Below are 57,671 nucleotides of genomic sequence, written 5' to 3' on the forward strand. Positions count from 1 at the left end.
ATCCTCTTCAACCCCAACACCATCAACCCCGCCCCCCCCCCCATCGCCAGCAAAAACAACGGATACGACACCCACCAAGGCGTCCCCGCCGTCATCATGCTGAACTCCGACATCCCGCCCACACTGGCAATCAGGTTAAGCGGCAAAAACACCACGTTGATCAACGTCAACTTGCGCAACAGATTATTCATACTGTTGTTCATCAAATTCCCACGCGCATCAATCAACCCGGAGAACACATTCGAGTAGATCTCCGCCTGCTTGTAGCACTGATGATTCTCAATGATCAGATCATCAATCAGCCCCAGAATCTCAGGACTGAAATGCTCCTTCTCGCCATGATTACGCAACCGCGACAACACCGCGCCATTGCTGTGCAGCGCATTGATGTAATAGATCAAACTCTCACTGAGGCTGAACATCTGCATCAAGTGATGATTACTCATTGAAGCGTTGAACTGCTGCTGCAACTCCCGCGCAACCAGCTTGATCACCTTCAAATGGCCCAGATAGTGGTGGATGTTGTTGAGCAACAGGTCGAGCAACACATCCAGCGGCGTATGCAGTGGCCGGCGTGCGCCGAGCCCCGACAGCGGGGTTTCATCCGTGGCAATTACCAGCAAACGGCCCGGCGAAAACAACAGGCCGCAGGACGACACCTCAAACACCAGGTTGCCACCGCCGGAATAATTCTCCGGGCGCTTCCAGATCAGGAACAAGTAGTCGGGGTGAAACTCGATCCGTGAGACTTCATCCGGGTCGAGCGCCGAGGCCAAGGCGTGTTCGTCGAGTTTATGGTGCTCATGCAGCCACGCGCGTTCAGGCAAGTCCGGGTTGTTGAACAACATGACTGGCGCATCGTCACGCTCCCCACGGCACAGCTTTCCATCGGCCAATTCAAAACGCTGGATCATCGCGCGTCACCACACCTGACCTTGGCGCTTCAACTCCAGGCGCCTCACGAACTCCTCCAGTACCAGGGCATACAAGTCATCCTGCAAATAGGCGTCTTCAATGCCGGCGTCCATGTTCGGGTTGTCGTTGACTTCAATCACCACCACCTTGTCGCCGGATTGCTTGAGGTCCACGCCGTAGAGGCCGTCGCCGATCAGGTTGGCGGTCTTCACGGCGAGTTCCACCACGGCCTTGGGCGCTTCGTGGACCGCCAGGGTGCGGCACTCGCCGTTGATGTCCTGGCCGATGGCCTTGTGGTTATAGATCTGCCAATGGCCTTTGGACATGAAGTACTGGCAGGCAAAGATCGGCTTGCGGTTGAGTACGCCAATGCGCCAGTCGTACTCGGTGTAGAAAAATTCCTGGGCCAACAACAGCACCGAATGCTCGAACAGCTCGGCGGTGGCCTTGAGCAGCGCTTCCTGGCTTTCAACCTTGATCACGCCCCGGGAGAAACAGCCGTCGGGGATCTTCAGTACCAGCGGGAAGCCCAGCCGCTCGCCAACCCGTTCGAAATCTTCCGGTCGCTCCTTGTAGAGAATTTCGGTGGCGGGCATGCCCAGTTGATGGCTGTTGAGCAGGTCGGTGAGGTAGACCTTATTGGTGCAGCGCAGGATCGACGCCGGGTCGTCCATCACCACCAGGCCTTCGCTTTCGGCTTTCTTGGCAAACCGGTAGGTGTGGTTGTCGACGCTGGTGGTCTCGCGGATCAGCAAGGCGTCGTACTCGGCGAGGCGTGAGTAATCCTTGCGTTCGATCAGCTCCACATCGATGCCCAAGCCCTTGCCGACCCGTACAAAATTTTCCAGGGCCTTGGCATTGGAGGGCGGCAATTGTTCCTGCGGGTCGTGAAGAATCGCCAGGTCATAGCGGGCCAACCGGCGTGAGCGTGGCTGGCGCCAGATCTTGCGGCTGAAGTTGTCGAGGGCGTGGGCGAACTGGTCTTCCTGGTCGTCGCGCAACTTGTGCAACACGCCGGACTTGACCCCTTCGATGTGCCAACCGTTATTCTTGCGAAACTCAACTAACAATATCGGGCACGGAAAGGTTTCAAACAACTGACGGGCCAACTCCTGCAACGGCTCTATATTCGTCCGACCAAAATAAAGTGTCAGGGTAAAACTTTCGGTATTGCTGTAAAGATGATGACTCAAGGCTTTATCGAGGGTTTTATCCAGATCATCAAGGGACAGACCGTACAGCGATTTTTTCGTCAGTTCGCTGATGGTGCGCACCGACGGAATCACCTTGTGCCCCCGCGCCTCCGCCAACAGCGAGCAGTAATAACCGTGCCCCAGGTACTTGTAGCTGCGGCACAGGTTGATCACCTGCACGCGCTTGCCCGTCTCGCTTTCGCGTGTTTGCTCGAGGTATTCCTGGGCGGTGACAATGTCTTCGCTGGGAAAGTAGGAGGCCCAATCTTCCTTGCGTTCGACAATAATCACGACTTGACTTGAACCTCTGGGAAGCGCAGAAAAATAACCGCTGGAAGTTATTGTCGCCGCGACTGTTTGCTCGGATACTTCACGCCAATGACCTTGTACCGCCGACATAATATTTGATCCGCTTTAGAGAACTCGACCTTTTCTATTAAGCACGATCTTTTAGAGAAGTCCCGTTTCGTTACGCAACTTTTACGGCGGTCATATGGCTCTTTCCTTTCGCGTTGCAACCCCCACGGATGTGCCCGAACTGGTGGCACTGGAACAGCACTGTTTCACCACCGACCGGCTCTCGCCGCGCAGCTTTCAATGGATGGTCAGCCGCGCCCACGGCCAGTTGCTGGTGGCGGAAAAACACGGGCAATTGCTCGGTTACGCCTTGGTGCTGTTTCATCGCGGCACCTCGCTGGCGCGCCTGTACTCCATCGCCATCGCCGAACAGGCGCGCGGCCTGGGCTTGGGCAAGCAATTGCTGGCACACACCGAGGCCTGCGCCGTCGAGCACGATTGCGCCTACCTGCGCCTGGAGGTGCGCACCGACAACCCCGGCGCCCTCGCCCTGTATGAACGCAATGGCTACCGGCGCTTTGCGCTGATCAACGACTACTACGAAGACCACACCGCCGCCCTGCGCCTGGAAAAACGCATCGTCCAGCATCAGGACGCGCGCCCGCAAAGCGTGCCCTATTACCAGCAGACCACCGACTTCACCTGCGGCGCGGCCTGCCTGCTGATGGCCATGGGCGCGCTGGTGCCCGACCGCGTGGCGCAACGACGCGAAGAACTGCAGATCTGGCGCGAAGCGACCACCGTGTTCATGACCGCAGGCCATGGCGGTTGCAGCCCGCAAGGCCTGGCATTGGCGGCCTGGCGCCGGGGCTTTCGCGTGCTCATGCAGGTGAATGTGCGCGGGCCGTTGTTTCTGGATGGCGTGCGCGATGCACATAAAAAAGAGGTGATGCGCGTGGTGCACGAGGCGTTCGAGGAGGACCTGGCCACCAGCGACGTCGAGCAGGCCCTTGGCGGCGCACTGGACTTACCCCAGGTGCTGCGTGACGGCGGGCAGCCACTGGTGTTGATCAGCAGCTACCGCCTGACCCGCTCCAAATCGCCGCACTGGGTGATGGTCACCGATTGCGACGACGACTTCGTCTACCTGCACGACCCGGACGTGGACCACAGCCAGCACCGTCAGCCCCTGGACTGCCAGCACCTGCCGGTCAGCCACGGGGAGTTCGAACGAATGTGCCGGTTTGGCAACAACAAACTGCGGGCGGCAGTCGTCGTCTTCACCCGGTAAAGGCTCAGGCGACTTGCTTGATCCCGGCCTTGGCCTCCAGCTCGCGCACCAGCGGCAGCACGCGCTGGCCGAAGTACTCGACTTCTTCCTGAAAGTGCAGGAAGCCGGCCAGTATCAGGTCCACGCCCACCGCCTTGAGCGCGACGATGCGCTCGGCAATCTGTTGCGGGGTGCCGATCAGGTTTGTCTTGAAGCCATCGTTGTATTGCACCAGGTCCTCAAAGCTGGACTTGGCCCAGTTGCCCTCGCCTTCCGGTGACGACTTGCCCGCCTGTTTGGCCGCGTCGCCAAATGCGTTTACGGCCTGCGGGTCGGCCTTGTCGATGATTTCTGCGAGTACGGCACGCGCTTCTTCCTCGGTGTCGCGGGCGATCACAAAGGCGTTCACGCCGACTTTGACCGAATGGTTATTCGCGGCGGCCTTGGCGCGAATGTCATCGACCTGGGCCTTGATGCCTTCCGGGGTGTTGCCGTTGGTGAAGTACCAGTCCGACACGCGTGCGGCCATGTCCCGCGCCGCCCTTGAGCTGCCACCCTGGAACACTTCCGGCTGCCCCAGCGGCTTGGGCTTGAGGGTGTAGTTGTTGAAGCGATAGAAATCGCCCTTGAAGGTGAAGTCGTCCTGGGTCCAGATGCCTTTCAGCGCGCGGATGAACTCTTCGGAGCGGCGATAGCGCTCATCGTGTTCCAGCCAGTGTTCGCCAATCGCCTGGAATTCGCCCTTGAACCAGCCACTGACGATGTTCACCGCGATACGCCCATTGGTCAGCTGATCGATAGTCGCCAGTTGCTTGGCCGCCAGTGCCGGTTGCCAGGGGCCGGGCAGGATCGCCGCGATCACTTTGAGCGTGGTGGTGGCTGCGAGCAGCGCATGGCTGAACGCCACGGATTCGTGCTGGTTTTCCGCACCGTAACCGGCGGTGAAGCGAATTTGCGTAAGGCCGTATTCAAAGCCGGCGGCTTCGGCCAATTGCGCCAGTTTGCGGTTGTAGTCGATCCCCCAGTCGGTGCGCTGTTCGATCTTGCTGACCACCAGCCCACCGCTGACGTTGGGCACCCAATAGGCAAATTTCACGGCTTGCTGACTCATCTGGCAGTACCTCGCACAAAGGGATGTGCAAGGGCATGGAGCAGCAAGCGTGCCAGCCACGGGCAAAGGCCCGAGGCGCAAGCGCTGCGGCTTAAAATCAGGCCGTGCAGCACTTGCCTGTGAATGTCGTGGATCGCGCCGGTTTGTCGATCCACTGTTGCTGGAGCAACAGCAAACCACGGCGCTGCAACGCAAATACAGGCCGCAAGGCCCGGCACGGACTGTGCAATAACTCGAGGACTTGAACACTGCCAAGGAGCCGTTCCCCATGACCGAGCAACACGTGATCAACCCGCTGTCCACCGGCGTCGATTACCCCACCCTGGCCGCGCGTTTCCGGCCGATCTTCCAGCGCATCGCCGAGGGTGCCGTGGAACGCGAACACACCCGCGCCCTGCCCTATGAGCCCATTCAATGGCTCAAACAAGCCGGTTTTGGCGCGGTACGCGTGCCGGTGGAATACGGCGGTGGCGGCGCTTCATTGCCGCAGCTGTTTGAACTGCTGATCGAACTGGCGGCTGCCGACTCCAATGTGCCCCAGGCCCTGCGCGGTCACTTTGCCTTTGCCGAGGATCGTCTGAACGCCGCGCCAGGTGCCGGGCGCGACCTGTGGTTCAAGCGCTTCGTGGACGGCGATATCGTCGGTTGCGCCTGGACTGAAATCGGCAATGTGGCGATTGGCGACGTGGTCACACAGGTCAGCCCTGACGGCGACAACTGGAAACTCAACGGCGAAAAGTTCTACAGCACCGGCAGCCTGTTCTCGGACTGGATCGACGTGTACGCCCAACGCAGCGACACCGGCGGCGACGTGATCGCCGCCACCCGCACGCGCCAGGCTGGCGTGGTGCAAAGCGATGACTGGGACGGTTTTGGCCAGCGCACCACGGGCAGCGGGACCACACGGTTTACGGATGCGGTGGTCGAAGCGCAAAACCTGATCGATTTTGCCACCCGCTTCAAATACCAGACGGCGTTCTACCAGTTGGTGTTGCTGGCGAGCCTGGCCGGGATAGGCCGCGCCGCGCTGAACGACGTGGCGCATCAAGTGCGCAGCCGCAAGCGCATCTACAGCCATGGCAATGCGGCACATGTCAGCCAGGACTCACAGATTCAGCAGGTGGTCGGTGAAGTCGCCGCCCTGGTGTACGCCGCCGAGGCCAGTGCGTTGAAAGCCGCAGTGCCTGCGCAACGGGCGTATCTGGCGCGGTTTGGCGGGGACGAGGCGCTGGAGCGTGAGGCCAATGTGGCCGCCGAGATTGAGTCGGCAACGGCGCAGGTGGTGGTCTCGGAGTTGATTCAACGCGCAACCACGCAGTTGTTTAACGCGCTGGGCGCGTCCGATGTGCGCCAGGGCAAGGCCCTCGACCGGCATTGGCGCAATGCGCGGACGGTGTCGTCGCACAACCCGGTGATCTACAAGGCGCGGATTGTGGGGGATTGGGTGGTCAACGGGACCGAGCCGCCGTTTGTGTGGCAGATCGGGAATGGCCCGGCCAGGACCTGAGGTCAACACAGTCAACTTGTGGGAGCTGGCTTGCCAGCTCCCACATTTGGACCGCGTGTACTTTAGAACGCGAGCTTGTAACCAATAGTCATCAACATGATCGCCAGGCACGGGCGCAACACAGCGTCCGGTACCTTGCCGGTCATGTGGCTGCCGAGGTAAATCCCCGGCAACGACCCCATCAGCAAGAAGCCAAGCAAGTGCCAGTCCATATTGCCCATGCTCGCATGGCCCAGGCCCGCCACCAGCGTCAGCGGCACGGCATGCGCAATCTCGGTGCCGACCAGGCGCCGCGTGGCCAGGAATGGATAGAGGATAAACAACGCCACAGTGCCCAATGCCCCCGCACCGATTGACGTCAACGCGACCATGGTGCCGAGAATGGCACCCGTCACCACCGTCAGTGCATTCAGGTTGCGCGGGCTCATGTGGTAGTCATCGCCCGCATGGCGCTGGGCGAAGGCCAACAGGCTTTTCTTGAACAGGATGGCCAGGGCGGTCAGCAGCAACACCACGCCGAGGGCCTGTTTGATCACCGCGTTCATTGCCGTGGGGTCGGTGTGCAGGCTCGCGAGGAACCACAGGGTTAGCAACACCGCGGGCACGCTGCCCAGGGTCAGCCAGCCGGTGATGGTCCAGTCGATGTTCTTGTTTTTGCTGTGTACCAGCACGCCACCGGACTTGGTGATGGCCGCGTACAACAGGTCGGTGCCCACGGCGGTCGCCGGGTTGATGCCAAACCAGAGCAGGATCGGTGTCATCAACGACCCGCCGCCTACCCCGGTCATGCCCACGATAAAACCAACGATCAGGCCGGCAACCACGAAACCAAAATTACCCACATCCATTACAGCTACCTGCGGCCATATAAATTTCTGGCCGCAGGATAGCGATTTTTCTTATAACGACTTATATCAATATGATCTGACTTTATGCCTTTTAGCTCAATCGCTGACAGACATAGGCCTGGGTCTGATACGGGAACGCAACGGTGTCACGCCCCTTCAAGTCGGGATGGGTATCGATCAATGCCTGTAACTGCGCCGTGACCGTGGCTTTTTCATCGGCGGGCAGCGCTGCAATAAAGCTGACCGAGAGAAAGCGATCCATGATCACTTCCTGAGGACTGCCCACATGCTGATAGGGAAAACAGGTCATTTCAGGTGGGGAAAACAGCTCGCCCGTGAAGGCGTCGCGCCAACGGCCTGTATGAAAACGCGGCGTGTCGCCCTCATACGGCGTGATGATTTCAGTAATCGCCGCGACCCAATCCACCGACTCGTCACGCACATTCCACACCAGCCCCAAACGGCCATCAGACTTGAGTACACGGTGAATTTCCGCCAAGGCAGCCTCGGTGGAAAACCAGTGGAACGCTTGCGCGCAAACCAGCGCATCGGCGCTGGCGGCCTCCAGCGGGATGGATTCGGCGGTGCCGTTCAGCAGGCGCACATCCGGCAGCAGTTTTCTCAACTGCGCGCCCATCGCCGCCACCGGCTCGACGGCAATCAGTGTCGGTGCCAGGGTGCTGAGCATGCGGGTGAATTTGCCGGTGCCGGCGCCGAGGTCAATCACGGTGGAGTGCGCATCGATGTGCAGCGTTTCGGCGAGCCAGCCGGTCAGTTGTCGCGGGTAGTCAGGCCGGCCCTGGGCGTAGGTGACAGCCTGGGTAGAGAAACCTTGTTGAGCAGACGTGTGGACACCAGTCATTGCCAATCGCTCCTCGGGTAGTGCGGGGCGCACAGTGTGCGCCCTCTTGAGTTTATTTTCTAACCCGTGCATCCAATCGTGCGCGTGGTGGGTAGTCCTTTCAGTCACCCCGCTGTTTTACTGAAATGGAGAAACACCCATGAACGCTAAAGCACTGCTCTGCCTGACCGCGCTGTTGGCCACCCCCGCCGTTTTCGCCCAGACCGGCTTGCCCGACAACATCAAGGTGCCGGACGGCCACAAGGTGGCGCTGGAGACCACCGGTGTCGGCGAAATCACCTACGAGTGCAAGGACAAAGCCAACGCCGCAGGCCAGACCGAATGGACCTTCGTCGGCCCCAAGGCAGTGTTGAATGACCGCAGCGGCAAACAGGTTGGCACCTACTTCGGCCCGCCGGCCACCTGGCAAGCAGAGGATGGTTCGAAAATCACCGGCACCCAACTGGCTGTAGCGCCGTCGAGTGCGGGCAACCTGCCCTATCAACTGGTCAAAGCCAACCCGGCTGAAGGCAAAGGCGCCATGAGTGGCGTGAGTTACATTCAGCGCGTCGCGCTCAAAGGCGGCGTGGCGCCAAGCAGCGCATGCACCGCGGCCAACAAAGGCGCGCAGGAAGTGGTGAAGTACCAGGCGGACTACATCTTCTGGGCGGCCAACTGAGTAAAGTCGGCTACGCTGCCTGTGGCGAGCGCGCTCGCCACAGGGTTCAGCCACCAAGGGATGCCGTGTTTGTTTGATTATGAAGCTTGTCTCTCGGCCTGCGCCCGTGGCGATAGCCGCGCCCTGCGCCAACTGTACACACAGGACAGCAGCCATTTGCTCGGCGTGGCGCTGCGCATCGTCCGCGACAAAGCGCTGGCCGAAGATGTGGTGCATGACGCGTTCATCAAAATCTGGCGCGGCGCCGGCAGTTTCGACCCCGAGCGTGGTTCGGCGCGTGGCTGGGTGTTCAGCATCACCCGGCACCTGGCGCTGAACGCCGTGCGCAATCAGTACCGCGAGGTGGCGCTGGGGGATGAACACGAACAGGTCGCCGCACCGGGCGTCACCTTTGAATTCAGCGCACGTGAAGGCCGGATTTATCACTGCCTGGAACAGCTCGACCCCACCCGTCGCACGTGCATTCTTCACGCCTATGTCGACGGCTATTCCCACAGCGAAATCGCACAGAAACTGGACACGCCCCTGGGGACCGTCAAAGCCTGGATCAAACGCAGCCTCGCCGCGCTGCGGGAGTGCATGGCATGAACAGCCCACTGGATGAACTCGCCAGCGAATACGTGCTCGGCACCCTGCCCGTTGATCAACGCGCCGACGTGGAACACCGCCTGAAACACGACCCCGAATTGCGCGCGGCCGTGGACGCCTGGGAACAGCGTCTGTTGCCATTGACCGCACTCGCCGAGCCGGTGCCACCGTCTGCGCTGCTCTGGCGGCGCATCGAGCGCAGTGTGGCGAGCCCCGACAGCGGCGTGGCGTGGTGGAACCTGCTGGCGCTGTGGCGTGGGTTGGCCGGCGCAGGGCTGGTGACCACCCTGGTGCTGGCGGCGTTGCTGCTGACCCGCCCACCCGTTGCTGAGCCAAGCTTTGTGGTGGTGTTGGTGGCGCCACAGAGCCAGGCCCCCGGCTGGGTCATCCAGGCCAGCAATGATCAGCAGATCCAGCTGATTCCCTTGGGCGTGATGGAGGTACCCAGCGACAAGGCCCTGCAGTTCTGGACCAAGGGCGATGGCTGGCAAGGCCCGGTATCACTGGGGTTGGTCAAGCCGGGGCAAACGCTGTCGGTGCCGCTGGACGCGCTGCCGCCGCTCACGCAAAACCAACTGTTCGAACTGACCCTGGAAGACCCGCGCGGCTCGCCGACCGGCAAGCCTACCGGGCCGATCCAGGCCATCGGCCGTGCGGTGAAGGTGCTCTGATCAATCGACGCTGGGCAGCCACAGGCGAAACCGTGCGCCGCCCAGCGGTGAGGCAAGCGCGATCAAACTGCCGCCCTGGGCCTCCATCGCGCGTCGGCTGATCGCCAGCCCAAGACCAAAACCACCGGTGGCACGGTCGCGGCTGCGGTCCAGGCGGTAGAACGGCTCGAAAATGCGCTCACGCTGGTCCACCGGAATGCCGATACCGTCATCGTCCACCCAGATCTGACAGCCCTTGGCGCAGACTTCAACCCCCACTTGAATGCGTTTGTCGCAGTAACGCGTGGCATTGCGCAGCAGGTTCTGCAAGGCGCGGGCGGTCAGGCGCGGGTCGAGGCTGAAGCGTTCGACGCTGCAGTCGAGTGCCACGTCGATAACGATTTCCGGGTTTTCCAACTCGTCATCGACGCTGCCCAGCACGCTGTCGATAAATTCGTCGAGCACCACCTCGACCCGCTCCGGCAATTGCGCCGGGTTTTGCAGGCGGCTGTAGGACAGCAGTTCCAGCACCAATTCATCCAGCTCGCGAATGTGCGCCACCAGGCTTTGCAGACGCTCGCGACTGGCTGGCGGCAAATCTTCGGAAAGCGCCAGCGCCAGGCCGAAATCCAGACGGGTCAGCGGCGTGCGCAGTTCGTGGGACACCGCATTGAGCAAATCGCGCTGCTGATTGAGCAGCTGTTCGACGTCATCGGCCATGGTATCGAACACCGACGCCAGGCTGCCGATGTTGGAGCTGGCAGGAATCTGCGTGCGCTCGCTCAAGTTGCCCCGGCCCAACTGCGCGGCGGTGCTTTTCAGGCGTTCCAGGTCACGCCAGTGCGGGCGCAGCCAGATCAGCAGGCAGGCGAGCAGCGCGGCGACGATCAGTACGTTGATCGCCCAATACAGCACGTTCATGTCCATGGGGTCGGGCGGCAGCGTCAGCTTGACCACAAACTGCTCGTTGATCGGCGAGCTGATTTCTTCCATCCAGCCCCATTCGCCGAGGCGCACCACCGACTTGCCCTGCTCCAGCAGCTTTTCTTCGGCGGGCGTGTAGCTGGCGTCCTGGCGCAACAGCAATTGCACCTTCAAGGGTGCAAAGTCACGCCCCAATTGCTGGGTAACCTGCGACCAGTGCTCCACCGGCGCGCGCAGGTATTGCGTGACGATCAGCTTTTGCTGGCCGCGCGTCTGCTCGATGTTGTAGTCCATGTAACGGTGTTCGAACACCAGGATCACCAGCTTGGGAATCAGGTAGATCGCCGCGCTGTAGGTGACGATGGTGATCAGATAAAGGCGTAGCAGCACACGAAACATGGTTCAGCATTCCCACTCGGAACGGCTGAACAGGTAGCCCTTGCCCCACACCGTCTTGATCTTGCGCGCCTCCCCAGCGTGGTCGTCGAACTTGCGGCGCAATTTGGAGATGGCCACGTCCACCGAGCGGTCGGTGCCGTTGAACTCGATGCCGCGCAGGCGTTGCAGGATCTGGTCGCGGCTGAGCACTTCACCGGCATGCCGGGCCAATACCACCAGCAGGTTGTACTCACCGCTGGACAACTCCACCGCCTGCTCGCGCCAGGTCACGGTGCGTTCCGACAGGTCGATGCACAGGTTGCCCATGATGATCTGGTCATTCGCCACCTGAGGTTCGGACAGGCTGCTGCGGCGCAACAAGGTGCGTACGCGAGCCAGCAACACGCGCGGCTCGCAAGGCTTGGTCACATAATCGTCGGCGCCCATTTCCAGGCCGAGCACCTGATCGTGGCTGTCGTCGCGGGCGGTGAGCATCAGAATCGGCAGGCCCGCCGAGTCGGCGCGCAACAGGCGGCACACTTGCAGGCCGTCGAGGCCGGGCAGCATCAGGTCGAGGATCACCAGGTCCGGCGGGTTGAGGCGCGCACGTTCGCGCACATGGTCGCCACGGCTGAGCACGCTGACGTGGTAGCCATTGCGCTCCAGGTAGCTGGCAATCAGCTCGGAGAGTGCGGCGTCGTCTTCCACCAGGAGGATGTTGGGCATGGTGTTTCCAGATAATACGGTTTGTCGGTGTGTTGCAGGATTGTGCAAGGATATACGCCCTCGGCGCCCAGCGCGCCGCACCTTACATTTCTTCACAGACGAGCTACACAGCTTCACAGCACCACGGCGCAGGTGACTTTAGGATGCGCCAGTCAATATTGGGATATGAGCATGTCGAAGAATCTGTTTGCGCCGTTTTGCCTGCTGGCCTTGGCGTTTGCCCTGAGCGCCTGCGACAAGTCGGCAGCGAAAGCGCCGGAAACGCCCCTGACCAAGGTCCGCACCGAAACCCTGCAAGCCAAGCCCCTGGCCATCACCAGCGAGTTGAGCGGGCGTATCGCCGCGCCGCGCATCGCCGAAGTGCGTGCACGGGTCGCCGGCGTGGTGATGCAGCGGGTATTCAAGGAGGGTCACGACGTCAAACAGGGCGACGTGCTGTTTCGCATCGACCCGGCACCGTTCAAGGCCGACCTCGACAGCGCCCAGGCCAACCTGAGCAAGGCTGAGGCCAACGCGTTCCAGGCGCGCCTGCAGGAGCAGCGCTACAGCCAGTTGGTGGAAGGCAACGCCATCAGTGGCCAGGACTACGACAACGCCCGCGCCAACCTGCGCCAGACCAACGCCGAGGTGGCGGCCAACAAAGCTGCCGTTGAACGCGCCAAACTGAACCTGGGCTACGCCACCGTGACCGCGCCGATTTCCGGGCGCATCGGCCGCGCGCTGGTCACCGAGGGCGCGCTGGTCGGCCAGAACGAAGCCACGCCGCTGGCGATCATCCAGCAGCTCGATCCGATCCACGCCGACCTCACCCAGTCCATCCGCGAGCTGAACGACCTGCGCCGCGCCTTCCGCGCCGGCAGCTTGAAGCAGGTCGGCCAGGACCAGGCCAAAGCCACGTTGATCCAGGACGACGGCAGCCTGTACCCGCTGCCGGGCAAGTTGCTGTTCTCCGACATCAGCGTTGACCCGGGCACCGGGCAAATCATCCTGCGCAGCGAGTTTCCCAACCCGGACCTCGACCTGCTGCCCGGCAGTTTTGTACGGGTGCGCCTGGAGCAAGCGGTCGACAAACAAGGCCTGAGCGTGCCGCAACGCGCCATCACCCGCGACAGCGCCGGTATTCCAATGGTGTTGCTGCTGGACGCCGAGCAGACCGTGAGCCAGCAACCGGTGGAGTTGGGCGCGGTGATCGAGGACCGCTGGATCGTCAGCAGTGGCCTCAAGCCCGGCGACCGCATTGTGGTCGAAGGCCTGCAACACGCGCGCCCCGGTGAAAAAGTCGAGGTGGACGACAGCCCAGCCTCGGGCCAGCCAGTCAAGGAATAACCCGCCATGCCGCAGTTCTTTATTGACCGCCCGATCTTTGCCTGGGTGGTGGCCCTGTTTATCCTGCTGGCCGGCGCGCTTGCGATTCCGCAGTTGCCGGTGGCGCAGTACCCCAACGTCGCGCCGCCAAAGGTGGAGATTTACGCGGTGTACCCGGGCGCCTCGGCCCAGACCCTGGATGAAAGCGTGGTCAGCCTGATCGAGCAAGAGCTCAACGGCGCCGATCACCTGCTGTATTTCGAGTCTCAGAGCAGCCTCGGTTCGGCCACCATCACCGCAACGTTCCAGCCGGGCACCGACCCGGAAATGGCCCAGGTGGATGTGCAGAACCGTCTTAAAGCGGTGGAGCCGCGCCTGCCGCAAGCCGTGACCCAGCAAGGTTTGCAGGTGGAGAAAGTCTCCGCCGGCTTCCTGCTGCTGGTCACCCTGACTTCCAGCGACGGCAAGCTCGATGACGTGGCGCTCAGCGATTACCTGGCGCGCAACGTGATGAACGAACTCAAACGCCTGGACGGTGTGGGCAAGGCCCAGCTGTATGGCGCCGAGCGCGCCATGCGGATCTGGATCGACCCGCAAAAACTGATCGGTTTCAACCTCACGCCCGCCGATGTGAACGCTGCGATCAGCGCGCAGAACGCCCAGGTGTCGGCGGGCAGCATTGGTGATCTGCCGGGGACCAAGACCCAGGAAATCACCGCCGCGATTCTGGTCAAAGGCCAGCTGTCGACCCCGGCGGAATTCACCGACATCGTGCTCAAGGCCAACCCTGACGGCTCCACCGTGCGCGTCGGTGACGTGGCGCGGGTGGAAATCGGCAGCCAGGAATACCAGTTCTCCACGCGCCTGAACGGCAAGCCGTCCACCGCAGTCAGTGTGCAGTTGTCGCCGGGGGCCAACGCGCTGAAAACCGCGACCCTGGTGCGGGCGAAGATGGACGAGCTGTCGCGCTACTTCCCGGCCAATGTGGAATACAAGATTCCGTACGACACTTCGCCGTTTGTCAAAGTCTCGATCACCAAGGTGGTCTACACCTTGCTGGAAGCCATGGCGCTGGTGTTTGCGGTGATGTTCCTGTTCCTGCAGAACGTGCGCTACACCCTGATCCCGACATTGGTGGTGCCGGTGGCCCTGATGGGCACCTTTGCCACCATGTTGCTGCTGGGCTTTTCGATCAACGTGCTGACCATGTTCGGCATGGTGCTGGCGATCGGCATTCTGGTGGACGACGCGATTGTGGTGGTGGAGAACGTCGAGCGCATCATGGCCACCGAGGGTCTGTCGCCCAGGGACGCCACGCGCAAGGCCATGGGCCAGATCACCGGGGCCATCGTCGGCATTACGCTGGTGCTGGTGGCGGTGTTTCTGCCGATGGCGTTCATGCCGGGTTCGGTGGGGGTGATCTACCAGCAATTCTCGCTATCGATGGCCACCTCAATCCTGTTCTCGGCCTTCCTCGCCCTGACCTTGACCCCGGCCCTGTGCGCGACCTTGCTCAAGCCGATCGCCAAGGGCGAGTACCATGCCAAGGGTGGTTTTTTCGGCTGGTTCAATAAACGCTTTGATCAGTTAACCAATCGCTATGAAGGCTGGGTCGCCTATGCGCTCAAGCGCAGCGGGCGCTACCTGCTGATCTATCTGGTGTTGCTGGTGGGTCTGGGCTGGATGTTCAGCCGCCTGCCCTCCTCCTTCCTGCCGGTGGAAGACCAGGGTTACACCATCACCGACATCCAGCTGCCACCGGGCGCGAGCAAGAACCGTACGGTGCAGGTGGCCGAGCAGATCGAGGCGCACAACGCCGGGGAACCCGGGGTGGGCGACACCACCATGATCATGGGCTTCAGTTTCTCCGGCTCGGGGCAGAATGCCGCGCTGGCGTTTACCACGTTGAAGGACTGGTCCGAACGCAGCAGTAAAGATTCGGCATCCGCCATTGCCGACCGCGCCAACGCAGCCTTCAGCGAGCTTAAGGACGCGATTGCCTACGCAATTCTACCGCCGCCGGTGGACGGCCTTGGTACCTCCAGCGGTTTCGAGTTCCGCTTGCAGGACCGTGGCGGCGTCGGCCACGCGGCCCTAATGGCGGCGCGCAGCGAGTTGCTGGCGAACGCCGAGAAGAGCCCGATCCTGGCCAACGTGCGCGAAAGCGCCCTGGCCGAGGCACCGCAAGTGCAGCTGGAAGTGGACCGCAAACAGGCCAACGCCTTGGGCGTGTCGTTTGCCGACGTCGGCAATGTGCTGTCTTCGGCGATTGGTTCGGCCTACGTCAATGACTTCCCCAACCAGGGCCGCATGCAGCGGGTGGTGGTGCAGGCCGAAGGCGACAGGCGCAGCCAGGTCGAAGATTTGCTGAAAATAAACGTGCGCAACGACGCCGGGAAGATGGTGCCCTTGTCGGCGTTTGTCGAGGCCAAATGGACCCAGGGCCCGGCGCAGTTGACGCGTTACAACGGCTACCCCGCCATCGCCATCAGCGGCGAAGCGGCGCCGGGGCACAGCACGGGCGAGGCGATGGAGGAAATCCAGCGCCTGGTCAGCCAGTTGCCGGCGGGCCTGGGCCAGGAATGGACAGGGTTGTCGTTGCAGGAACGCTTGTCCGGCTCCCAGGCGCCGTTGCTGCTGGGGCTGTCGCTGCTGATCGTGTTCCTGTGCCTGGCCGCGTTGTATGAAAGCTGGTCGATCCCGACCTCGGTCTTGCTGGTGGTGCCGCTGGGTGTACTGGGCGCCGTATTGGCGGTGAGCTTGCGCGGCATGCCCAACGATGTGTTCTTCAAGGTGGGCCTGATCACCATCATCGGTTTGTCGGCGAAGAACGCGATCCTGATCATCGAGTTCGCCAAGGACCTGTATGAACAGGGTGAGGACCTGATCGACGCCACCTTGAAAGCCGCACGTTTGCGCTTGCGGCCGATCATCATGACGTCGCTGGCGTTCATTCTCGGCGTGGTACCGCTGGCGATCGCCACGGGCGCCAGCTCGGCGAGCCAGCAGGCAATTGGTACCGGCGTGATTGGCGGCATGATCACCGCCACGCTGGCGGTGGTGTTTGTGCCGGTGTTCTTTGTGGTGGTCATGAAACTGGTGCGTAAAAAGCGCTGAGGCCTGAGCTGAACGGGCCTGTTGTGGCAAACGGGCTATTGTGGCAAACGGTCTTCCTGTGGCGAGCGGGCTTGCCCCGCGTTGGGCTGCGAAGCAGCCCCAGTAAGGCTGGCGTCATAGTGTCAGGCGAAACTCGGTGGCTGTAATGGGGGCTGCTTCGCAGCCCAACGCGGGGCAAGCCCGCTCGCCACAACAGCCCGCTCGCCACAGAAAGCTGCAGGCCACAACAGCCCGCTCGCCACAGGAGGCTCTTCAGTCACGGATGCGCTATGGTGTTCACAACCTCCCCTGCTGTGAGCACCTATGGCCTTCCTCGCCCGCACCCACCCTCGCCTGTCCGCTGCTGCCATTCTGGGCGTTGCCGTGGGCATCCTGGCACCGGCAGACACACTTCTGAGCAAAATCCTCATCGGCTGGAATGCCGGGGTCTGGACTTATCTGCTGCTGATACTGTGGCTGGCCAGCCGCTCACACGCCGACGATGTCAAACGCATCGCCGAAGTCGAGGACGAAAACGCCGGGCTGGTGTTGTTCATGGTGTGCATTGCGGCAATAGCGAGCCTGGCCACCATCACGCTGAACCTGGTGGGCAGCAAAGACCTGGACAGCACGGCGCGCCTCCTGCATTACGGGTTTACCGGGCTGACCGTCGTGGGTTCGTGGTTGCTGATCGGGGTGATTTTCAGCGTGCATTACGCGCGCATTTTTTACACCTGGGACAGCGATGAGCCCGCGCTGCGCTTTGCCGAAGGCCTGCGGACCCCCAACTATTGGGACTTTCTCTACTTCTCCTTCACGATCAGCGTGGCGGTGCAAACCGCCGATGTGGGGGTTGCCACGCGAGGCATGCGCAAAATAGTGCTGGGGCAATCGCTGATCGGTTTTCTGTTCAACACCGCGATTCTGGGTTTCTCGATCAATATCGCTGCCGGGCTGTTCAGCTAAATGCAAAAAGCCCCGGTCTTGCGACCAGGGCTGTTTTTTTACACACGTTTGCTGCGGTTAGAACGCGTAACGCACACCCACATTGGCACCGAACTTCTGGTCGATCTTGTCACTGGCACTGGTTTCCAGGTCAGCGTGCATTTGCAGGTTCTGCGTGAACTTCACCGCCACACCGGCGCCGAACTTGGTGCGAGAGCCCGACAAATCGTTGTTGAAGGTCTGGTTGTTGACCGACACCTTATTGTCGTTGGCAAACTCATGCACCATGGCCGCGCGCAGGTACGGCTGCACGATGGTGCCGCTGTCGAGCTGGATATCACGCCCAACGCTGGCGCCCGCCTCGGCGACCCTTGAACGGGTGCGTTCACCCTCAACTTGCAGCCCGTTTTTCAGGCTGTAATTGCCGCCTTGCACCACGATGGTCGACAGGCGGGCATAAGGTTCTACATACCAGCCATCATCGAGCTTGATGTTGCGACCGAACTCGGCCGACACACTGCCGCCCACGTTGTTGTAATTACCCTTGGTCGTGGTGTTGTCGCTGAGCGTTGCCTTGGCCTCGTTCTGGAAACGGTTGGCCTTGGCCACCGCATCGAAGTAGAAGCCGCTTTCCTGATCCATCCATGTGGCATAAGCGCCCACAAAGTAACTCTTGACCGTACCCGACGAGCCGCGCGCCAGGCTGAGGTCAGAGGTGCTGTGACCGGCCATCACGCCCACCAGCCATTGGCTGTCTGCCAACGGCATGTCGGCCCCGATCGAAAAACCGTGCTGATTCTGCTTATACGCGGTACCCGCACTTTCAGACACTTCGTATTTATTGCCGAAACCACGGATCCAGAGGCCGGCGACGCCCGGTTCGAAACGCAGCTCGCCCATGCGCGCGCGCAGTGAGGCTTCTTCGCCGTACATAATCGTCGGTGCGGTGTTGAACACAGCCATGGCCACGCGGGTGCTGCGGCTGGCGACGCGTTTTTCAGTATCGAGGAACCAGTCAGTCCCTTCTTTTTTCAGGTCGTAGGCATAGGCGCCCATGTCGACCGGGCCGCCCAGCAGGGAAAACGCGGCATCACCACCACCCGTGTGCACGACCTGGGTCTTGACCACTTCAGCACCGCTGGCGGCCAGCGCCAGGTTGTGATTACCCGTCGCTTCGCCGGTGACATTGATGAAGTCGGTCTTGCCTTGGGCGAAATCGGTGCCCATGACAAAGGTGCCGTCACCGGACAGCGTGTTGACGTTCAGTTGATAGAACGCGTTAGCGGCGCCCATCGTGACGGTACCGCCGGCCATGTTCAGTGCGCCGACCTGGCTGTCGCCCGTCATGTTCCAGCTGGACGCGTTACCCACGCTCAAACTGGAAACGTTCTGCAACTGGCCGGTGAGTTCGGCCTTGTTCTGCAGGTTCAGGTGGGCGGTGCTGGTGCCGTCGACCACCACGTTACCGAACAGGCGGCTGTCGTCCACGTTCATGCTTGCCGAGGCACCACCGGTGACGCTCAACAGGTTGCCGTTGCCGCCCTTCAATGTGGAACCGTTGACCACATCAATGGCCGCTACGGGCGCGCGACCCGGCGTACCTCTGACCGTCAGGGCCGAACCGCTGAGGCCTTCTACGTGAGTACGATCCAGGACGAGTTTGGGGTCAGTGCTGTCCAGACGACCGCGAGTGATCAGTACCCCACTGGTAGCGCCCGTGACAGTACTTTGGCTGGCCGTTGCCGTAGCACCGATCAAGGACAAACCAAAACTGCCCGCGCCGGTACCCTGGACAACGCTGTTATTGAAGTGCAGCTCGCTGCCGCTGGTCGCTTCGGCACCGCCTATGGCACCACTGATCGTGCTACCGGTCACCTGTGCAGACGAGCCGCTCGCCGGCCCGAGGCCCCTGAACGCCTGTAACCCTACGCCGTTGCTGTTGGTGACCGTGCTGTTGTTGATAAAGGCATTGCTGCTTTCAAGACGCACAGCGCCAAAAAGAGGGTTGCTCGACGAAACCTGTGCGGAGTTGAGGTTGACTGTGGAGCCGGCTGTCGCCCGAATATCATTGGCCAGGCTGCCGCTGTTCATGTTCAGCGTCGAGGATGCCAGGTCAATGGTTGTGGCTGCTGCGCCGTTCATGTTCAGGGTGGACAGATCGAATAATTGCCAGTCTCGCACCGGGGTACTCGAGCCAATGGTGCGTTCTTGACCGCTCAACTGATCCGCCTGCACATGCCCCTGTACGGCAACGAGCAAGCAGAATGTAATGGTAGGGACCTTCATCATCGCGCTCAAAGGCTTGAGCTCGAACGTGTTCAGTGCCGACATCGTCAATCACTCTCTGGGTTTGGCCTGGGAAAACGGTTCAGCTCATTCCTGGCGGAGGGAGCCTTACCTTTGAGGCGCAGAGAGTAGGGATTAAACGGGGCGCGCTATGTAGGACAAATCCTTAAAATAAACGCAAAAAATAGACACACATGCAGCCATTCAGAAGCCCCTCCCCTCGGTTAGAGGGAAGGGGGAGCCTGCCGGTGTATACGGCTCTGATGCTTTAGATCGGATCCCTGTTGCAGTACACAGTGAACAGGATGGTGCGCAGGCGACTGGTCGCGCTGCCTTCCCCGACCTTGCCGTCGGCCAGGGTGGTTCGGCTGGTCACATCCACAGCCCCGATCGGGACTTGCTTGAGATGGGAGAATGGAATCAAGAACGTAGTGCCGGACGCTTTTATCGAGTCGTCGATTCGCACCTGTAACGTCAGCGTATTTGAAAACGTCGCTGGTGCGGGCAAACGAGGGCTGTAAACACGTACGTCCAGGAACAGCGTCTGGCCCACCACAAAGTTTGCGTTCCCGGGCACAAAAACCCTGCCCTCATAGGTCTGAGGACCAGTTGCCGGCTGAGTGATAAACGAGTCACAGATCAACTGCGCGCTTATTTGTTGCGGGAATTGAGGCGCAGGCAGAGGCGACGTTACCGCGCCATTGACCGTCACGTCCGTATCGGTTGAGGTGTTGACGTTGTCGGTGGGCAAAGGCGTTGCTGATGCGGCAATAAAGTAGTGAACTTTATGGGGGCCGTTACCCGCTGTTTCCCAATTTGGCCAGGTAACCGGAACGTTGATAATCGCGCCTGCTATTTGCGTGCTGATGTCAAACCCTGGAGTGACGGTAACGCCGTCTATCACGACAAAAACGTGCTGCCCTACTTCTGGCGTAACGGTCGTCGGCAATGTGATTCTGGCATTTGTCAGTTGGTTGGCATCGCTTCGTTCCAGTGTATTCGGCACTGTAGAAACGGCACCGATGATGTCCAGCTTGTTCAAGTTGATGTTTGGGCTGCCCGGTTCCCCAGGGTTGGGCAGACCAGGCACGCTGAAGTCGACTTGGATCGTGTTGGTCGGAGAAGGGGTAATTTGACCGTTACTCTCAACGTCATAGCGGATAACGACCGATTGAGGACCGGTTTGATTGCCGTACGCAGCTACGAGGGCCGCGTTTATCGCAGCTTTAATCGCAGGAACCTGTTGACTGAAAATGAGCGGACTCGTGGTAAGCGGCAGCCTGATAGGACCCTGTGAGCCAATATACAGAGCGATGGTGTCCACATTCAGCTGCGCGTTCACGTAGTCTGGAATGTGGATATCAACACCTGTTTGGTAGTCAGTATTGTTGATCAGGGTATCGCCAGCACCCTGCGCCAGAGGAAGCTCAGGACGCAGAGGAATAGGAGCCGCTACCAACGATAGGTTTATGGTAAGTGGGAAAGACTCCGCGCTTTGGTTATCCGACAAGTCATTCAGGAAATAAGTAAGAACGATCTGGCCGTTAAGCGTGCCCAAATCAGTTGCCGAGTAGGTAACCGTGTCACCCGCCTGCGGGAAAAGCCGATGCGGAATGCTGGGCGCCAACTCTGATTTAACGGGTGGCGTTGTTTGTTGGGCAAACACCTGGCTCGTATCGCCGGGTGCCCACTGGCCGCTACGAATTCCGTAGGCATTGGGCGGAATTCTGAATCTCAGGCCACCATTGGCAACAATCTGCGCCAGCGTAGTGACCCCCGTCACTGGCCAAGGGTTGTCCCACACCAGCGCAGGAGGCCGATCTTTGCCGCTCAGGCGTTGATAGGGAGAGTACCAGTCAACACTCAGAGGTCCCGGAAATGATTGTTCGCTTTGGTCCGAGGGCCTGTCTGGCTGGATGCCCGTCGGATCGAAAATATTTTCATACAGAATGAACGTGTACTCACTCGTGCCATGCGGGAACGCCCCCGTATTCGGGTCTGCCCCAATGAACAGTGTCGCTATATTGCTTTGAGTGGGGTTGGTGGACAAAAGAGGCCCGACTTTTACAGGCACGCCCAAACTCACCCAGTTGGTATTCGGATTAGTATTTCGTGAAAAAAACTCAATCCAGGCGTCGGGATCTTCAAAGCCAGGCTGAGGGGCAACAGTGCTGTCAAGGTTAATACCAAAGTTTGCCGTATTATTACTAATAAGGCCTTGAGTATTGACGCGCTCTCTCACCTGAGGTGCCGGAAGCGTAGGTGGAACAATGCCGGGTACTGCCTTTACTGAAATAGGGGTGCTCATTTCATATTCTCCATGATCACTCGATCGTTGTGCCGGATACATAAAAACGTGCAAAGTGCATCAATACATTCACTTTTGATTTGCTGTCATACCACGCTTCTCGCCCACCAACAAAACTGTCAATGAGTAAAGAACTTGATTAAACCAACACTGTAAGAGTGCTGGCACCAGGCATTCAATTTGGCGCTTCCTTTAAGCTTCTCCAGGACCAATACCGCTTGGCCCGCAAAAATTACCCGACCCGGGATACTTTCGATCCAACTGTGCATAACCAGGAATAGACTCCGCGACCACACTGCCATTGTGTATGACTTGGTACGTCACCATCACGCCGGAGAAGTTATTCAACGGCCGAATCAGAATATTATAATCTGTCACCACGAAATTCTGGGTGGGAGCGCCTTGCCATGCAAAGTTGAATTCTCTAAACACCCCTGGAAGTAGATTACGGTCCGGGTAGTTTTTATACCCTTGCCACTTCATTTTAATCGTGGCGCCAACAGGGGGAATATAAGGTCTGGGATCGAACAACAAATTAATACCCTTCCACAGTTCCGGCCTTGTCGCGCAGGTGTACATCCTGTTGGGGTGTTGCGCTGTATCTACAAAAATGACCCGAGGTATCCTGGCGGGCGGAACAAGATTGACGATTAACGTCCGATCAGGTGATTGGTGCTGGTTCACGCCATTATCGATCACATAATGCGCGCTCGTACTGGGCGTCGTGCCGCCGCCCATAAAAGCCAGCCAAGTAATCGGAGAATCAAAATCTACAACCGTTCCTTCAGCATCACCCAGTTTCACCCTATAGGTGGTTACCACGCTTGGCCCGCTGGACAAGATGAGTGACACCACTTCACCGACTTTGGGGTTTTTATGCAACTTGAATGACGCACGCAGGTTTTTATTGACATCGGTGCTGTCTATCTCATTAGCCTTGTTGGACACCGCGCCAAAAATATCGACCAACCCGAACAGTTCATTAACCAAGGCCGGTGCCTTCGGGTTTTCAATGCCGGGGGCGATTTGATTCTCATTGATCAACGTTGAGGGCGAGGTGATACCGGAGGATATAGGGTCGTTCTCGCGAAACACGGTGTAGGTCACAGGCACGTTATCGAGCCTGACGCTGTCGGCACCGTTAAAAATCAACACGAGCCAGCTGACATCCACTCGAAAAGGAACCGACGGGACAGTAAAGACGGGCGACGTATACTTACCCCAGTGGTAAACACACTGGTCCCGGGGTTTGTAGTTGGTGTAATTGATCGTTAAAAATACACCTTCCCGAGCTGCAGCCCGATGAATAAGCCCATATTTGGTTTGGGCCGGTATATCAGGCGCTAACAGGCCGGTGGGCCGATCGGCGAGCACGTTGACTTTACCGACCAGAGAAAATTGATGGGAGGTATTTAATGATTCATCCATTACCTTATAAAACAGGTAGAGAACCGGCGAAGCAGACAATCTGGAAATCTCTGCGACCGGCACGTTTACAATCATTTCTCCGACATCCGAAGCAAATGTTTGCGTATGTATCGGCACGCCCGTCGGCAGCGTATTGCTGGAACTTGCCCAAAATAAAACCGTGTCCCCCTTATCACGCCCCCAATAATCACCCAGCACTCTAAAATCTATCGTCGAGCGGGTAGCCAAGTCCAAACTTGTAATAGGATCAAGCACAGACTCAGGCGCACTCAGATCGCCGTTTGCACCCGGCGCAAGGGTGTCAAACTTTAACCTTGTAGAAAGTGAATATTCATAACTCTGACTATCAGGAAAATCAGGATGAACCTCGTATGACAAATTGACCATTTCATTTTTTTGAAGAAAGTGAGGCGGTATGACGACCGGTTTGGTGATATCGACGGGGCCCTCAAGCTCAATTGGCGGTAATTTGTAGGGGGCGGCCCCGTCAGGTGCCCAGACAAATACAATAAAGTCAGAACTGCCTAAACCTGCCGAATTACTCCAAAGTTTGGTGATAAAAACATTCAACCCCTTGGCTATTAGAGGCGCCGGAACAACTCCACTGGCGGGCACGCCTTCGACCACAGGTGCATCCAGAGTTGCGGGAAACGATGCGGTCAGACTGGCTGGCGTCGAGGCATTAATCGTTGTCATGTTTTGGGTACCCGCTGAAGTAGTGTGCCCGCGATTTCAATAGTAAGGTCGCGCGTCTAAAGAGCGTTTGTAAGAGTGAGCCCTGGTATTGATTGAATCCCCAATGTCGCTATCCGGATACTGTCAGAACTAACAGGTAGGGCTGCCATTCGTCGGAACCCAGCCCCGCCAACCGCGCTTGGCGACGAAAACACGCTTGACGCGCCAGCGCCGTTGAGTTCTCCTGAAACCGGTTTCAACGCTGCATCACATCCAATAAGAAAGGCCCGCCACCGTGACTTCATTTTCCGCCGCCCAGCGCAGCCGCGTGACCATGCTCGACGTCGCCGAGCGCGCCGGTGTGTCCAAGGCCAGCGTGTCGCGCTTTATCGGCGATGACCGCGCCCTGCTCTCCGACGCCATTGCGCTGCGCATCGAACAGGCCATCGATGAACTCGGTTACCGCCCCAACCAGATGGCGCGCGGTCTGAAACGTGGCCGCACGCGCCTGATCGGCATGCTCGTTGCCGATATCCGCAACCCTTATTCCATTGCCGTGATGCACGGCGTCGAAACCGCCTGCCGTCAGCACGGTTACAGCCTGGTGGTGTGCAACACCGACCGCGATGACGAGCAGGAACGCCAGCATTTGGCGGCGCTACGCGCGTACAACATCGAAGGGCTGATCGTGAACACCCTCGGCCATCACCTCGACCAATTGCTGCAATTGCAACAGGAAATGCCGCTGGTGCTGGTCGACCGCAAAGTCGCGCCGCTGCACAGCGACCTTGTAGGGCTGGATAACCCCGCCGCCGTGCGCATCGCCATGGAGCATCTGCAACAACAGGGCTATCGCGATGTGTTGCTGGTCAGCGAGGCCGCCGACGGCACCAGTTCGCGCGTTGAACGCCAGCAGAGCTTCAACGGCGAGATCGCCCGCCGCCCGGCATTGACCGGCGCCGTGCTGGAAATGGACGGTGAATTGGAAAAGCATTTGCACACTTTTCTGGCAAAGCCCGGCCCCAAGGCGCTGTTCTGCGCCAACGGCATCGCCGCGCTGGCCTGCACCCACGCCCTGAAAAACCTGGGTTGCAACCTGTTTGATGACATCGGCCTGATTGCCCTCGACGACCTCGACTGGTACCCGCTGGTGGGCAACGGCATCACCGCCCTCGCCCAACCCACCCAAGCGATTGGCGCCAGCGCCTTCGACTGTCTGCTCAAACGCTTGCGCGGCGACGAGGCGCCGACGCGCACCCTGGATTTTTTGCCCGAGCTGATTGTTCGCGGCTCAACCGGTGGGCACTGACCTTCCTGACACACCGCTATCGCAGGCAAGCCAGTTCCCACATTGACTGATTCTTTCGTGAAAAAATGAAACCGGTTTCAGAGGTACACAACAATGCATAAATACCCCGTCTCCATAAGCCTTTCCAGCTACGGCGCCGAGTTGGTTCGCCAGAGAGGCCAGCAGAGTTTTGTCGAGCTGCTGAGCGCTGCCGGCGCGCAGCGCATCGAATGGCGTGAAGAACTGCTGACCGACGAGCAACCCACCGCCCTCGCCCAGGCCGCCGCCGACCAGAACCTGGAATCCGTGTACTCCTCGCCTCTGGAGCTGTGGGTGGCCGGGCGCGCCCAACCCAATGCAGAACTTACCGCCACGCTGGACCGCGCCCAGGCATTTGGTTCGCTCTGGCTGAAAGTCTCCCTTGGCTACTTCACCGATACCAATGACCTGCAAAGCCTGCACGCGCTACTCAGTCGTCACCCGGTCCGCTTGCTGGTGGAAAACGACCAGACCCTGCACGGCGGCCGCATCGAGCCGATGCAACGGTTTTTCAGCGAGGTCGAGCGTCTGGCCCTGCCGGTGAAAATGACCTTCGACATCGGCAACTGGCAGTGGCAGGACCAGTCCGCCCTGACCGCCGCACGCCTGTTGGGCCGCCATGTGGATTACCTGCACTGCAAGGCCGTGGCGCGGCGGCAGGACGGCAAGCTGGTGGCGCTGCCGCCCGGCGCCACCGACCTGCATCTGTGGGAACAACTGCTCAAACATATGACTCAAGGTATTACCCGGGCCGTGGAATTCCCGTTGCAGGGCGATGACCTGATTGCGGTCACCGCGCAACAGGTCGCCTCCCTTGCCCTCCTTGGCCAGCCGCGTGCGGAGAATGCTCATGTCTGAGATCGATATCCTGTCGTTTGGTGAAACCATGGCGATGTTTGTCGCCGAGCAGACCGGTGACCTGGCCCAGGTGGCGCAGTTTCACAAGCGCATCGCCGGGGCCGACAGCAATGTCGCCATCGGCCTGTCGCGCCTGGGTTTCAACGTCGCCTGGCTGAGCCGGGTCGGCGATGACTCCCTGGGGCGGTTTGTGGTGGACACCCTGGAAAGCGAAGGCCTGAATTGCCGTCACGTGGCCGTCGACCCTCTGCACCCCACAGGGTTTCAGCTCAAGTCCCGCGAAGAAGCCGGCGCAGATCCCCACGTGGAGTACTTTCGCAAGGGCTCGGCGGCCAGCCATCTGTCGGTAGCCGCCATCAGCCCTGCGCTGTTGCAGGCGCGGCATCTGCATGCCACCGGCATTCCGCCCGCTTTGTCCGAGGCCACCCGCGAGCTGTCCACCGAACTGATGGTGCACATGCGCAAGGCCGGACGCAGCATTTCGTTTGACCCGAACCTGCGCCCCTCACTGTGGGCGAGCCAGGCGCAGATGATCCGCGAAATCAATGCCCTCACAGCCCATGCCGATTGGGTGTTGCCGGGCCTGAGTGAGGGTCGCCTGCTCACCGGCTTCGATGACCCGGCCGACATCGCCGCGTTCTACCTCGACCTGGGCGCTGAAGCCGTGGCCATCAAGCTGGGGCCGGACGGTGCCTATTACCGCACCCAAATGGACCAGGGCTTTATCGCCGCCGTGCCGGTGGAAAAGGTCGTGGACACGGTCGGCGCCGGCGACGGCTTTGCCGTCGGCATGATCAGCGCCCTGCTGGAAAACCTCAGCTTCCCCGAAGCCGTACAGCGCGGTAACTGGATCGGCAGCCGCGCCGTGCAAAGCCGTGGCGATATGGAAGGCCTGCCCACCCGCGCGGAGTTACCCACTCGATCCGTTGCATGACCACACCCTGTTGCCACAACTACAACAAGCTCAGGAGCAACCCCATGGAAACGCTGAAACTCGCCACCCGCCGTTGGTGGTACATCATGCCCATCGTGTTTATCACGTATAGCCTGGCCTACCTGGACCGCGCCAACTATGGCTTCGCCGCCGCTTCCGGGATGGCCGAAGATCTGATGATCACCCCCGGCATGTCGTCGCTGCTGGGTGCACTATTTTTCCTCGGCTACTTTTTCTTCCAGGTACCGGGGGCGATTTATGCGCAAAAACGCAGCGTCAAAAAGCTGATTTTCGTCAGCCTGATCCTCTGGGGCGGCCTGGCCACGCTGACTGGCGTGGTGTCCAACGCCTATATGCTGATCGCCATTCGCTTCATGCTGGGCGTGGTCGAAGCGGCAGTAATGCCCGCGATGCTGGTGTACCTGTGCCACTGGTTCACCCGTGCCGAACGTTCACGCGCCAACACCTTCCTGATCCTCGGCAACCCGGTGACCATGCTCTGGATGTCGGTGGTCTCGGGCTATCTGGTGCAGCATTTCAGCTGGCGCTGGATGTTTATCATCGAAGGCATTCCGGCCGTGCTCTGGGCGTTTATCTGGTGGAAGCTGGCCGATGAGAAACCCGCCGACGCCAAGTGGCTGAGCGAGCAGCATAAAAAAGACCTGGAAAGCGCCCTGGCCGCCGAGCAAGTGGGGATCAAGGCGGTGAAGAACTACGGCGAAGCCTTTCGCTCGCCCAAGGTGATCATTCTGGCGCTGCAGTTTTTCTGCTGGAGCATCGGCGTGTACGGCTTTGTGCTGTGGCTGCCGTCGATCCTCAAGGCGGGTTTGCAGATGGACATGGTTGAGGCGGGCTGGCTGTCCGCCCTGCCGTATCTGGCGGCGGTGATCGGCATGCTGGCGGTGTCCTGGGGGTCGGACAAGTTGCAAAAACGTAAACGTTTTGTGTGGCCGCCGCTGTTGATCGCCTCCATCGCCTTCTACGCGTCCTACGTGCTGGGCGCCGAACATTTCTGGTGGTCCTACACCCTGCTGGTGATCGCCGGCGCCTGCATGTACGCGCCGTACGGGCCGTTTTTCGCCATCGTGCCGGAGATTCTGCCGGCCAACGTGGCCGGCGGCGCCATGGCGCTGATCAACAGCATGGGCGCCCTCGGCTCGTTCGGCGGCTCTTACCTGGTGGGTTACCTCAATAGCAGCACCGGCTCACCCGGCGCCTCCTACCTGCTGATGAGCGGTGCGCTGATGCTGTCGGTGGTGCTGACGATTTTCCTCAAGCCCGGCGCCAGTGATCGTGTGCGGGCGCCAACCCTGGAGTTGAAGGTAAAAACCTCATGAAAAAGTCTGTCGTACTCTACAAAAAACTCTCCGCCCCGCTGATGGCCCGCCTGCATGAACAGGCTGACGTCACGCTGATCGAAGCGCTGGATGACACCGGCCTGGCCAAGCTACGTGATGCGTTGCCCACCGCCCACGGCCTGCTGGGTGCCAGCCTGCGCCTGGACGCCAAACTGCTCGACCTGGCGCCCCACCTTGAAGCCGTCGCCAGCGTATCGGTGGGGGTCGATAACTACGACATCGACTACCTGACCGCGCGCGGCATTCTGCTCAGCAACACCCCGGACGTACTCACTGAGACCACCGCCGACACCGGCTTCGCGCTTATCCTCGCCACCGCCCGGCGCGTGGTGGAGCTGGCGGACCTGGTGCGTGCCGGCCAATGGAACAAGAACATCGGCCCGGCGCATTTCGGCACCGATGTGCACGGCAAAACCCTGGGCATCATTGGCATGGGCCGCATTGGCGAAGCCCTGGCCCAGCGTGGGCATTTCGGGTTTGGAATGCCGGTGATCTACCACAGCCATTCGCCCAAACCTCAGGTGGAAGCGCGCTTTGGCGCGCAATACCGCAGTTTGGTTGAGTTGCTCAAGGAAGCGGATTTTGTCTGCCTGACACTGCCACTGACCTCTGAAACCGAGGGGTTGATTGGCGCCGAAGAATTTGCGCTGATGGGCCCGGAGACGATCTTTATCAATATTTCGCGCGGCAAGGTGGTGGACGAAGCGGCTTTGGTCGAAGCCTTGCAGCAACGCACCATTCGGGCAGCGGGGCTGGATGTGTTTGAGCGCGAGCCGCTGAATCATGACTCGGCGTTGCTGCGTTTGAACAATGTGGTGGCGACGCCCCACATTGGCTCGGCGACCCATGAGACGCGCGAAGCGATGGCCAGGTGTGCGGTGGATAATTTGCTGCAGGCGTTGGCGGGGGAAAGACCCAAAAATCTGGTAAACCCCACTGCCTTGAAGCAGTAACCCCTGACACCCCACAAAACCAATGTGGGAGCTGGCTTGCCTGCGATGCAGGCACCTCGGTGTGTCAGGCTTACCGCGGTGATGCTATCGCAGGCAAGCCAGCTCCCACACAAGCCGGCTCCCACCCTTGGGATGAGTGGCGGTTAAATAACGAACCTGGCCACCATCGCATTTAAATCCACAGCCAAACGCGACAGCTCATGGCTCGCCGCGCTGGTCTGGTTGGCACCCGCCGCTGACTGGGTCGCCAGGTCGCGGATGTTCACCAGGTTGCGGTCAACTTCGCGGGACACCTGGGCTTGTTCTTCCGAGGCGCTGGCGATCACCAGGTTGCGTTCGTTGATCAGGCTTATCGATTGGGTAATCTGCTCCAGCGCCACGCCTGCAGCACGGGCCATTTCCAGGGTGTTTTGCGTGCGCTGATTGCTTTGCTGCATCGACTGCACGGCTTCACCGGTGCCGTTCTGAATGCCGGCGACCATTTTTTCGATCTCCTGGGTCGATTGAGCCGTGCGATGGGCCAAGGCTCGCACTTCATCCGCCACCACCGCAAAACCGCGCCCCGCTTCCCCGGCACGCGCCGCTTCAATCGCCGCGTTGAGCGCCAGCAGGTTGGTCTGCTCGGCAATCGCGCGGATCACGTCCAGCACCTTGCCAATGTCACGGCCCTGGGACGCCAGGCCCTCGATCAGCACGGAGGTGTTCTGCACATCCTGGGTCATGGTCTGGATTGCGCCGACGGTTTCCACCACACGGTCGCGGCCTTCGCGCGCGGCCTGGTTGGACTGGCTGGACGCTTCGGAGGTGGACACCGCATTGCGTGCGACTTCTTCCACCGCGGCCGTCATCTCGTTGACTGCTGTGGCCGCCTGGTCGATTTCGTTGTTCTGCTGCTGCAAGCCTTTGGAGGCTTCTTCGGTGACTGCGCTCAGCTCCTCAGCGGCCGAGGCCAACTGGGTGGCCGAGCCGGCAATGTGTTGGATCGTCTGGCGCAGGTTGGCTTGCATAGCCGCCAAGGCACCCAGCAAACGCGCGGGTTCGTCCTTGCCGTCATCCTCGATGGTTGTGCTGAGGTTGCCACCGGCGATGGTTTCGGCCACCGCCACGGCTTTGCGCAATGGCGTGACGATACTGCGGGTCAGCAGCCAGGCGAGCAGGACAGTGAGCAACGCGGCGGCGACCGCGAAGACAATCACGCCGGTAATGGCGCCCTGATAGCTGGCTCCGGCTTCAGTGTCGGCGTCCTTGGCGTCCGCTGCGTTGATAGCGATCAGCTTGTTCAACTGCTCGCCCATCTGGTCGGTGCCGTCCTTGATGCGCGTATTGATCAGCACGCGCATTTCATCGAGCTTGCCTTGTTTGGACAGGGCCAGCATCTCCGCCTGTGCCTTGAGGTAGCTGTCCAGCGTGCTGACAAACGTCTTGTACAGCGCCGCTTCCTCCGTACCAGCGGGCAACGCCGCGTAGCCGGCCTGGGCCGTTTTGACCTTGTCGGTCAGCACGCCCATGCGGGTTTCAGCTTCTTGCAGGCCCGCCGGCTCACGGTTCACCAGCACGCGGAACGACAGGATACGCAAGCGCAGTACGTTTTCCGTGATGTTGCCAAGGTAAGTGACGCTGGGCAGCTGCGTGCTGGTCATGTCCACCGACGACTGGCGGATCTGCGTCATGCGGTTGACCGCAAACACCCCCAATAACACCACTAACAAAGCAATGAATGCGAAACCGAGAAACGCTCGTGGAGCAATGTTCAGCTGACGGAGGGACATAGGGGGTGCTCTCTGAAGTAGTGTTTGCGAGCGTCCATGCCGCGAAACGATCAGTCGGCGTCAACGCGCCGCTCTGACCTTTGGTCACCACTGTTATGGTTGGAATGTGGGCCTATACGAGGTATCGGCAGCGCGCGGGGTTTTGCGCAGGGCGTCCATAAATATATTTTTACACTTCTGACGATCGGCAGTTTCTGGCATCCTGCGCCTCCTTTTTCTGACCCGAGCCCGCATTGTGTCTGACGCTCAAGCCCCTCGCCCGCGCTATAAATCCGACCTGATCTATGGCCTGGAAGACCGCCCGCACTTCACCGCCGCGATCTTCGCCGCGCTGCAACACGTACTGGCGAGTTTCGTCGGCATCATCACCCCGACCCTGATCGTCGGCGGCGTGCTCGGCCTGGAAAGAGAAGTGCCGTACCTGGTGAGCATGGCGTTGTTCGTGTCGGGGCTGGGCACTTTTGTGCAGGCGCGCACGTTCGGGCCGATCGGTTCGGGGCTGCTGTGCCTGCAGGGCACCAGTTTCTCATTTATCAGCGTGATCCTCAGCGCCGGCTTTATGGTCAAGGCTCGCGGTGGCGGCACCGATGAAATCCTCTCGACCATTTTTGGCATCTGTTTTTTTGCGGCGTTTATCGAAGTGGCGCTGAGCCAGTTCATCGGCAAGCTGCGCAAACTGATCACCCCCGTGGTCACCGGCACCATCATTACCTTGATGGGTTTGTCGCTGATCAAGGTGGCCGTCACCGACATGGCCGGCGGCTTTGGTGCCAAAGACCTGGGCGCCGCCAGCAACATGGGGCTGGCCGCGCTGGTGCTGCTGACCATTGTGGTGCTCAACCGCTTCAGTAACCCGTTCCTGCGCCTGGGCTCGATCGTGATCGGCCTGACCCTGGGCTTTGTCGTGGCGTGGTCCATGGGCCGTGTGGACCTGGCCGCCCTGCCCCAGGTGCCGCTGATCAGCGTGCCGGTGCCGTTCAAGTACGGTTTCTCGTTTGACTGGGTGGCGTTTATCCCGGTGGCGGTGATCTTTCTGATTTCGCCCCTGGAAGCCGCCGGTGACCTGACGGCCAACTCGATGATTTCCCAGCAACCGGTCAAGGGCCCGCTGTACATCAAGCGCATCAAGTCGGGCCTGCTGGCGGACGGCCTCAACTCGGCCATGGCCGCCACCTTCAACAGTTTGCCAATGGTGACCTTCGCCCAGAACAACGGCGTGATCCAGTTGACCGGCGTGGCCAGCCGTTACGTGGCGTACTTCATTGCCGGCCTGCTGGTGCTGCTGGGGTTGTTCCCGATGATCGGCGCGGTGCTGCAACTGATGCCCAAGCCGGTGCTGGGCGGCGCGACCCTGATCATGTTTGGCACCGTGGCGGTGGCGGGCATCAAGATTCTTGCCGAAGCCGGGCTGCACCGGCGCAACGTGCTGATCGTGGCGATCTCCCTGGGCATGGGGCTGGGCGTGGCGGCTGTACCGGAAGTGCTGCGCGATTTACCCAAAGCGTTGCACAACATCTTCGAATCGCCGATCACGGTGGGCGCATTCTGTGCAATCTTGCTGAACATTTTCCTGCCGGAGGAGTTCATAGAACTGCAAGAAGATGAATTTGAGCCGGAGTCCTCTACCCTCAAAGTGATGCAGGACCCGGACGTCACGAAATAGGAGCAACTCTTAATGCGCAAGCTCATGGTTCTATCGCTACTGCTGCTGACCTTGAGCGCCTGCGCGCTGTTCCCCCAGCGCGACCCGGTCAACATCAACGTGGTGGGCATCGAGCCGCTGCAAAGCCAGGACCTGGAAGTGCGTTTTGCCGTGAAACTGCGGGTGCAAAACCCCAATGAAACGGCGATCGACTACAGCGGTGTGGCCCTGGACCTGGAGGTCAATGGCAGGCCGCTGGCCTCCGGGGTGAGTGATCAGGCGGGTTCCATCCCACGTTTTTCCGAGACGGTGCTGACCGTGCCGGTCAGCGTTTCCGCGTTTTCCGTGTTGCGTCAAACCCTGGGCCTTAGCCAGACCCAGAGTTTGAACAACCTGCCCTATACGCTGCGCGGCAAGCTGGCGGGTGGTCTGTTCGGCACCATGCGCTTCGTGGACCGTGGCACGCTGGACTTGCCGAACACCGCCACCTGGTAAAGACCATGCAACCGACCTTGTTCACCCAAAGACTGATCCTGCGCCCACTGACGCTGGACGACGTCGAGGCTACCCAGCAGCAATTTGCGCATTGGGAAGTGGTGCGTTACCTCAACGCCGAGGTGCCCTGGCCCTACCCGGCCGACGGCGCTCGCACCTACCTGGAACAGGTCGCCTTGCCGGCCATGGCGCGGGGCGAGCATTGGCATTGGTCAATCCGCCTCAACAGTGCACCGCAACAGTTGATCGGCAGCATCAGCCTGATGGACGAGCAGGACGACAACCGCAGCTTCTGGCTGGGCCCGCAGTGGCAGGGCCAGGGTTTGGCGGGCGAAGCCAGCGCGGCGGTGACCGAGTACTGGTTTGAAGTACTCAAGCGCCCAGTGTTGCGCGCGCCCAAGGCTGCGCCCAATCTGGGCTCGCGACGGATCTCCGAACGCACGGGGATGCGCCTGATCAGAACGGATGAAGGCAGCTTTGTAGGCGGCAAATTCCCACGGGATATCTGGGAGATCACCCGCGAAGAGTGGCTGGAATCCAAATCCGCCAAACAGTGAAGATCCACTGTGGGAGCTGGCTTGCCTGCGATGGCGGTGTGTCAGCTTGCCCACCCTTGACTGATACACCGCCATCGCAGGCAAGCCAGCTCCCACATATTTTGACCGTGTTTCAGTCGGTGAGGTAGCGCACTTCCGGGCTGGCGCACGGCGGCAGCGCAGGAGCCGATGCTGCAAAAGGTGCGCGAAGCGATCGTGGCGAGCTTTACTTCGCCGCCGCCATCAGCTTGTTGACTTCACTGCGCACCATGTTGGAAAACTCCGGCGGCGACATGCCATCGAGCTCGGCACGTACCCATTCAGCCCACTTGCCCTTGCGCTTGGCGCGCTCGCCGAACAAGCGCGCCGCTTCGCCCTTGGCCTTGCCCAGGTTGGTTTGCCACAGGTCGTAGAGACGGGACTTTTCATCTTCCAGCTCGGCGCGTTCGGCGAGGGTCTTGTTGGCGAGGTTGAAGCTCATGTTGAATTACCTGCGGCACAAATAGGTGACATCTTACACGCTAGGTCAGCATTTCCCGATCCGGTTTTTGCCCAGCGCAAAAAATCTGCAACTTTTGCCGCAGCCCGACACTCCATTGTTCACTGTCACATTCACCTGCAAGGAGTCACACAATGGCCCGCAAATCTGCCGCCCAAGCTGTCGAAGAACAAATCAAGGATCAAGCCTTCAGTGAGCTGACGGCGTTGATCGAAGAGTCGGACAAACTGCTCAAAAGCAGCGCGTCACTGGTGGGTGAGGAAGGCGAAACCCTGCGCGAGCAGGTCGCCATCAAGCTTAAGCAAGCCCTGGACTCGGTGTCCAACGTGCGCGAACGCAGCAAGCCAGTGGTGGATGCCACCGAAAATTACATCGGTGGCCACCCATGGCAGACCGTGGCGATTTCCGCCGGTTTTGGCCTGGTAGTCGGCCTGCTGCTGGGCCGTCGTAACTGATCCTTGAGGGCAACGCCACCGGCGTTGCCCTTTTTACCCGTTGGCGAGTGCCTGCAACTGCTGCCAATCCTGTACCTCGATCACAATCCCCTCCTGCTCCGACTTCGCCCGTGTGCGATGACGTCGATCCCCCGGTAACCGCCGCAACCCTGCCGCATGCATCTGCCGCACCAGCTCCTGACTGCGCTCGGCGAAGCTTTGCCCGGCGGTTTTGCTGGGGTCGATCACAATCAGCAACTGGCCGGTCCAGGGCGTGCGTGCGCCGGGATGATCCGCCCAGTTGAACTCAAACGAAAAATTCCCGCCGGTCAACGCGGCCGCCAGCAGCTCTACCATCATCGAAAGTGCCGAGCCCTTGTGCCCGCCAAATGGCAACAGCGCGCCGCCTTCGAGGATGGCTTTCGGGTCTTGGGTCGGCTGGCCCAGGCTGTCGACGCCCATGCCCGGTGGCAGGCGTTCGCCCTTGCGCGCAGCAATCTGTACGTCGCCGTGGGCAATGGCGCTGGTGGCCAGGTCGAACACAATCGGCGCACCATCCGCGCGCGGCGCGGCGAAGGCGATGGGGTTGGTGCCAAACAGGGGGCGGTCGGCGCCATGCGGCACGACGCAGGTCATGCTGTTGACCACACTGAGGGCCACCAACCCTTCTTCGGCGAAGGGTTCGACGTCAGGCCACAAGGCAGCGAAGTGATGGGAGTTGTGGATGGCCAGCAAGGCAATCCCGGCGCTGCGCGCTTTTTCTACCAACAGCCCTCTGGCGGCTTCCAGCGCCGGCTGGGCAAAGCCGTTGCCTGCGTCTACCCGCACGAAGCCTGAGGCCACATCCGTCACCTGCGGCACCGCACGGCCATTTACCCAGCCACTGGCCAGAGTGCTGAGGTAGCCGGGCATGCGAAAAATGCCATGGCTGTGGGCGCCATCACGCTCGGCGCTGGCGCAATTGAGGGAGAGGATCGCCGCCACCTCAGGCGAGGTGCCGTGCCGCACAAAGACCTGGTGCAGCAACGCTACCAGCTCAGGGAAACCAATGGAGACACAAGACCCTTCAACTACCTTGGACGGCGTAGACATCTGAAGCTCCGATTTTATGATTGGAAGGCGCGACAAGACGAGAAACCAGACCTGCGATTAAACAACGCGCCCTGCATCTGCTGTCAATCGGCGTTTGCGGGCGCGTGTTTTTTTTGCAGCAGTTATCTACCGCAGACGGCAAGTCCTGCACTTTTACGCTGGCGCTCACTTGGCTGATCCGGGCCATGATGGAGAGCGATAGATGACCAGCGTCAGCCCACCTTATTTTTTCAAGGAGTTTCACCAACCCGTACGCAGGAAACAACCTACGCCGCGAGAGCGCGCCTTGGGGCTGACCCTCAAGGACCTGGATTGGCTGGACACGCTGTACTACGCCACCGATGACGCACGCCAGGACAGCGTGGCGCGCAGCTTTGCGATGGTGGTTGAACAGATGACGCTGGAGCTGGCGGACAAATCCACACTGGCGCTGGCAGGCGCGTTCTTGATGAGCCCCAGCCCTGACGATAACAAAGCGCTGCTCTACACCCCCTATGGAGGAATCGAAGTATTCAACAGCCGGGCAACCTTGCTTTCCAGCATTACAAGTCGCCTTAAAAACAACTCACAACGCATTGATTTACTGTATTTTTTATCTATAAACCAACACAAAAAATTCACGCTGGACACCGAGTTTTCCCTCACGACGGCAACGATTCCCGGTGCCGTGTTTGAAGCCCAGCAAAAAACCATTGAGGCCAGCCAGCAGCGCAATGTGCAAGACATGCTCGATGCGCTTCGCACTACGCCAAGCTTGCCCTCAATGCTGGAAACGCTGTTGGGCATAATGGCACGTTCATTTTTTCCAGGCCTCGATCAGCGCGACACGCGAGTCAACAGTTTCAATGCCTCTTCAGAAGGACACGCTCGCGGCGTGGACCAATGGTTAACCTCGGCCACTCTGAGCGAAACGTTACTGCAGTACTACCTGGACCAGGCTTGGCCGGCGGGTCAGGCCCGCACCTTTACCAACCCCAAACACATCACCGCAGGGTTCAGCGCAAACGCACGCCAACAAGATCGCGAGCAGTGGGAGAGCCTGGTGGAACAAACTGCCGGCATCCTCTCCAAACTGCTTGGCAGCCTGTTAAAGACCTGGTGGAACGAAGACATCGGCCACGGCCAATCGCGTCAGGCGCTGTTTGCCCAAGTGATGAGCGAAAAATTCCGCGCAGACTTGTTGTTCAAACATCAGGGCGACATTGTGTCAGCTGAGGAAAGCCAGCACTTGCTGGCCGTTTTTCTCCCCGATCAGGCGGCACGCACGGCCTGGCGCGCGCCGCTGCGAATCGAAAAAGTCAGCATCCACGCTCCTTATCAACACTATGTGGAACTGGCCGCCACCCTGATGATCAGCGACACCCATGCCTACCTCTACACCCAGACGCGTGGACTGCAAGTGCTCAAGGATCTGGCCGACCTCAATGACACGCTGCTGAGCATGCTCAAAGCCGCCGGGCATCAGGACGAGTTGTTGAATTACCTCTCCCTTGAGGAGCGCAGCCTGTATATCGCCATGGACGCGGTGCAGGTCAGCGGGCGAGCGGTACACGGCAGCGTTTTTGGCTCGATGGTCGAAGACATCGCCGCCAAACAATTGGCCAATCTGGAACATGCCTTGGGGTTGTTTCGCCGCAGCGGCGGCGCAGTCGATCTGGAGGCCCTGCTCGATTGCGCCCTTGATGTGCGCGCGATGCTCGACAGTCGGCTGTTGAGCATGGACGCCGCCGGGCGCTGGAGCCTTCACCCGGTCAGCGCCGACCATGGCGGGCCGTCCACGGTGCAGGCGGAACGGGCCAAGCAGCAGTTAGTGACGCTGCAAGCCGCCGAGGCTGCCTTGAAAGTGCAACGGGATAACCAACCCACGCTGCGCCGGCTGGCCCTGCACGCGCTGAATCAGGAATTGAACAAGCGCCTGCTGGATATCGACGCCGCCGACGTGTACGCCAACACCTACGCCACCCAGGCACTACAGGTGGAAGACCGTGTCCCGAAACAATCCCAAAGCATGGTTGAGCACTTTATCGCGCGCCTGGCGAAAACCGGCAGCCCGGTGGGCGACACACCCGACCTCGGTCTGTACAGCGGCCGTCACGAAGGCACGGCCAAACGCTGGAACGCACTGGACAGTCGCACCTTCAACGCGGTGATTGATCGCGCTCTGATTCCGTTTGTGGAGCATGACATCCGCACACTGCCCCGCCAGTTCCTGGAAAACCATCGAGACCAGATAGGTTATGCCTTGATGAACGGGCTGCGCAGCGAGGCCGAATTGCGCGTGCTCAACAAGACACTGAGCCCGCGCCACCATTCGATTCTCGACACCGTTTTGCGTAGCGACAGCATGACCCGCGAAAAACGCCACGGGTTGCAAGGCTTTCTACCCGATGCCTACGGCTTGACGCTGAAGGTCGGCGACACATTGCACCCCCTGGCCAACTGTTTTGTGCTGACGGAACGCGGCGGGACCGATGTCCAGCGCTCCGGCCATGCCGTGCTATGGACACCGCAGCATGGTCACGAACCTTTTATCTCGGTGCAGGCTCTGCGCGACAGGCTCGAACAGCGTTTGGCCGACGCCGATCGCCGCATCGCCCTGTTGCAAAACTTGCCCATCAGCCATCGCCGCCCCCATCAAATGTTCACGCTGGGACCACTGCAACGCATCGACGAGCATTTGCTCAATAACCGCCAACAGAGCTACCTGGACTACCAGCTCGATAGCCTGGACCGCTGGCTCGCCATGCCGCTGGGCCCCCATCAGTTGCAGGATTGCCTGGACGCCGACATGCAGCAGATGTCGCCGTCCAACCTGGGCCGGGCCAACGCCATTGCCCAAGCGATTATCCAGCAGCACGCTTTGCCGGTCTGGCTGGGCATGGCTTCCCCCCAGGAGCAGATCCTCCACGCAGAACTCGTCGAGCAATACCGCCTCAGCGCACCGGACGAGCGTGACTACCTGCACAGCGTGCCAACCCTGCGCGAGACCGTTACCAGCCGCCTGCAGACGCTGCTGAAGAAACGCTTCCCTGACGAGGACCTGAACCCTGACGACATCCTGATTCCGCCACGCGTGGTGCTTGACGGGCATACCTTGAGCCTGACTGATTTTGCCATGCGCCACCTGCCCGACCTGCAAGCCGATAACCTTCGACCCTATGCGCGCGGCGCCACTGCGCTTCCATCGACCCTCGACGGCGCGGCGGTGGAACAACTGGTGCGCCAGGTGGACATCGGCAAAACCTACCGTGATGTGCTCACGCCGCTTCTGACCTCGACCTCTGAGGACACGCGCCAACGCCAAACCCTGTTTTGTCAGCAATTGCCATGGCAACTGCTGCGTCAGGCCCATGAAGAAAAACTCGAGGAACGCCTGAGTGACAAGGCCTGGGGCTTTCTTCAGCAGGTGTTGGATATGCCCGATGGCGAGGCGCGCCAGGCCTGGAGTAACACTGCAGCGCTGGTGCGCCCATTGGAACTGGTGGCCACGGCTGGCGCGTCGCCAGTGAAAGTGCCCGGTTTGTACCTGATAGGTCCGCCACCTCCACTCACAGGCCCCTGGGTGCTTTACGCGCCTTACAGCCCGTTACGGGTGATAAAGGAATACGTGCAGGAAAAGGATCTGCTGGCCGAGATCAATCGCCCCGGCCCCTTGCAGGCGTGGATCATCCAGCAACTGGATGACCCGCATCAGGCCATCTACCGCAACTTGTTCAGCCCCCCGGTGACTGCCGACGGTACTGAGATCACCCTCACCTCGTCGCCCGTCATGGGCAATATTCTGCTGCGCCTGTTTGCCGATAACGCCCAACAGTTGCTGAAAATGCTCGCCTGCCAATTCGACAAAAACGGCAAGGACCAATGGGACGGCGTTACCAGTTTGTTACACAAAGGAATTCCCAAGGCGCTGCAGTTTCTCGCCGGCAAACTAAAATTCCCGCTGGTGGTGTGGCGCAGTTTCAAAGTGTTTGAAGCCTCCGCCCAAGCCTTGCAGGACCAGCACTTCGGCCTGGGTTTGAAGAAGTTCGCCCAAGGCCTGGCCACCCTGGCCTCCTTGCGCAGGGAACTGGACGCCCTGCTGCCCGCTGACAGTGCGCTGGCACCCACGGTCACCGTCAGCACCCCGGATATCACAGCACCTTTGCGCACCCGCATGCGGCACTTTGAAGACGCGACAGTAGCCCTGGCAGATTTGCAGGAAAGCGCCAACAATCATCTGTATACACACAGCACCAGCAACCGCGATTTTGTGCCGGTGGCAGGCAAGGTCTACCCGGTGAAAAAAGCCGGCGAGCGCTGGCGTGTCAGCAAGGGTTCCGAGCTGGGCCCTCATGTAGAACGCAATGCCAAGGGCCAATGGGTGCTTGACCTGACCCGGCAGGAGCCACAGTTCGGGCCAGCCCTGAGTCGCCCTATAAACCGCTTGAATACCCGCCGGGCGATCCGCGAGGCCATCAATGTCGAAGCGCAGGGCATGGAGAATATCCGTGCGCTGTCACCCTTCATGGCTGAGTGCATCAACGACGCAATCAATGTGGCGCTTTACTACACGGTGACCGGCCAGCGCAATTTGGCGCTTTTTGAGCAACAACGTGACCCTGATTCGCGAGTGGGCCGCTTCCTGACGGAGATGTTCGGTATCCTCAACTTCAACCCGGGTCAGGTTGCACGGATCCAGGTGCGGGTGATGGAAATCCTTAACGGGCTCTGCGATCACACACTCAGCGCCCATGATTCTCAACGATTCGTGGTCGGTACAGCCAACTGGGCTTCACACGAGACCTTCGCCTTTGTAATACCCAATGACCGTGAACGGAGAATCTTTTTACTGGATCCCTTCTTCAGTCCGGGCATGCATATCTACCAGCCGTACCTGAACGCGCCCTTTGACGTCAATCATCATGCACGCGCGGCATCCTTGATCCATGAGTTGGGTCACTTGACGTCCCTGACCGAAGACATTGCCTATCTGGACAGCATGCGCCCCTTCCAGGATCTGATCAGCCAAGGCACCGCAGATGGCTTGAGACTTCACACGTCGCTTTCCAACCTGCGCGACACGGCGCTCTCCACACTGACCCCGGCCACTATGTTATTCAAGGCGCAAGATGAGCTGACGGCACGCTGGGAAGACCTTGGGCGCGCCGGCTCGACTCATGCTCGCGACAAGGTGCTGAAGGTGACGGGAGCAAAGACGCTAAACGACGCCCGATCAGTGTTTATGAGTGACCCGGACCGACGGCTTGACATCATCCTGGCCAATACGGATTCGGTGACGTATTTGATTACACACTTGGGGAGGGTACTGGATCCGGGGGCCTGAACAGGCCCCCGAGAAGGTGAATCAGTCTTTCTGGTCACGCAGAACGTTACCGGACGCACCATCGATTCGCGCCTCATACACCACGCCGTCGGACTTGCGTCCTTTGACTTCCCAATAGCCATCGTTGTCCGCCTCGGCGGCATACACCTCGATGTAGCCGGCCTTGGTCTTGGCGACCTCAATGGCTTTTTCGATCGGAATCCAGCCGGCACCCGGCTTGTCGGCCAAGGCCGCGCCGGCACTGAGCAGAGCGGAGGTTGCACACAGGGCGATTAAGGTTTTCTTCAACATAGTCGTACTCCATTGGGCAATGACTGATTCAGTCCTGAATTTTTTAGGTGCTCTCAAACGAGAATAAGTTCCAATTGATGTGCAATCGCCATGACTGCTGTTCTCGCCATCCACCTGTGGAGGTTAGAATGCACGAAATCAGGATGCGTAAATGACCGAAAAGTCCCTTTCAGAAGCCGAATATGACGCCATCACCGACGCCGCTGCGCATTGGTGCATGCGCCTGCACGCGGGCGATTGCACGAGCGTTGAGCGGGAGGCTTTTGATCAGTGGCACGACGCGCATCCGCTGCATGCATTCGAATACGCCGCCATGCTCGAAATCTGGGACGTGGCCGACCATCTGCCACGCAGTGAGCCCGCCTCAACGGTCATACCGCTGAAACCTCGAAGCCGCCTGCGCACCTATGCCGTCGCAGCCACGGTCTGCCTGGTTGCCTTGCCACTGGCCGCATTCACGGGTTGGGAAGCGGGTCTGTTGCCCAACGCTTATGAACATGTTGAAGCCACCAGCGGTTTGCGCAAGGTCACCCTGAGTGATGGCAGCCAGGTCGAGCTGAACCTGGGCACGGAACTTGTGTACAGCAACTACAAAAATCAGCGCCAGGTCACCTTGAAAAAAGGCGAAGCGTTTTTCAAGGTCAGCCATGACCGCGAGCATCCCTTTATCGTGTATGCGGGCGAGGGCAAGGTGCGCGTGACCGGTACTCAATTCAACGTCTGGAAGTACGAAGACCAGGTGCGGGTCACGCTGCTCGAAGGCTCTGTGCAAATTTCCAGCGACAAACAGCATGCCAGTGTTGCGCTGAGCCCCGGCATGCAGGCCAGCTACCATCGGGGCGATACCACGCCCGAAGTCCAGGCCGCCAGGCCGGACGACAGCGCCGTGGCCTGGCGAAGCGGCAAGCTGGTGCTCGACAACCTGGCCCTGGCGGACGCGTTGCCACTGATCAACCGCTACCTGAGCAAGCCGGTGATGCTGGCCGATGCCAGTACCGGCGCCATCCGCATCGGCGGCATTTACAACATCAACGAGGTCAACAACCTCGTCCCTTCCCTGCCCAAGGTGCTGCCGGTCTGCCTGACCCAGAACCAGGACGGCAACCCTGTGCTCAATTCCATCCCGCGTAAAACCCCCAAGAGCTGAACCGCCTGCCTGCAAGCCCCGGGCACTTTCGTGCCTGCAGTGTCCACTTTTGAAACACCTCCTGCGCCTGAACCGCCCGCGTGCTGCGGATTCATCGTTTTGTCATGGGCACTGTTACAGCGCTGATACAGCCTGAGGTTTGCCATGCAGCGTTGCCGGGCATACGTGCTCGCGTTAAGTCTGTCTCAGCGGTGAAACACCGCCGGTATGGCTATGCCTTTATTTATGCTCAACCTTTTGAATAACAACAATAAATAAAAAGCGGCACGCGTTCTGCTCCTTCTCTTACAGCGCTGTTTAGGGTCAGCGCGACGAATAAGGAACATTGCCGTGGACACACATAATCCAGGCTCACTGAGCCTCCTGCTGATCAGCTGTGCATTGACTGCCAGCGTGAGCATTCCGGTGCTCGCCGCAGGTGATGGCGTGATCGTGATTGAACGCCAGGTTCAGCCTTATGTGATTGGCCGCTCACGCGGCACCGACCCCTACCCCACGACTGTGAATGCCAACCCATCGGCGCAAGTCCTGCGCGCTGCCAACAATGAGCTCAGCGACAACGACATCGCAGGCATCAGCACCGGCGCAAGCATCACTCGCAGCATCATGCCCAACGGCGACATTACCGGCCTGAACACGATCGGCAACGGTAATGGCCTGGGTGCCGGTGCCGCAGCAGGCCTGGGCGGCGGCGGTGCCGGCGGCATCTCGGGCACCGTCAACGGCGCGGTCTCACGTGGTCTTGCCCCGCTCAACAACCTCGGCGGCATGATCGGAGGGGCGATGAAATGAACCGTTCCCTGCTCCTTCTTGCAGCGCTCAGTTGCACAACCGCAATGGCCGACAGCAACAACAGCTCGACTATTGATAACACCGGCAAGCAGTACAACGGCGTCGTCCTGATCAACCAAGCCGCCGGCGACCAGCAGCAACTGAGTAACAACCTCGCCATTTCGACTGGCCACAACGCCCAGACGAACATCGCCATCACGCAAAAAATCAGCGGCGCTCCCGCCGACCGCTCCCTGAACGCCAACACCGCGATCCAGGGCAACTCTTTCAGCAATGGCAACGGTGCACTGAGCGTCAACCAGTCCGCCGGGGCCCAGAACCAGATGATCAATGCCGTGCGCATCAGCGTGAATGCTGGGCCGCAGAGCATCGACGACAGCGTCATGTCGCAACAGAACGTTGCGCTTGCAACAGACTCGGGATTGACCTCTACCACTGGCAGCCGCCAGGTCGTGACAAGCGACCAGGCCTTCACCGGCAACCGTGGAGTGGTACAGGTCAACCAGAGCGCCGGGGTGGGGAACCGAGTGGCTAACACCCTGAATCTACGACTCAACTGATGGAGCTGGGTCGACTGCTGGAAAGTACCAACACTTAACCAACTAATTAGAAGCAAGGAGATACACCATGAAAACTACAATGGCTCTTAAACCACTGGCTTTCGCTCTCGCTGCGCTCATGGCTGTTGCTGCTCAAGCGGGTCAACCTCACCATGGCGGCGGTGGCGGCCCACAACCTGCGCCTACCACGGCTGCCGCGACCACACTGGACGGTCAAAGCAACCATGGCAACGTGGTGCTCAACGACAAAACCAAAAACAACGCCTCAATCAATGACTCCAACAACCACAACAGCGGCGTGACCAACAGCAACGCCTTGAGCGGTGACAACAACCAGGGCAAAAACGACGTGGCTATCGTTTCCGGCGATGCGGACTTCGTGTTCGCCAGCACCGGCACCGCACAGTCCAACTCCGGCAACCTGGTGATCAACAGCGGCACCAAAAACAACGCGTCCCTCAACGACAGCGGCAACAACGCTTCGGGCATCGTTCAGTTGAACGCAGCAGCGGGCACCTCCAACCAAGCCAGCAACAGCGTTGCGATTGCCTCGGGCAATGGCGACGGTGGCGCCGCGGCAGTCACTGGCGTACAGGATGTGTCGGGCAACCTGACTCTCAACCTGAGCTCCGGCCACGGCTGGAATACCAAACCTGTCGTGAACAACGCCAGCATCAACAACTCGATGAACTACGGCAGCGGCGTGATGAACTCCAACTCGCTGGCCGGCAGCAACAACCAAGGTCAGAACAACGTAGCAATCACTCGCTTCTGATCCAGATCGGGCCTTGGAAACAAGGCCCTTTTTTATTCCAGTGTCCAACAGGTCATACGATCATGCGCCTCGTTGCCGTCCTCCTTTTACTCGTACTCACCGGCCAGACGTTGGCAGGGCAAGTGGCTATCGTCATGCCCGGCGGTGGGTTGATGTACAAAAAGGTCGAAAGCATCCGCGAGCGCAAATTCGCCAACCTGGTGGAACAGAAAACCGATTTCAGCTGCGGCGCCGCCGCACTGGCGACCATCCTGCGCCAGGCCTACTGGATGGACGTGGATGAAGACCACGTCATCAAAGGCATGCTGGTCAACGCCGATCAGGACCTGGTACGCACCCAGGGCTTCTCGATGCTCGACATGAAGCGCTACCTGGAAAGCATCCACATGCGCGCCAAGGGTTATCGCATCACGCCTGAAGTGCTGGTCACGGTAAAAGTCCCCGTCGTCGTCCTGCTGGATATCCGCGGCTACAAACACTTCGTGGTGCTGCAGCGTACCGACAAAGACTGGGTGTACATCGGCGACCCGGTGCTGGGCAACAAGCGGTACGCCAAAGACGATTTCGTCAAAGGCTGGAACGGCATCGTGTTCGCGGTCATCGGCGAGGGCTACGACAAGGCCAACGCCCTGCTCACCCCGCCCAACCCACTGACCGCCAAGGGCCAGTTCAACGAATTCAGCCCGGTACGTGACAGTGAATTGATGGACTTCGGTTTTATCCAGAGCGACTTCTTCTAGAAGCGCAATAAGGGGCAGGACGCTCCAGGAGCAAACGATGAACACTCGAAGCTGGCTGACGGTCATGTGCCTGGCAGCCTCAGCACCTGCCTTTGCGTCGTCGGTGTTCAAGCCGATCGAGCTCAAGGACGCGGAAATGGCCGAGCTGCGCGGACGCTACGTGATGCCGGGGCGCATCGTCAGTTTTGGCCTGGTCATGAGCACCACCTGGACCAACGCCGCCGGCGCAACGGTCACCGGCACGGCCAACATGCAGGTCAGCTCGTCCACGGTCACACCCCAGTTCTACGTGCAAATCAGCGGGCATGACGGCACCGGCGTGGTTAAACAGCCTGACGGTACCGGCACCGTTGTGGGTGGCTCGGGCCTGGGCAGCGGCCAAGGCGTCGTCCAGAGCGTACGCGCCGCCGGTGATGGCAACAGCGCTACCAACGGCGTCGACATCAATGTCACCAAAAACGGTCTGGCCCCCGCCAACTACGCGCAATCAGGGCAAGCGTTGATGGCTGGGCAGCCAATCACCGGTGGCACGGCGGCAGGCCAGGTGACGGTATCGGCCCAGAATGGCGGGTTGCAAATGGCGCTTCAAGCCAATAACAACCAGGGCAGCGTCCTGCAACAGATTGGCGGCGGCGCCGTCAGCCAAGGCACGATTATCAAGGGTGACTTCAACGCCATTTCAAACTTGACCCAACTCAATGTTGTGCTGGGCAATAACGGTTTGAACAACATCACTCAGAACCTGAATCTGGAACAACTCAAAGGCCTACGCACTTCCGGTTATTGAACTACGCTGAGCCACGACACTTACGCATTAGAAAGGGACGGCTTATTTCATGCATCGATCGTTATCGTTACGTGCCGTGGTTTGTTTGAGTACGCTCCTGCCAGCATCCGTTCTTTATGCTGCACCGGATGCCGATATCGAGACCTTGAAAAAGGAACTGCTGGAGCTCAAGCAACGTTATGAAGTGCAGCAAAAAGCACTGGCCGTATTGGAGCAACGCGTACGACAGGTAGAAGATCAACCGGCAACACCCGCCCCCAAACGTCTGGCCAAATCACCCGCCGACTTCCAGAAAGGCGGCACCAACGTGGCCGCTCACACCACAGGCGTCGGCACGGCGGCGGCCTCGGGCGGCGCGGGCGGCGGCAGTTCCTACGGGCAAAGCCTCAAGGACGACTCGGCGCCGGCGCAAAGTGTGAGCAACCTGTACAACGAGGCCAGCGGCTTTTTCGGCAACGGCAAGTTCAGCCTTGAAACCGGCATCACCTATGCGCGCTACGACGCGCGCCAATTGTCCCTCAACGGCTTTTTGGCGCTGGACTCGATCTTCCTGGGCAACATCAACCTGGACCGGATCAAGTCTGACAGCTGGACACTCGACCTGACTGGGCGCTACAACCTCGACAACCGCTGGCAGTTCGACCTCAACGTGCCCGTGGTCTACCGCGAATCGACCTACCAGTCGGGTGGCGCAGGCGGCGACTCCAATGCCACGTCGGAAGGGTCAGTCACGCGAGACCCGACCATCGGCGACGTCAACTTCGGCATTGCCTACAAATTCCTCGATGAGAGTGCCAGCCTGCCGGATGCGGTGGTTTCGGTGAGGGTCAAGGCCCCGACAGGCCAAGAGCCCTACGGCATCAAGCTGATCGAACAGGCCAATAACAATAACCTGGCCATACCGGAAAGCCTGCCGACGGGTAACGGTGTGTGGTCGGTGACACCAGGGATTTCCCTGGTCAAAACCTTCGACCCCGCCGTGCTGTTCGGCTCGCTTTCGTATACGCACAACTTTGAAGAGTCGTTTGACGATATCAGCCCTAACGTCAATCAGAAAATCCCCGGCAAAATCAGCCTGGGCGACAGCTTCCAGCTCGGTTTGGGGGTAGCCTTTGCGCTCAACGAGAAGATGAGTATGTCGTTCTCGGTGTCCGACCTCGTGCAGCGTAAAAGCAAGATCAAGCAGAGCGGCGGCGACTGGCAATCGGTGGTGTCCAGCGATGCCAACGCCGGGTATTTCAACGTCGGCATGACGATTGCCGCGTCGGAAAACCTGACGATCGTGCCGAACCTGTCGATCGGCATGACGGATGATGCGCCGGACTTTACGTTCAGCCTGAAATTCCCTTACTACTTCTAGTGATGGCGGGACGCGGAGCGTCCCATGAGGCATTCCCACGCGGAGCGTGGGAACGATCAAGGAAAAGCCCCGCAACGATAAGGGTCGTTGCGGGGCTTTTCGGTTTACCCGCCCTAGCGGATCTGGTGTTTGTGCAGCAACCGGTAGAACGTCGGCCGGGAAACCCCGAGCACGCGGGCCGCGACACTCAAATTGTCGCTGTGCCGGTTGAGCACATCGCACAGCGCCTGACGTTCGGCACGGTGTTTGTAATCTTCCAGTGTAGCCATCGGTGGCGCGATTGCCTGTTCGCCCTGCAATCCCAGATCAACGGCTTCTATCTGCCGCCCTTCGGCCAGCACCAAGCCACGGCGCACACGGTTGGCCAGCTCCCGCACATTGCCGGGCCACGGGTGTTGGCCCATGGCGACCAACGCATCTTCACTGAAACTGCGCGGCCGACGCCCGGTTTCCTGGCTGTAGAAGCGTGAAAAATGGTTGGCGAGCATGGCCACGTCACCATGGCGCTCGCGCAAGGGGGCCGTGACCACCTGCAGTACATTCAGGCGGTAATACAAATCTTCTCTGAAAGTGCCCTTCTCGACCGCGGCTTCCAGATCGACGTGGGTCGCCGCCAGCACCCGCACATCCACCGGGATGGGTTGGCTGCCACCGACGCGTTCAATTTGTTTTTCCTGGAGAAAGCGCAGCAGGTTGGCTTGCAGCTCCATCGGCAAATCGCCGATTTCATCGAGAAACAGCGTGCCGCCGTGGGCCGCCTCAATGCGCCCGACCTTGCGTTGATGGGCGCCGGTAAACGCCCCCTTTTCATGGCCAAACAGCTCGGACTGGATCAGGTGTTCGGGAATGGCGCCGCAATTGATTGCCACAAAGGGCTTGGCATGGCGCTGGGATTGGCGGTGCAGGGTTTTGGCCACCAGTTCTTTACCGGTGCCGCTGTCACCGCGAATCAGTACCGGCGATTCGGTGGGGGCCAGCTTGGCCAATAATTTGCGCAGTTCACGGATGGGCCGGCTGTCACCGAGCAATTCATGTTCGGGCGCGTCGACCAGCATGTGGCCCTTGCCGCGCAGGCGCGCCATGCCGAAGGCGCGACCCAGGGTGACCTGTACGCGTGCCACGTCAAACGGCAGGGTGTGGAAGTCAAAGAACCATTCGCAGACGAAGTCACCGACGTTTTGCAGGCGCAGCACGTCCTGGCTGAGCACGGCGATCCATTCGGTGCCACTTCGGCTGATCAGTTCCTTGACCGCTTCGGGGCGCTCCAGATGGTACGGCTGCAAACGCAGCAGCCCCACATCACACGAGCGGTCTCCCACCGCGCCCAGGCCACAGCTGTCGACTTCCCATCCAGCGGTGCGCAAGCCGGGCAGCAGCCCGTGACAATCGTCACAGGGGTCAACCACAAGCAAGCGACGCTGGACAGGTGTAACAACCATGACTATTCCTTGGCGCCAAAATTGTTAAAGTTATTTAGAAACAACAGTTTGTAAAGCCTGCGGCTAACACTAGCAAGGTATTGACGCTTTCCTTGTACCGTTTCGCTATAAGTGTTGGCAAAAAGCCACTTCCGCGCGTCACAGAGTAAACAGTCGAGCACTGTTGAAGCATTCATGGCGCGTTAAGAACAGCCGCTTACATGACATCAATCACGGAAAGTTGAAATTTTTTGTCCTAATATGTGACCCGTACCCCGCCATCGTGCATCAGTACAAGTAACTCGCCGCACGGTCAGCCCAACCGCCGGCACTTCACTTGAATGGGCATTGAGAGAGAAGACCCCATGAACGCCCCGCTCCGCATCAACGAAGCTCTTTTGATCGCAGACCGTGCTTTCCAGCCCTTTCAGTGTGTGGCCTGGCACGATGGCAATGGCGCCCTGAGCCTGAGCGTCATCGACCGCACCAATACGCGTATTGGCAGCAAACAGCTGTCTTCGAGCACTTACAGTGACCCCGCGCAACTGGAGGACTTGTTGTTGCAGGCACGCGCCGAGCTCGATAAAGATGGCTATCAGTTGCAATCGTGGGCCATGCCGAAGTAAGTAACCGCAACAACTTCCGATCATTGCCTGCCCCTGCAAACAATGATCGGAAGTGTGGGTTGAAGCGACGTTTATTGCGTCGTAAGAATAAACCGTTCAATGGCTTCAGCAGCGCCATCGTCGATATTGCTGCCAGTGACGACACTGGCTTGACGCTTGACGCTTTCTTCGGCCTGGCCCATGGCAATCGACAACCCGGCCACGGCAAACATCGCCGGGTCATTGCCACCATCACCAATGGCCACGGTTTGCTCCAGTGGCACACCCAGATGGGCCGCCAGGGTCTTCAAGGCGTCGCCTTTGTTGGCCAGCATGGCAGTCACGTCCAGGTAAATCGGCTGCGAGCGCGACACATGCGCCAACCCTTGCACCTTGGGCTGTAACTGCGCTTCCAGTTCGACCAGCAGCGGCGCGTTGTGGCTGGCCGCGACGATCTTGTTGACCCGGTCCAGGTAGGGCTCAAAACTCTCCACGACACGCGGCCCATAGCCCAGGCCGGCGGCCTCGACGGCGACCATTGGCCCGGGCGGATCACGGCGCAGCCATTCCCCGTCGGCAAACACCCAGACTTCTACATCCGGCTCGGCTGAAAACAGTGCCAGTGCCACCAATGCAGCTTCTGCCGGCAAATGATGCGCGAGCAACACGGTGCCGTCAGGGTTGACCAGCGTGCCGCCATTAAACCCGGCGATTGGCACGTCAACACCGAACGCCTCGGCCATCTGCATCATGGCCCGTGGCGGTCGCCCGCTGGCCAGGCTGAAGAACACACCGGCGTCACGCAGCGCGCGCACCGCGTCAATCGTGCGTTGGCTGGGTTTATGGTCGGGACGCAGCAGCGTCCCGTCCATGTCACTGAGCACAAAACGGATGGGGTGGATCGCGGCATCACTCATCCCAGGCTGTGCCAGGTTCGGCCATCGCGAGCCAGCAAGGCGTCGGCGGCCGCTGGGCCATCCTCACCCGCCTTGTAGGCCTGAATCCCGTCGTCTTCCTTCCAGGCATCCAGGAACGGCTGCACGGCGCGCCAACCGTTTTCAATGTTGTCGGCACGCTGGAACAAGGTCTGATCACCGGTCATGCAGTCGTAAATCAGGGTTTCATACCCGGTCGACGGCTGCATTTCGAAGAAGTCCTTGTAGTCAAAACCCAACTCGATATTCGCCATTTCCAGGGTCGGCCCGGGCTTTTTGGCGAGCAGGTCGAACCACATGCCTTCGTTGGGCTGGATCTGGATTTTCAGGTAGGTCGGTTTGAGTTCATCCACATCGGTGTCGCGAAACTGCGCGTAGGGAGCGGGCTTGAAGCAGATCACGATTTCGGTGTCGCGAATGCTCATGCGTTTACCGGTACGCAGGTAAAACGGTACGCCGACCCAGCGCCAGTTATCGATCATCACCTTGAGGGCGACAAACGTCTCGGTGCTGCTGTCAGGTGCCACGTTGGCCTCCTCACGGTAGCCCGGCAACGACTTGCCACCGATTTCACCCGCCGTGTACTGGCCGCGTACCGAGTTGGCCCGCGCATCTTCCAGCGACCAGGGCCGGATGGCGCCGACCACCTTGGCTTTCTCACCGCGCACCGCATCGGCGCCAAACGCCGCGGGTGGTTCCATGGCTACCATCGCCAACAACTGGAACAGGTGGTTAGGCACCATGTCGCGCAGGGTGCCGGTTTTCTCGAAGAAATTACCGCGTGTTTCCACGCCGACGGTTTCCGCGGCGGTGATTTGCACGTGGTCGATGTAGTGATTGTTCCAGAACGCTTCGAACAGCACGTTGGAGAAACGGCTAATGAGGATGTTCTGTACGGTTTCCTTGCCCAGGTAATGGTCGATGCGATAAATCTGCTTCTCGCTCATGACCTTGAGCAGGCATGCGTTCAGCGCTTCGGCGGTGGCCAGGTCGGAGCCGAAAGGCTTCTCGATGACCACGCGACGAAAACCGTCATCGGTTTCATTGAGCAAACCGGCGCTGCCCAAACGCTGCACCACTTCACTGAAGAAGCGCGGCGCGGTGGCCAGGTAGAACACCGCATTGCCAGTGCCGCTGTCGGCAATCTTCCTGGCGATGTCGGCGTAGGTGCTGTCGTCGAGGAAATCGCCCTCGACGTAGCTGATGCCTTTGGCCAGTTGCGCCCACAGTTCAGGGTCCAGGGCGTTGTCACCATTGCCCTTGACCTTGCTCGCGGCTTCGGTGCGAATAAAGTCCTCGAGCTTCTTGGCAAAGTCGGCGTCGCTGACGGCGTTGTGATCAACGCCGACAATGCGCAGGCCTTCGCCCAGCAGCCCGTCGCGACTCAGGTTGTACAGCGCCGGCATGAGCAGGCGCTTGACCAGGTCGCCATGGGCGCCAAACAAAAACAGCGTGGTAGGCGGAGCAGGTTCGGCCTGGGGTTTCTTGCCGTTGACGGTCATTTTTTGGAAGTCTCCACATGGCCGCCAAAGCCGAAGCGCATGGCAGAGAGCATTTTGTCGCCGTAGGTGCTTTGCTGACGGGAGCGGAAGCGCGCGAACAGCGAAGTGGACAGCACCGGCACCGGCACCGCTTGTTCCATGGCGGCTTCGATGGTCCAGCGGCCTTCGCCACTGTCGGCCACGGAGCCGGAATAGCCGTCGAGTTTCGGGTCGGTGGCCAGGGCGTCGGCGGTCAGGTCCAGCAACCAGGACGACACCACGCTGCCACGGCGCCAGACTTCGGCGATGTCGGCCACATTAAGGTCAAAGCGCTCGTGTTCCGGCAGGCTGTCTGAATTCTTGGTCTTGAGAATATCGAAGCCCTCGGCGAAGGCCTGCATCATGCCGTACTCGATGCCGTTGTGAATCATCTTCACGAAATGCCCGGAACCGGCCGGGCCTGCGTGGATGTAGCCGTGCTCGGCGCGTGGGTCAGCGCTGGCGGAACGGTCCTTGGTGCGTGGGATGTTGCCCAGGCCCGGGGCCAGGCTTTTGAAGATCGGGTCGAGGCGCTGCACGGCGTCGACGTCACCGCCGATCATCATGCAATAGCCGCGCTCCAGGCCCCAGACGCCGCCGGACGTACCGACGTCGACGTAGTGTAGACCTTTTTCCGACAAGGCTTTGGCGCGACGGATGTCATCCTTATACATGGAGTTGCCGCCGTCGATGATCACGTCATCGGCGTCCAGCAGTTCACTCAGGGTATTAATGGTGTCTTCGGTGGGTGCGCCTGCCGGCAGCATGACCCACACAGCGCGAGGCTTTTGCAGCCCGGCGACCAAGGCTTTCAAGTCGGCAACGCCGGTGGCGCCCTCTTCGCTCAAGCCTTTGACGAAGGCTTCGTTACGGTCGTATACAACGGTGGTATGCCCATTGAGCATCAGGCGCCGCGCAATGTTACCGCCCATGCGGCCTAGTCCGATAATCCCCAGTTGCATGTGCTGATGCTCCTAACTGCTAAATAAATGTGTGACATAGTTTATAGCGCAATGAGGCTAATGAGGGTTAGTCCAGAGCGGATCCGTGGAGTTTCATGACAAAAAGTGGCCATCCTTTCACCATCACTGCCGTAAAAGTCACAACGACCATCAAAAATAAAAAAGTTCCATTGATTCAAAAAAGAATTCAGAATTACCTCGACTGTTGCCGGGAACCTCAATTCCAGCGTTCCGGCACCGCGATCTACCGGCTATTTGCGAGGTAAGCAATGAGCACATCACAGATGACCCGCCCGCCACAGACCCTCTACGTCACCGTCCGCCGTGATGAATGGCGCCAACTGAAAGACGAACGCGATCAGTTGCAGCAGGAAGTCCTGCGCCTTCGCTCACATCTTCAAGCCCAGGTCAATCAGGCATCCGGCACCCAGCCTGCCCTTTGCTGAACCTGAGCTGAACGAAGCATTTAGAAATAACTCACAAAGTTTTCACATCCTCCTCACGATACTCCCGCCGAGAATAGGGCTGCCCACGCGCGGTAGCCCTCTGTTGCGCGCAGCCCTGCGCGGCAACTGAGCAATTATGGGTTGGAGTACTGGATGGCGATGTTCAAACGCAGCACCAAGTCTGCGAAAGGTTTTGATTGGGCCGGCCTTGGTTGGCTTTTCCTGTTTTTCTGGTACTTCTCGGGTATTACCCAGTTCCTCATCCAGCTGACCGGCACCTCCGGCTTCAGTGGCTTTCGCCAAGCCTTCTTCCTGAGTGCGCTGTGGCTTGCGCCGATGCTGCTGTTTCCGCGCCGTACACGCCTGCTCGCCGCCCTGATCGGCGTAGTGCTGTGGGCCTGTTCCATGGCCAGCCTGGGTTACTTCTTTATTTACCAGCAGGAATTCTCGCAAAGCGTCATCTTCATTATGTTCGAGTCGAACATCTCTGAAGCCGGTGAGTACGCCACCCAATACTTCGCCTGGTGGATCGTGCTGGCGTTTATTGCCCACACCGCGATGGCGGTTTTCCTGTGGACCCGCCTGCGCCCGGTGTACCTGCCGCGTGGCCAATCGATTCTGGCAGCGACCGCCATCGTATTGGCGGTCGTCGGTTACCCGCTGGTGAAACAGATTGCGACCAACCCGACCCTGGGGCTGGCCATTGAAGCCTTCGAATCCCGTGTAGAGCCTGCGGTGCCGTGGCAGATGATCGTCGCCTACCATCGCTACACCGAGCAGCTGGAAAACATGCAAGGCATGCTGACCAGCGCCAGCCAGATCCCACCCTTGAAAAACCTCAAGGACAGCATGGCCGGCCAGCCGTCGACCCTGGTGCTGGTGATCGGTGAATCCACCAACCGCCAGCGCATGAGCCTCTATGGCTACCCGCGTAACACCACGCCGGAACTCGACAAGCTGCGCGACCAACTGGCCGTGTTCGACAACGTCATCACCCCGCGCCCCTACACCATTGAAGCGCTGCAACAGGTGCTGACCTTCGCCGACGAAGAGAACCCGGACCTGTACCTCAAAACGCCGTCGATTGTCAGCGTCATGAAGCAGGCCGGCTACAAGACCTACTGGATCACCAACCAGCAGACCATGACCAAGCGCAACACCATGCTCACGACCTTTTCCGAACAGGCCGACGAGCAGGTGTACCTGAACAACAACCGCAACCAGAACGCCCGCCAATACGACGGCGACGTGCTGGCGCCGTTTGCCAAGGCCCTGGCCGACCCTGCCGAGCGCAAATTCATCGTGGTGCATCTGCTCGGTACGCACATGAGCTACCAGTACCGCTACCCGCCGACCTTCGACAAATTCACCGATCGCCAAGGCGTTCCGGACGGCATCAGCGACGCGCAGTTGCCGACCTATAACAGCTACGACAATGCCGTGCTGTACAACGACTTTGTGGTGTCCAGCCTGATCAAGGACTACGCCAAGGCGGACCCGAACGGCTTCCTGATGTACCTGTCGGACCACGGCGAAGACGTCTACGACTCCCCTGGCCACAGCACGCTGGGCCGTAACGAAGGCAAGCCGACGGCGCCGATGTACACCATTCCGTTGATGGCCTATGCCTCGCCAAAATGGCGTGAAACCCATGACTGGAGCTTCGCCAGTGCGCTGCAGCGGCCTTACAGCAGCTCGCAGCTGATCCACACATGGGCCGACCTCGCCGGGTTGAGTTTTGATGAGCTGGACCGTACCAAAAGCCTGGTCAGCGACAGCTTCAAGCCGCGCCCATTGATCATTGGCGATCCCTATATCGCGCAGAAAAAAGGCCTGATTGACTTCAGCCTGATCAAGCCGAAAAAAGCCGACACTGCCGAAGTCGTTAACAAGTAACCCTGTGGGCTCTGTAACAGAAAGATAACAATCATTCTCGTTTGAGCCTAAAGTTCCGCGCCTCCTTTCGTCTTTGAGCCAACGCCTTTTCTTTCCGAGAAGGCGAAAAAGACGACAAGGAGTCTGCCGCGATGTTCGCGCCCTTTACCCGTTCCATGACCTTTACCCTCGGCCTGTTCAGCGTCGCGCTGAGCCCAGATCTGTTCGCCGAAAGCGACCCCGAGCACGCCAGCGCCCTGGAGCTGGGCGCCACCAGTATTACCGCCGAAGGCCTCGGCACCACCACCGAGCACACCGGTGCCTACACCACAGGCGCCATGAGCACCGCAACGCGCCTGAATCTGTCGATCAAGGAAACCCCGCAATCCATTTCGGTGATTACCCGCCAGCAGATGGATGACTTCAACCTCAACACCCTGACCGACGCCTTGCGCCAGACCACCGGTGTAACAGTGCAACACCTGGACTCGGACCGGGCGGGTTATTCGTCTCGCGGCTATTCGATCAACAACTTCCAGGTCGACGGCATGCTCAGCACCTTTGGGCGCATGAAGTCCGACGCCGACACCATCATCTACGACCGCATCGAGGTGGTGCGTGGCGCCACCGGCCTGACGACCGGCGCCGGCGACCCCTCGGCCACCGTCAACATGATCCGCAAGCGCCCCACTGCGCAATGGCAAGCCCAGGCTGGCGTCAGCGGCGCCAGCCATGACAATTACTACAGCTACGTCGATGTCGGCGGCCCGCTGGCATTCGATGGGCGTCTGCGCGGGCGTACGGTGCTGGCTTACCGTGACAGTCAATCCTTCCGTGACAACTACGCGCTGCAACGGGAAGTCGGCTACGGCATTCTCGAAGGCGACCTGACGGACGACACCGTGGTAGCCGTAGGCTTCGACTACCAGAACAAGCACGTGCAGGGCAGTTCCTGGGGCACCCTGCCCTATTGGAACAGCGACGGCAGCAAAGCGCGGCTTTCCCGCTCAGCCAACCTGGCCGCCGACTGGAGTTCCTGGCCGCTCAAAGACAAGACCACCTTCGCCACTATCGATCACAAGCTGTCCGCCGATTGGCGCGTGAAAGCCGCCTGGACCCATCGGCAAAGCGACACCGACGGCAAGGTCTACTACGGCGGCGCAGGCGCGCCCAACCCCGACGGCAGCGGCATGACGGCCTGGACCAGCCAGATGACCGGCACCTCGAAAATGGACGTGGTGGATTTCAACCTTGCAGGCACCTATGCACTGCTGGGGCGCGAGCATGAACTGATGGTCGGGTATGGCGAATCCGAACAGCGCGACGCGTCGCCGTTCCAGCGCTACGACACGCCCAAGGGCTACACCGACATCAAAGACTGGCAACACATGGGCGGCATTCCCAAGTTCCCCGACCGCACCACTGGCCTCAAAGGCGAACACGGCAGCAAAAAACAGAAGGCCGGTTACCTGGCCACACGCTTGAGCCTGACCGACCGCCTGCACGCCGTGCTGGGCAGCCGTTACGGCAGTTGGGAAATTGAAAGCGTCGAACCCGATTACAACGCCAATAACCAACGGATCAGCTCTGCGAAAACCCGCCAGACCCACAATGACATGTGGACGCCGTATGCAGGCCTGCTCTACGACATCACGCCTGAGTACACCGTGTATGCCAGCTATACCGACATCTTCAACCCCCAGGACGAGCGTGATTCCGGCAAGAAATACCTGGAACCGGTAGTGGGCAGCAACTATGAAATCGGCCTCAAGGGCAGCCTGCTCAACGAGCGATTGAACCTCGCCACCGCCTACTTCTGGAGCACCCAGGACAACGTGGCCGAGCTCGACAATTCGGTTGCACCGGACCCGGACACCGGGGAACAGTTCTATAAATCGGGAGGCAAGGGCAACAAGGTGCAAGGCTTTGAGGTGGAGGTTTCGGGTGAGGTCATGCCGGACTGGAACCTCACGGCGGGCTACACCTATACCCACTCGCTCAATGGCGACAAGCAGCGCAATAACACCAACCTGCCAATGAACCTGTTGAAGGTGTCGACAGCCTATCGCCTGCCTGGCGAATGGCGCGGGTTGACCGTGGGTGGCGCGGTCAACTGGCAAAGTGACTTCTACGATTTTGCCAATCGCCCCACTGGTGGCCGCGACAGTGAGGGTTACCTGATCACCGAGCGCACCCGAATCACGCAGCAGGCTTATACGGTGGTCAACCTGATGTCGCGCTACCAATTCGACGAACATGTTTCGGCGT

At 59.9% G+C, this 57,671-nt stretch carries 47 protein-coding genes and 1 pseudogene (1 of these 48 running past the window's edge); 30 read left to right on the plus strand and 18 right to left on the minus strand.

The genetic code is table 11. The annotated features are described in order from the left end of the window. Both BFW87_RS28000 and BFW87_RS28005 read right to left on the minus strand, forming a co-directional pair. Positions 1-914 (minus strand): magnesium transporter CorA family protein (locus tag BFW87_RS28000; protein ID WP_078742956.1); only part of this gene is annotated, 914 nt, incomplete at its 3' end. 6 nt (positions 915-920) lie between these two features. Then, the gene (locus tag BFW87_RS28005) at positions 921-2,507 is read right to left on the minus strand and encodes a RimK family protein (protein ID WP_078742957.1); all 1,587 of its coding nucleotides are present in this window, start codon (positions 2,505-2,507) and stop codon (positions 921-923) included. A 94-nt stretch (positions 2,508-2,601) separates the two neighbouring features. Here BFW87_RS28005 and BFW87_RS28010 point away from each other — a divergent pair, with 94 nt between their 5' ends. Next, positions 2,602-3,696, plus strand: a complete 1,095-nt coding sequence (locus tag BFW87_RS28010; protein ID WP_078742958.1) for a peptidase C39 family protein — start codon at positions 2,602-2,604, stop codon at positions 3,694-3,696. A gap of 4 nt (positions 3,697-3,700) precedes the next feature. Here BFW87_RS28010 and sfnG read toward each other — a convergent pair whose 3' ends face one another. Next, positions 3,701-4,786 carry a dimethylsulfone monooxygenase SfnG gene (sfnG, locus tag BFW87_RS28015; RefSeq protein WP_078742959.1) on the minus strand — a complete coding sequence of 362 codons (1,086 nt, stop codon included), beginning with the start codon at positions 4,784-4,786 and terminating at the stop codon, positions 3,701-3,703. Positions 4,787-5,054: 268 nt separating this feature from the next. Here sfnG and BFW87_RS28020 point away from each other — a divergent pair, with 268 nt between their 5' ends. After that, on the plus strand, positions 5,055-6,293 hold the full coding sequence (locus BFW87_RS28020; RefSeq protein WP_078742960.1) for an acyl-CoA dehydrogenase family protein: 1,239 nt from the start codon (positions 5,055-5,057) through the stop codon (positions 6,291-6,293). Between the two features lie 62 nt (positions 6,294-6,355). Here the strand turns inward: BFW87_RS28020 and BFW87_RS28025 are convergent, their stop codons facing one another. Both BFW87_RS28025 and BFW87_RS28030 read right to left on the minus strand, forming a co-directional pair. Continuing rightward, entirely contained in the window at positions 6,356-7,141 is a 786-nt protein-coding gene (locus tag BFW87_RS28025) for a sulfite exporter TauE/SafE family protein (protein WP_078742961.1), read from the minus strand. Positions 7,142-7,232: 91 nt separating this feature from the next. Continuing rightward, the gene (locus tag BFW87_RS28030) at positions 7,233-8,003 is read right to left on the minus strand and encodes a class I SAM-dependent methyltransferase (RefSeq protein WP_078742962.1); all 771 of its coding nucleotides are present in this window, start codon (positions 8,001-8,003) and stop codon (positions 7,233-7,235) included. A 139-nt stretch (positions 8,004-8,142) separates the two neighbouring features. On the opposite strand from BFW87_RS28030, the gene BFW87_RS28035 reads away from it, so the two are divergent. Genes BFW87_RS28035 through BFW87_RS28045 form a run of 3 tightly spaced genes read left to right on the plus strand, consistent with a single transcriptional unit; the run spans position 8,143 to position 9,920 of the window. Next, positions 8,143-8,661, plus strand: a complete 519-nt coding sequence (locus tag BFW87_RS28035) for a DUF3455 domain-containing protein (RefSeq protein WP_078742963.1) — start codon at positions 8,143-8,145, stop codon at positions 8,659-8,661. Between the two features lie 60 nt (positions 8,662-8,721). Continuing rightward, on the plus strand, positions 8,722-9,249 hold the full coding sequence (locus BFW87_RS28040; RefSeq protein WP_078742964.1) for a sigma-70 family RNA polymerase sigma factor: 528 nt from the start codon (positions 8,722-8,724) through the stop codon (positions 9,247-9,249). Continuing rightward, the gene (locus BFW87_RS28045; protein WP_078742965.1) at positions 9,246-9,920 is read left to right on the plus strand and encodes an anti-sigma factor; all 675 of its coding nucleotides are present in this window, start codon (positions 9,246-9,248) and stop codon (positions 9,918-9,920) included. Before BFW87_RS28040 ends, BFW87_RS28045 begins: the two co-directional genes overlap by 4 nt. On the opposite strand, the gene BFW87_RS28050 is transcribed toward BFW87_RS28045, so the two are convergent. Together BFW87_RS28050 and BFW87_RS28055 are read right to left on the minus strand one after the other, a co-directional pair. After that, positions 9,921-11,222, minus strand: a complete 1,302-nt coding sequence (locus BFW87_RS28050) for an ATP-binding protein (protein WP_078742966.1) — start codon at positions 11,220-11,222, stop codon at positions 9,921-9,923. 3 nt (positions 11,223-11,225) lie between these two features. Further along, the gene (locus BFW87_RS28055; RefSeq protein ID WP_078742967.1) at positions 11,226-11,927 is read right to left on the minus strand and encodes a response regulator transcription factor; all 702 of its coding nucleotides are present in this window, start codon (positions 11,925-11,927) and stop codon (positions 11,226-11,228) included. A gap of 171 nt (positions 11,928-12,098) precedes the next feature. Here BFW87_RS28055 and BFW87_RS28060 point away from each other — a divergent pair, with 171 nt between their 5' ends. From BFW87_RS28060 to BFW87_RS28070, 3 genes are all read left to right on the plus strand, one after another. Continuing rightward, positions 12,099-13,253, plus strand: a complete 1,155-nt coding sequence (locus BFW87_RS28060) for an efflux RND transporter periplasmic adaptor subunit (protein WP_078743011.1) — start codon at positions 12,099-12,101, stop codon at positions 13,251-13,253. A gap of 6 nt (positions 13,254-13,259) precedes the next feature. Continuing rightward, positions 13,260-16,349 (plus strand): efflux RND transporter permease subunit, encoded by a 3,090-nt coding sequence (locus BFW87_RS28065; RefSeq protein WP_078742968.1) that lies wholly within the window; start codon positions 13,260-13,262, stop codon positions 16,347-16,349. A gap of 303 nt (positions 16,350-16,652) precedes the next feature. Then, the gene (locus BFW87_RS28070) at positions 16,653-17,294 is read left to right on the plus strand and encodes a DUF1345 domain-containing protein (RefSeq protein ID WP_078742969.1); all 642 of its coding nucleotides are present in this window, start codon (positions 16,653-16,655) and stop codon (positions 17,292-17,294) included. A gap of 57 nt (positions 17,295-17,351) precedes the next feature. Here the strand turns inward: BFW87_RS28070 and BFW87_RS28075 are convergent, their stop codons facing one another. From BFW87_RS28075 to BFW87_RS28085, 3 genes are all read right to left on the minus strand, one after another. After that, positions 17,352-19,604 carry an autotransporter outer membrane beta-barrel domain-containing protein gene (locus BFW87_RS28075; protein WP_078742970.1) on the minus strand — a complete coding sequence of 751 codons (2,253 nt, stop codon included), beginning with the start codon at positions 19,602-19,604 and terminating at the stop codon, positions 17,352-17,354. A gap of 223 nt (positions 19,605-19,827) precedes the next feature. Further along, a complete protein-coding gene (locus BFW87_RS28080; protein ID WP_078742971.1) occupies positions 19,828-21,867 on the minus strand; it encodes a hypothetical protein in 2,040 nt (679 codons plus the stop codon). A 192-nt stretch (positions 21,868-22,059) separates the two neighbouring features. Continuing rightward, positions 22,060-23,991, minus strand: coding sequence for a hypothetical protein (locus tag BFW87_RS28085; protein ID WP_139372517.1), 1,932 nt, complete (start codon positions 23,989-23,991; stop codon positions 22,060-22,062). A gap of 274 nt (positions 23,992-24,265) precedes the next feature. Here BFW87_RS28085 and BFW87_RS28090 point away from each other — a divergent pair, with 274 nt between their 5' ends. The 5 genes from BFW87_RS28090 to BFW87_RS28110 all read left to right on the plus strand — a co-directional run bounded on the left by BFW87_RS28090 (position 24,266) and on the right by BFW87_RS28110 (position 29,400). Further along, positions 24,266-25,279 (plus strand): LacI family DNA-binding transcriptional regulator, encoded by a 1,014-nt coding sequence (locus BFW87_RS28090; RefSeq protein WP_078742973.1) that lies wholly within the window; start codon positions 24,266-24,268, stop codon positions 25,277-25,279. 93 nt (positions 25,280-25,372) lie between these two features. Further along, positions 25,373-26,155: a sugar phosphate isomerase/epimerase family protein gene (locus BFW87_RS28095; protein ID WP_078742974.1), complete on the plus strand. Its 783-nt coding sequence runs from the start codon at positions 25,373-25,375 to the stop codon at positions 26,153-26,155. Beyond that, positions 26,148-27,089 carry a sugar kinase gene (locus BFW87_RS28100; protein WP_078742975.1) on the plus strand — a complete coding sequence of 314 codons (942 nt, stop codon included), beginning with the start codon at positions 26,148-26,150 and terminating at the stop codon, positions 27,087-27,089. Before BFW87_RS28095 ends, BFW87_RS28100 begins: the two co-directional genes overlap by 8 nt. 44 nt (positions 27,090-27,133) lie before the next feature. Then, complete coding sequence (locus BFW87_RS28105) at positions 27,134-28,426, plus strand: MFS transporter (RefSeq protein WP_078742976.1); 1,293 nt, start codon at positions 27,134-27,136, stop codon at positions 28,424-28,426. Beyond that, on the plus strand, positions 28,423-29,400 hold the full coding sequence (locus tag BFW87_RS28110) for a 2-hydroxyacid dehydrogenase (protein ID WP_078742977.1): 978 nt from the start codon (positions 28,423-28,425) through the stop codon (positions 29,398-29,400). Before BFW87_RS28105 ends, BFW87_RS28110 begins: the two co-directional genes overlap by 4 nt. Positions 29,401-29,543: 143 nt before the next feature. On the opposite strand, the gene BFW87_RS28115 is transcribed toward BFW87_RS28110, so the two are convergent. Then, the gene (locus BFW87_RS28115; RefSeq protein WP_078742978.1) at positions 29,544-31,169 is read right to left on the minus strand and encodes a methyl-accepting chemotaxis protein; all 1,626 of its coding nucleotides are present in this window, start codon (positions 31,167-31,169) and stop codon (positions 29,544-29,546) included. Positions 31,170-31,404: 235 nt separating this feature from the next. On the opposite strand from BFW87_RS28115, the gene BFW87_RS28120 reads away from it, so the two are divergent. From BFW87_RS28120 to BFW87_RS32535, 4 genes and pseudogenes are all read left to right on the plus strand, one after another. Continuing rightward, on the plus strand, positions 31,405-32,832 hold the full coding sequence (locus BFW87_RS28120; RefSeq protein ID WP_078742979.1) for a nucleobase:cation symporter-2 family protein: 1,428 nt from the start codon (positions 31,405-31,407) through the stop codon (positions 32,830-32,832). Between the two features lie 12 nt (positions 32,833-32,844). Beyond that, the gene (locus BFW87_RS28125; protein WP_078742980.1) at positions 32,845-33,306 is read left to right on the plus strand and encodes an LEA type 2 family protein; all 462 of its coding nucleotides are present in this window, start codon (positions 32,845-32,847) and stop codon (positions 33,304-33,306) included. A 5-nt stretch (positions 33,307-33,311) separates the two neighbouring features. After that, positions 33,312-33,863, plus strand: coding sequence for a GNAT family N-acetyltransferase (locus BFW87_RS28130; RefSeq protein WP_078742981.1), 552 nt, complete (start codon positions 33,312-33,314; stop codon positions 33,861-33,863). Between the two features lie 138 nt (positions 33,864-34,001). Continuing rightward, positions 34,002-34,097: pseudogene (locus BFW87_RS32535) on the plus strand (LysR family transcriptional regulator); the annotation flags it as partial. Here BFW87_RS32535 and BFW87_RS28135 read toward each other — a convergent pair. Continuing rightward, positions 34,069-34,323 (minus strand): hypothetical protein, encoded by a 255-nt coding sequence (locus BFW87_RS28135; RefSeq protein ID WP_003190904.1) that lies wholly within the window; start codon positions 34,321-34,323, stop codon positions 34,069-34,071. The pseudogene BFW87_RS32535 and the gene BFW87_RS28135 sit on opposite strands and share 29 nt — an antisense overlap. 152 nt (positions 34,324-34,475) lie before the next feature. Here BFW87_RS28135 and BFW87_RS28140 point away from each other — a divergent pair, with 152 nt between their 5' ends. Next, positions 34,476-34,796, plus strand: coding sequence for a DUF883 family protein (locus tag BFW87_RS28140; RefSeq protein WP_078742982.1), 321 nt, complete (start codon positions 34,476-34,478; stop codon positions 34,794-34,796). 33 nt (positions 34,797-34,829) lie between these two features. On the opposite strand, the gene BFW87_RS28145 is transcribed toward BFW87_RS28140, so the two are convergent. Beyond that, positions 34,830-35,867 carry an Ldh family oxidoreductase gene (locus BFW87_RS28145; RefSeq protein ID WP_078742983.1) on the minus strand — a complete coding sequence of 346 codons (1,038 nt, stop codon included), beginning with the start codon at positions 35,865-35,867 and terminating at the stop codon, positions 34,830-34,832. A gap of 202 nt (positions 35,868-36,069) precedes the next feature. On the opposite strand from BFW87_RS28145, the gene BFW87_RS28150 reads away from it, so the two are divergent. After that, a complete protein-coding gene (locus BFW87_RS28150) occupies positions 36,070-41,190 on the plus strand; it encodes a dermonecrotic toxin domain-containing protein (protein ID WP_078742984.1) in 5,121 nt (1,706 codons plus the stop codon). Between the two features lie 21 nt (positions 41,191-41,211). On the opposite strand, the gene BFW87_RS28155 is transcribed toward BFW87_RS28150, so the two are convergent. Then, positions 41,212-41,481 carry a PepSY domain-containing protein gene (locus BFW87_RS28155; RefSeq protein WP_078742985.1) on the minus strand — a complete coding sequence of 90 codons (270 nt, stop codon included), beginning with the start codon at positions 41,479-41,481 and terminating at the stop codon, positions 41,212-41,214. 151 nt (positions 41,482-41,632) lie between these two features. On the opposite strand from BFW87_RS28155, the gene BFW87_RS28160 reads away from it, so the two are divergent. The 7 genes from BFW87_RS28160 (at position 41,633) to BFW87_RS28190 (ending at position 47,642) form a co-directional block, all read left to right on the plus strand. Further along, positions 41,633-42,628, plus strand: coding sequence for a FecR family protein (locus BFW87_RS28160; protein WP_078742986.1), 996 nt, complete (start codon positions 41,633-41,635; stop codon positions 42,626-42,628). 330 nt (positions 42,629-42,958) lie between these two features. Next, positions 42,959-43,420, plus strand: coding sequence for a hypothetical protein (locus BFW87_RS28165; RefSeq protein ID WP_078742987.1), 462 nt, complete (start codon positions 42,959-42,961; stop codon positions 43,418-43,420). Further along, entirely contained in the window at positions 43,417-43,980 is a 564-nt protein-coding gene (locus BFW87_RS28170; RefSeq protein ID WP_078742988.1) for an adhesin, read from the plus strand. The genes BFW87_RS28165 and BFW87_RS28170 overlap by 4 nt, the downstream gene beginning before the upstream one ends. A gap of 67 nt (positions 43,981-44,047) precedes the next feature. Beyond that, a complete protein-coding gene (locus tag BFW87_RS28175) occupies positions 44,048-44,755 on the plus strand; it encodes a heme utilization protein (RefSeq protein WP_078742989.1) in 708 nt (235 codons plus the stop codon). Positions 44,756-44,817: 62 nt separating this feature from the next. Further along, positions 44,818-45,495, plus strand: coding sequence for a C39 family peptidase (locus BFW87_RS28180; RefSeq protein WP_078742990.1), 678 nt, complete (start codon positions 44,818-44,820; stop codon positions 45,493-45,495). A gap of 37 nt (positions 45,496-45,532) precedes the next feature. Then, on the plus strand, positions 45,533-46,282 hold the full coding sequence (locus tag BFW87_RS28185) for a hypothetical protein (RefSeq protein WP_078742991.1): 750 nt from the start codon (positions 45,533-45,535) through the stop codon (positions 46,280-46,282). 49 nt (positions 46,283-46,331) lie between these two features. Next, the gene (locus tag BFW87_RS28190) at positions 46,332-47,642 is read left to right on the plus strand and encodes a hypothetical protein (RefSeq protein WP_078742992.1); all 1,311 of its coding nucleotides are present in this window, start codon (positions 46,332-46,334) and stop codon (positions 47,640-47,642) included. A gap of 113 nt (positions 47,643-47,755) precedes the next feature. Here BFW87_RS28190 and BFW87_RS28195 read toward each other — a convergent pair whose 3' ends face one another. Then, entirely contained in the window at positions 47,756-49,081 is a 1,326-nt protein-coding gene (locus BFW87_RS28195) for a sigma-54 dependent transcriptional regulator (RefSeq protein WP_078742993.1), read from the minus strand. 344 nt (positions 49,082-49,425) lie between these two features. Between BFW87_RS28195 and BFW87_RS28200 the strand changes: the two genes are divergently transcribed. Continuing rightward, complete coding sequence (locus BFW87_RS28200) at positions 49,426-49,686, plus strand: hypothetical protein (protein WP_063029505.1); 261 nt, start codon at positions 49,426-49,428, stop codon at positions 49,684-49,686. Positions 49,687-49,757: 71 nt separating this feature from the next. On the opposite strand, the gene BFW87_RS28205 is transcribed toward BFW87_RS28200, so the two are convergent. From BFW87_RS28205 to gnd, 3 genes are read right to left on the minus strand one after another with little or no spacing between them, the layout of a single operon-like run. Continuing rightward, the gene (locus tag BFW87_RS28205) at positions 49,758-50,582 is read right to left on the minus strand and encodes a Cof-type HAD-IIB family hydrolase (protein WP_078742994.1); all 825 of its coding nucleotides are present in this window, start codon (positions 50,580-50,582) and stop codon (positions 49,758-49,760) included. Then, positions 50,579-52,102, minus strand: a complete 1,524-nt coding sequence (gene zwf / locus BFW87_RS28210) for a glucose-6-phosphate dehydrogenase (RefSeq protein WP_078742995.1) — start codon at positions 52,100-52,102, stop codon at positions 50,579-50,581. The genes BFW87_RS28205 and zwf overlap by 4 nt, the downstream gene beginning before the upstream one ends. Beyond that, positions 52,099-53,082, minus strand: coding sequence for a phosphogluconate dehydrogenase (NAD(+)-dependent, decarboxylating) (gene gnd, locus BFW87_RS28215; RefSeq protein ID WP_078742996.1), 984 nt, complete (start codon positions 53,080-53,082; stop codon positions 52,099-52,101). The genes zwf and gnd overlap by 4 nt, the downstream gene beginning before the upstream one ends. A gap of 284 nt (positions 53,083-53,366) precedes the next feature. Here gnd and BFW87_RS32095 point away from each other — a divergent pair, with 284 nt between their 5' ends. The 3 genes from BFW87_RS32095 to BFW87_RS28225 form a co-directional block, all read left to right on the plus strand. Continuing rightward, positions 53,367-53,528: a DUF6026 family protein gene (locus BFW87_RS32095; RefSeq protein ID WP_254865965.1), complete on the plus strand. Its 162-nt coding sequence runs from the start codon at positions 53,367-53,369 to the stop codon at positions 53,526-53,528. 153 nt (positions 53,529-53,681) lie between these two features. Beyond that, positions 53,682-55,424 (plus strand): phosphoethanolamine transferase CptA, encoded by a 1,743-nt coding sequence (locus BFW87_RS28220; RefSeq protein WP_078742997.1) that lies wholly within the window; start codon positions 53,682-53,684, stop codon positions 55,422-55,424. Between the two features lie 131 nt (positions 55,425-55,555). Continuing rightward, positions 55,556-57,671 carry the 5' portion of a TonB-dependent siderophore receptor gene (locus BFW87_RS28225; protein WP_078742998.1) on the plus strand. The gene runs 116 nt beyond the window's last position, so the window shows 2,116 of its 2,232 coding nt (coding positions 1-2,116); its start codon is at positions 55,556-55,558; the stop codon falls past the right edge of the window.

The sequence above is a fragment of the Pseudomonas fluorescens genome, from assembly GCF_002022275.1.
In the GTDB taxonomy this organism is placed as follows: domain Bacteria; phylum Pseudomonadota; class Gammaproteobacteria; order Pseudomonadales; family Pseudomonadaceae; genus Aquipseudomonas; species Aquipseudomonas fluorescens_AJ.

Coding starts and splice junctions, on each gene's coding strand:
- BFW87_RS28005 (WP_078742957.1), bottom strand. CDS start 2,507: ATGTCGGCGGTACAAGGTCATTGGCGTGAAGTATCCGAGCAAACAGTC.
- BFW87_RS28010 (WP_078742958.1), top strand. CDS start 2,602: ATGGCTCTTTCCTTTCGCGTTGCAACCCCCACGGATGTGCCCGAACTG.
- sfnG (WP_078742959.1), bottom strand. CDS start 4,786: ATGAGTCAGCAAGCCGTGAAATTTGCCTATTGGGTGCCCAACGTCAGC.
- BFW87_RS28020 (WP_078742960.1), top strand. CDS start 5,055: ATGACCGAGCAACACGTGATCAACCCGCTGTCCACCGGCGTCGATTAC.
- BFW87_RS28025 (WP_078742961.1), bottom strand. CDS start 7,141: ATGGATGTGGGTAATTTTGGTTTCGTGGTTGCCGGCCTGATCGTTGGT.
- BFW87_RS28030 (WP_078742962.1), bottom strand. CDS start 8,003: ATGACTGGTGTCCACACGTCTGCTCAACAAGGTTTCTCTACCCAGGCT.
- BFW87_RS28035 (WP_078742963.1), top strand. CDS start 8,143: ATGAACGCTAAAGCACTGCTCTGCCTGACCGCGCTGTTGGCCACCCCC.
- BFW87_RS28040 (WP_078742964.1), top strand. CDS start 8,722: ATGCCGTGTTTGTTTGATTATGAAGCTTGTCTCTCGGCCTGCGCCCGT.
- BFW87_RS28045 (WP_078742965.1), top strand. CDS start 9,246: ATGAACAGCCCACTGGATGAACTCGCCAGCGAATACGTGCTCGGCACC.
- BFW87_RS28050 (WP_078742966.1), bottom strand. CDS start 11,222: ATGTTTCGTGTGCTGCTACGCCTTTATCTGATCACCATCGTCACCTAC.
- BFW87_RS28055 (WP_078742967.1), bottom strand. CDS start 11,927: ATGCCCAACATCCTCCTGGTGGAAGACGACGCCGCACTCTCCGAGCTG.
- BFW87_RS28060 (WP_078743011.1), top strand. CDS start 12,099: ATGTCGAAGAATCTGTTTGCGCCGTTTTGCCTGCTGGCCTTGGCGTTT.
- BFW87_RS28065 (WP_078742968.1), top strand. CDS start 13,260: ATGCCGCAGTTCTTTATTGACCGCCCGATCTTTGCCTGGGTGGTGGCC.
- BFW87_RS28070 (WP_078742969.1), top strand. CDS start 16,653: ATGGCCTTCCTCGCCCGCACCCACCCTCGCCTGTCCGCTGCTGCCATT.
- BFW87_RS28075 (WP_078742970.1), bottom strand. CDS start 19,604: ATGTCGGCACTGAACACGTTCGAGCTCAAGCCTTTGAGCGCGATGATG.
- BFW87_RS28080 (WP_078742971.1), bottom strand. CDS start 21,867: ATGAGCACCCCTATTTCAGTAAAGGCAGTACCCGGCATTGTTCCACCT.
- BFW87_RS28085 (WP_139372517.1), bottom strand. CDS start 23,991: ATGACAACGATTAATGCCTCGACGCCAGCCAGTCTGACCGCATCGTTT.
- BFW87_RS28095 (WP_078742974.1), top strand. CDS start 25,373: ATGCATAAATACCCCGTCTCCATAAGCCTTTCCAGCTACGGCGCCGAG.
- BFW87_RS28100 (WP_078742975.1), top strand. CDS start 26,148: ATGTCTGAGATCGATATCCTGTCGTTTGGTGAAACCATGGCGATGTTT.
- BFW87_RS28105 (WP_078742976.1), top strand. CDS start 27,134: ATGGAAACGCTGAAACTCGCCACCCGCCGTTGGTGGTACATCATGCCC.
- BFW87_RS28110 (WP_078742977.1), top strand. CDS start 28,423: ATGAAAAAGTCTGTCGTACTCTACAAAAAACTCTCCGCCCCGCTGATG.
- BFW87_RS28115 (WP_078742978.1), bottom strand. CDS start 31,169: ATGTCCCTCCGTCAGCTGAACATTGCTCCACGAGCGTTTCTCGGTTTC.
- BFW87_RS28125 (WP_078742980.1), top strand. CDS start 32,845: ATGCGCAAGCTCATGGTTCTATCGCTACTGCTGCTGACCTTGAGCGCC.
- BFW87_RS28130 (WP_078742981.1), top strand. CDS start 33,312: ATGCAACCGACCTTGTTCACCCAAAGACTGATCCTGCGCCCACTGACG.
- BFW87_RS28135 (WP_003190904.1), bottom strand. CDS start 34,323: ATGAGCTTCAACCTCGCCAACAAGACCCTCGCCGAACGCGCCGAGCTG.
- BFW87_RS28140 (WP_078742982.1), top strand. CDS start 34,476: ATGGCCCGCAAATCTGCCGCCCAAGCTGTCGAAGAACAAATCAAGGAT.
- BFW87_RS28145 (WP_078742983.1), bottom strand. CDS start 35,867: ATGTCTACGCCGTCCAAGGTAGTTGAAGGGTCTTGTGTCTCCATTGGT.
- BFW87_RS28150 (WP_078742984.1), top strand. CDS start 36,070: ATGACCAGCGTCAGCCCACCTTATTTTTTCAAGGAGTTTCACCAACCC.
- BFW87_RS28155 (WP_078742985.1), bottom strand. CDS start 41,481: ATGTTGAAGAAAACCTTAATCGCCCTGTGTGCAACCTCCGCTCTGCTC.
- BFW87_RS28160 (WP_078742986.1), top strand. CDS start 41,633: ATGACCGAAAAGTCCCTTTCAGAAGCCGAATATGACGCCATCACCGAC.
- BFW87_RS28170 (WP_078742988.1), top strand. CDS start 43,417: ATGAACCGTTCCCTGCTCCTTCTTGCAGCGCTCAGTTGCACAACCGCA.
- BFW87_RS28175 (WP_078742989.1), top strand. CDS start 44,048: ATGAAAACTACAATGGCTCTTAAACCACTGGCTTTCGCTCTCGCTGCG.
- BFW87_RS28180 (WP_078742990.1), top strand. CDS start 44,818: ATGCGCCTCGTTGCCGTCCTCCTTTTACTCGTACTCACCGGCCAGACG.
- BFW87_RS28185 (WP_078742991.1), top strand. CDS start 45,533: ATGAACACTCGAAGCTGGCTGACGGTCATGTGCCTGGCAGCCTCAGCA.
- BFW87_RS28190 (WP_078742992.1), top strand. CDS start 46,332: ATGCATCGATCGTTATCGTTACGTGCCGTGGTTTGTTTGAGTACGCTC.
- BFW87_RS28195 (WP_078742993.1), bottom strand. CDS start 49,081: ATGGTTGTTACACCTGTCCAGCGTCGCTTGCTTGTGGTTGACCCCTGT.
- BFW87_RS28200 (WP_063029505.1), top strand. CDS start 49,426: ATGAACGCCCCGCTCCGCATCAACGAAGCTCTTTTGATCGCAGACCGT.
- BFW87_RS28205 (WP_078742994.1), bottom strand. CDS start 50,582: ATGAGTGATGCCGCGATCCACCCCATCCGTTTTGTGCTCAGTGACATG.
- zwf (WP_078742995.1), bottom strand. CDS start 52,102: ATGACCGTCAACGGCAAGAAACCCCAGGCCGAACCTGCTCCGCCTACC.
- gnd (WP_078742996.1), bottom strand. CDS start 53,082: ATGCAACTGGGGATTATCGGACTAGGCCGCATGGGCGGTAACATTGCG.
- BFW87_RS32095 (WP_254865965.1), top strand. CDS start 53,367: ATGACCCGCCCGCCACAGACCCTCTACGTCACCGTCCGCCGTGATGAA.
- BFW87_RS28220 (WP_078742997.1), top strand. CDS start 53,682: ATGGCGATGTTCAAACGCAGCACCAAGTCTGCGAAAGGTTTTGATTGG.